This is a genomic window from Paenibacillus caseinilyticus (genome assembly GCF_027533645.1).
Classification (GTDB): domain Bacteria; phylum Bacillota; class Bacilli; order Paenibacillales; family NBRC-103111; genus Paenibacillus_G; species Paenibacillus_G caseinilyticus.
Genome location: NZ_JAQAGY010000015.1, coordinates 1 through 57,671, shown reverse-complemented (window position 1 = coordinate 57,671; position 57,671 = coordinate 1). Strand labels below are relative to the sequence as shown.

15 protein-coding genes (1 of these 15 running past the window's edge) are annotated in these 57,671 nt (G+C 61.7%); 14 read left to right on the top strand and 1 reads right to left on the bottom strand.

Annotated features, from left to right (window positions below):
* The 11 genes from O9H32_RS20745 to O9H32_RS20695 all read left to right on the top strand — a co-directional run.
* On the top strand, positions 1-353 hold the 3' portion of the coding sequence (locus O9H32_RS20745) for an S-layer homology domain-containing protein (RefSeq protein ID WP_269868040.1). 823 nt of this gene lie to the left of the window's left edge; only the last 353 of its 1,176 coding nucleotides appear in the window; its start codon lies beyond the left edge, outside the window; its stop codon occupies positions 351-353.
* 179 nt (positions 354-532) lie between these two features.
* Positions 533-700, top strand: a complete 168-nt coding sequence (locus O9H32_RS20740; RefSeq protein WP_269868039.1) for a hypothetical protein — start codon at positions 533-535, stop codon at positions 698-700.
* Positions 701-1,579: 879 nt separating this feature from the next.
* Positions 1,580-2,866 carry a diaminobutyrate--2-oxoglutarate transaminase gene (gene ectB / locus O9H32_RS20735; RefSeq protein WP_269868038.1) on the top strand — a complete coding sequence of 429 codons (1,287 nt, stop codon included), beginning with the start codon at positions 1,580-1,582 and terminating at the stop codon, positions 2,864-2,866.
* 136 nt (positions 2,867-3,002) lie between these two features.
* Positions 3,003-15,308, top strand: coding sequence for a non-ribosomal peptide synthetase (locus O9H32_RS20730; protein ID WP_269868037.1), 12,306 nt, complete (start codon positions 3,003-3,005; stop codon positions 15,306-15,308).
* Positions 15,309-15,492: 184 nt separating this feature from the next.
* On the top strand, positions 15,493-41,001 hold the full coding sequence (locus O9H32_RS20725) for a non-ribosomal peptide synthase/polyketide synthase (RefSeq protein WP_269868036.1): 25,509 nt from the start codon (positions 15,493-15,495) through the stop codon (positions 40,999-41,001).
* 112 nt (positions 41,002-41,113) lie between these two features.
* Complete coding sequence (locus O9H32_RS20720; protein WP_269868035.1) at positions 41,114-44,392, top strand: non-ribosomal peptide synthetase; 3,279 nt, start codon at positions 41,114-41,116, stop codon at positions 44,390-44,392.
* Between the two features lie 100 nt (positions 44,393-44,492).
* Positions 44,493-46,211, top strand: a complete 1,719-nt coding sequence (locus tag O9H32_RS20715; RefSeq protein WP_269868034.1) for an ABC transporter ATP-binding protein — start codon at positions 44,493-44,495, stop codon at positions 46,209-46,211.
* A complete protein-coding gene (locus tag O9H32_RS20710; RefSeq protein WP_269868033.1) occupies positions 46,208-48,004 on the top strand; it encodes an ABC transporter ATP-binding protein in 1,797 nt (598 codons plus the stop codon). The genes O9H32_RS20715 and O9H32_RS20710 overlap by 4 nt, the downstream gene beginning before the upstream one ends.
* Positions 48,005-48,172: 168 nt before the next feature.
* A complete protein-coding gene (locus O9H32_RS20705; protein ID WP_269868032.1) occupies positions 48,173-49,693 on the top strand; it encodes an alpha/beta hydrolase family protein in 1,521 nt (506 codons plus the stop codon).
* A 213-nt stretch (positions 49,694-49,906) separates the two neighbouring features.
* Positions 49,907-50,317 (top strand): BlaI/MecI/CopY family transcriptional regulator, encoded by a 411-nt coding sequence (locus O9H32_RS20700; protein ID WP_269868031.1) that lies wholly within the window; start codon positions 49,907-49,909, stop codon positions 50,315-50,317.
* A gap of 10 nt (positions 50,318-50,327) precedes the next feature.
* The gene (locus tag O9H32_RS20695) at positions 50,328-52,610 is read left to right on the top strand and encodes a M56 family metallopeptidase (RefSeq protein WP_269868030.1); all 2,283 of its coding nucleotides are present in this window, start codon (positions 50,328-50,330) and stop codon (positions 52,608-52,610) included.
* Positions 52,611-52,779: 169 nt separating this feature from the next.
* On the opposite strand, the gene O9H32_RS20690 is transcribed toward O9H32_RS20695, so the two are convergent.
* A complete protein-coding gene (locus O9H32_RS20690) occupies positions 52,780-53,091 on the bottom strand; it encodes a hypothetical protein (protein WP_269868029.1) in 312 nt (103 codons plus the stop codon).
* 171 nt (positions 53,092-53,262) lie between these two features.
* On the opposite strand from O9H32_RS20690, the gene O9H32_RS20685 reads away from it, so the two are divergent.
* The 3 genes from O9H32_RS20685 (at position 53,263) to O9H32_RS20675 (ending at position 57,429) form a co-directional block, all read left to right on the top strand.
* Positions 53,263-53,913, top strand: a complete 651-nt coding sequence (locus O9H32_RS20685; protein WP_269868152.1) for a DUF975 family protein — start codon at positions 53,263-53,265, stop codon at positions 53,911-53,913.
* A gap of 201 nt (positions 53,914-54,114) precedes the next feature.
* Positions 54,115-55,410: a WD40/YVTN/BNR-like repeat-containing protein gene (locus O9H32_RS20680; protein ID WP_269868028.1), complete on the top strand. Its 1,296-nt coding sequence runs from the start codon at positions 54,115-54,117 to the stop codon at positions 55,408-55,410.
* 483 nt (positions 55,411-55,893) lie between these two features.
* Complete coding sequence (locus tag O9H32_RS20675) at positions 55,894-57,429, top strand: FAD-dependent oxidoreductase (RefSeq protein WP_269868027.1); 1,536 nt, start codon at positions 55,894-55,896, stop codon at positions 57,427-57,429.
* The last annotated feature ends 242 nt before the right edge of the window (positions 57,430-57,671 follow it).

Sequence of the window (57,671 nt, the reverse complement as noted above, 5' to 3'; positions counted from 1 at the left end):
TGGCGAAGAAGGAAGTGGCGGACCGGTATGGTGCGCCCCTCTCTAAGGGGAGCGGAGAGGGGGATTACACGCTGGATTACCCGGGCATTCTACAAGGCCGGACCGTGACCCTGCATTTTTCATATGACTTCGACAGGGTGGAAGAGGAGGTCGTCGGCGCGTATTCGGTCGACCTTGGACTGTGCCGGGATGCGGTCCTCAGCCGGCTTGGCGGCCCGGCGGATGAGGGGACGGACGCAGCCGGCGGCGGGTATTTTCTCCATTATGCTTATGATGTATATGATGTGTTCTTCCGTTCCTCCGGGGCGGACGGCGCCGGTCCTTTCAGCATGAAGGTTACCGGCAAGGGGTGAGGGGACCCGGCCAGGTCTCAGCCGGAATCCGAAAGAGCATGAGGACGGTACCTGGGTATCGACGAGAATCGCGTGAACAATGTGCGAATTTCGCGAAAACGGCAGATCCATCACGAAACTAATTTCGTAATCGGCGTCGGCCCCTCCTAGTCGGATACCTTACGGAAGGGGAGTGCGGCATGGACAGGCGATGGTGTCCGGACGAAGCGGCCGCTAGGCCGATCGTGAAAAGCAGGAGGCCTTACGGCCGGGGAATGCCGGTTCGCAGCAGACCGATCGCGGCGGCGAGCAGCAGCCGGTACAGATCCATGTGCGCGGGGCTCTTCACGGTGTCATACAGCGAATAAGGGAATGAAACGCGGCGCTTCTCCGAAGGTGAAGCGCTTTTTGTATATCTCGCCAGAGCTCGATCCTGTCTTTTTGTATTTTTTATAAACGCGCATCGTTCTTAAAGGACGATGCGCGTTTATCTCGTTTCTGTGCGGGACTTTCGCCCTACTTTATGGATGGAGGGGGCGGGGGATTAGGGGAAGGATATCTTATATCCATGCATCGCAGCTCGCGTATCGGCCCCCGATTTTTGTAAAGGAATTGTAAAGAATTCTTTCCACCCCGGCTGTCATTTCCTTTAGTTAAGCTGGTAAATCAAATGGAAGCGTCTGTTCCCCCGGGTTTTTCTTTAAATAATATTTATGTTGGCATAATACAGCATTCACACTTCAACGGTATGATGGTAGAAGTGCAAAATACAATATCATACCTGTTATTACCGTCATTCAAGTGGTTTACATAGGGAGGGGAACATCAGCGAATTAGTGTTTTCGTAGCATGTTAATTTAGGAAGACTAATGTATATAATTAACAACTGAAGTCAGATTATACAATTTTCCCATCCTAGAGAGGGGAGCGTGAACTACTCCCATTACTGATATGGGCTTGTGAGAAGCCTTGTGTTCACCACTAAATTTTTCCTCCTTTCGTGATTATTCTGCTTTATCCACAGCCTCATTGTGACTCTCAACCCATGCTCTTTTCTTCTAAACCTTAGCCACTTTCAATTCCATCCAGCCCGTTAGGCTCCTTCCACATCTGGAGGCTGTCTTCATGCCGCTCTGTCCGGTTTCCTGTTATCCTGGAAAATTCACATCAGAAGGCGCGGGCTGCTTACCCGGCTCCTAGTTCAGGCCAAACCCCAGAGGGGGAACCCATCTTAAGGAGTGTTATTGATGACCCAAACATTCGAATTGCTGGAATCCAACGTGAGATCGTACTGCCGCTCGTTCCCCGATATGTTCGTCCGTGCCAAAGGATCGATTCTGCATGCAGAGAGCGGAAGAACGTATATTGACTTTTTTGCCGGCGCCGGCGCCTTGAACTATGGACATAACAATGACTACATCAAACGCGCGCTCATCGAGTACTTGGAATCCGACGGCGTCAGCCACGGCCTGGATCTGTATACCTCCGCGAAGGAAAAATTCCTGCAAACCTTCTCGGACAAAATCCTGAAACCCCGCAATCTGGAGTATAAAGTGCAATTCTGCGGTCCGACCGGTACGAATGCCGTAGAAGCGGCCTTCAAGCTGGCACGCAAGGCGAAAGGCCGTACCGGCATTTTCTCCTTCATGGGCGCCTTCCATGGCATGTCGCTCGGCAGCCTGGCGGCGACCAGCAGCTTGTACCACCGCGAAGCGGGCGGCGTACCGCTGCATGATATTACGTTCATGCCGTTCCCTGCGGGATTCATGGAAGGGTTCGATACGATCGGCTATATGGAACAGGTGCTCACCGACGACCATTCGGGTATCGCGAAGCCTGCCGCCATTATCCTCGAGACGATCCAGGCGGAAGGCGGACTGAATATCGCCCCGGTAGAGTGGCTGCACCAGCTTCGGGATCTGTGCGACCGCCACGATATTCTGCTTATCGCGGACGACATTCAGGTGGGCTGCGGCCGGACAGGCCCCTTCTTCTCCTTCGAGCGGGCCGGCATCGTTCCGGACCTCGTCGTGCTCTCGAAGTCGATCAGCGGGTACGGCCTGCCGATGTCTCTCGTGCTGATGAAGCCGGAGCTTGACGTATGGAAGCCGGCAGAGCACAACGGAACGTTCCGCGGGAACCAGCTGGCCTTCGTGGGCGCGACGGCGGCGATCGAGTTCCGCGAGCTGACCCGGATGGAAGAAGAAACGAAGCTCAAGGCGAAGTATGTCGAGGAGTTCCTCCGCAACGAGATTCTGCCACTGAGCAAGGATATCACCATTCGCGGGGAAGGCCTGCTGTGGGGAGTTGACGTATCGGCGAGCGCCGACGAGCAGCTCTCCCAGGCGATCGCCTCCCGCTGCTACGAACTCGGCTTGATTATCGAACGCGCCGGCCGTCGCAGTTCGGTCGTGAAGCTGCTGCCGGCCCTCACCATCACCATGGATGAGCTGGCTGCAGGCTGCGCGATTCTGAAGCAGGCCGTAGCCGAGTGCGTGGAGAAGACTGAGGCGCCACAGCCCGTGCTGGTATAAAGTCCCTATCGGTTCCGGTGACCCGTGCCGGACAACCGCCTTCCTGCGAAGCGCCTTCGGGCCGGCAGGAGGGCGGCTGCCTGGCATTATGCAAGCCATCCAAGCCACGAAACTCGAGATCAAGGGAGCGTCAATAATGAACGAGAGTACGAAGCAGCGGTATCCGTTGACACAAGCGCAGCAGCGCATCTGGTATATGGAAATGATGAATCCGGGCACGACCCTCACGATGATCGGCGGAACGCTGATGCTTCAAGGGAACATCAACGAGCCCGCTCTGGAGCGCGCGATCCGCCAAGTTTTATGGGAACATGACGCCTTCCGGATCCGGTTCGGAAGTGACGCGGAAGGACCCTGCCAGTGGTTCGAAGATAAAGCGGACTTCACTCCGGAGTTCGACACAGTGAAAGTACAAGGCCGCGCGGAAGCCGAAGCCTGGATGGAAGCGTTCAGTACGGTTCCCCTGCCTATGATGGGCAGCAAGCTGTATCACTTCGCCGTACTGCTTCTGGGCGATGGCGAATATTGGGTTACATTGAAGTTGAATCATCTCATCGCCGACGGGTTGTCTGCGAATCACCTTCTCCGGTTTGTGACGGAGAACTATATCGGTATCACTAGCTCTGACAATCAGGGAGATGGGGCAGGGGCCGAGCCGTCAAACGTGCCGCTCCTAAGTTCTTATCTCGATTATATACAGGCCGAGCAGGAGTACGAGGCTTCCGAGCGTTACGTGAAGGATAGAGCCTATTGGCTCGACAAATTCAGCTCGATGCCCGAAGTTACGGGACTGAAGCCGTATCCATCCTACAGCATCAGCTCGGAAGCCCGGCGTTCTACCTACACCGTGAAGGGAGAACGGTACGGACAGCTCAAGCGGTTCAGCGAGGAGCGCAATATCTCGATATTCAATCTGTTCCTCGGCGCCGTATACATACTGCTCTACAAGCTGACCGGCTATCACGATATTCCCGTCGGCACCATGTACGCCAACCGGACGAACAAGAAGGACAAAGAAGCGATAGGCATGTTCGCGAGCACGGTAGCTACGCGGGTTGCGCTGGACGGAGAACAGGAACTGTTCGCGGTGCTGCAGGAAGTATCCAAAGCGCAGAAGTCGGACCTCCGCCACCAGAAGTATCCCTATAACCGTCTCATTGAAGATTTGAGAAAAGAGCATGGTACGAGCGAGATTCAAGAACTGTTCCGGGTGTCGCTGGAATACCTGCCGCTCCGGTGGTCGCAGTACGAGAATCTCCGGGTGTTCCAGATGAGTACGTTCTTCGGCCACGAAGGGGATGACTTCCTTGTCCGTGTGGACGACATGTTCGACGAAGAGGAGATCTTCCTGCATATCACCTACCGGACACAACTCTTCAGCGAAGAAGAGATCGACAGGCTCCGGGAACAGCTTCTGACGATCGTGGACTGCGTGCTGGAGCATCCCAACATGAAAGTGCGGGAGCTGTCGGTTCTCGGAGACGACGAGCGGGAGCGGATTCAGCATGTCTTCAACCCGGCACCCGTGCCGCTGCCGGAGGGGCTGTCGGCGCTGCACCGCCGCTTCGAGGAATGGGCGGCCCAGTCGCCGGACCTGCCGGCTGTAGCCGACAAGGAGAACCGGTTAACGTACGGGGAGCTGAACGCCCGGGCGAACCGGCTCGCCCGCATGCTGGTGAGCAGCGGGGTCGGACGGGAGTCCCTGGTCGGGATCATGGCGGACCGCAGCGTGGACCTGCTCGTAGGCGTCCTGGCGGTATGGAAGGCGGGCGGCGCTTATGTGCCGATCGATCCGGATTATCCGGCGGACCGGATCCGCTACATGCTCGAAGACAGCAAGGCGGCGGTGCTGCTCACGCAGACTCCTGCCATGGAGCGGGTGGAGCAGTGGCGGCAGGAAGGACTCGCGCTGGAGCACGTCTTCTGCCTGGATGACGGGGCGCTGCGCAACGGGGCTTCGGAGAATCTGCCGCACCTGAGCGATGGATCGGATCTGGCTTACCTGATCTATACCTCCGGGACGACGGGACGCCCCAAAGGCGTTATGATCGAACACCGCAGCCTGCTGAACACGGCGGATGCGTACCGCCGGGAATACCGGCTGGGCGAATTCCCGGTACGGCTGCTGCAGCTGGCGAGCTTCTCCTTCGACGTATTCGTCGGCGATATCGCCCGGACGCTGTATAACGGCGGAATGATGGTCATTTGCCCCAAAGAAGACCGGATCGACCCGCAGCGCCTGTACGGCTGGATCCGCGACGAGGAGATCACTGTCTTCGAATCGACGCCGGCGCTGATCATTCCGTTCATGGACCACCTGGCGGCGGAGAACATCCAGCTGCCTTCGATGAAGCTGCTCATCACGAGCTCGGACAGCTGCAGCGTAGCGGATTACCGGGTGCTGCAGGAGCGCTTCGGCTCGCAATTCCGCATCATCAATGCTTATGGCGTGACCGAAGCGGCGATCGATTCGAGCTTCTACGATGAGCCTCTGTCCGCGCTGCCGGAGTCGGGCAACGTGCCGATCGGCCGGGCCTGGCTGAACGCAAGCTTCCAGATCGTCGACCCTTACCTGAATCCCGTTCCCGTCGGCGTGCTCGGCGAGCTGTGCATCGGCGGGTCCGGTGTAGCCAGAGGATATTGGGGGCAGCCGGAACTGACGTCGGAGAAGTTCGTCATGAGCCCGTTCGCCGCCGGCGAGCGGCTGTACCGTACCGGAGACCTGGCGCGCTGGACGGCGGACGGCCAGGTGGACTTCATCGGGCGGATCGACTACCAGGTGAAGATCCGGGGCTTCCGGATCGAGCTCGGAGAGATCGAAACGGCGCTGCTGCGCTTTGGCGGCGTCCGGCAGGCGGTAGTGGTCGACCTCGCGGATGACCGGGGCCAAAAATATCTTTGCGGCTACGTGGCGGCGGATGAATCGCTGGACCTGGCGGCGCTTCAGACGAGTCTGGAGCAGGAACTGCCGGTGCATATGGTCCCTGCGCGCATGATGCGTCTGGACCGGCTGCCCTTGACCCCGAACGGCAAGATCGACCGCAAGGCGCTGCCGGTGCCGCAGGAGCCGCTTCGTGCGGCCGGCACTTATGACGCTCCGCGGACGGAGATCGAGAAGGCCATCGCCGCAGCTTGGCAGGAGATCCTCGGCATTGAGCGCGTCGGCCGCAGGGATCACTTCTTCCAGCTCGGCGGCGATTCCATCAAGTCGATCCAGGTCTCATCCCGGCTGCACCGGGCGGGCTACAAGCTCGATGTGCGCGACTTGTTCAAATATCCGACGATCGCAGCCCTCGGCGCGCAAGTTCAGCCGCTGCTTCGGCTGGCGGACCAGGGAGAAGTCAAGGGAGAGGCGGAGCTCACGCCTGTCCAGTCCTGGTTCTTCCATCAAAGCTTCGCCGATCCGCACCATTATAACCAGTCGATGCTGCTCCGCCGCACGGACCGGTTCGACGAGCAAGCCCTGCGGCAGGTGCTGCAGAAGCTGACGGAACACCATGACGCCCTCCGGATGGTATTCTCCCGCCAGGCGGACGGACGCTTCCGGGCCTACAACCGGGGCATCGGAGAAGGCGAAGCCTTCACGCTGGAGACAGCGGACTTCCGGGGCGCGGGCGATCCGGCTGCCGAAGTCGGGGCCCATGCCGATGCGCTGGCACGGAGCCTGCGGCTCGAAGAAGGACCGTTGTTCAAGGCAGGGTTGTACCGCTGCGATGACGGGGACCATCTCTACCTCGCGATTCACCATCTTGTCATCGACGGGGTCTCCTGGCGCATTCTGCTCGAAGATCTCGCGCTCGGCTACGAGCAGGCATCGCGGGGCGAAGCGGTCCGCCTGCCGGCGAAGACCGACGCTTACCGCTCTTGGGGGGAGAAGCTCGCGCTCTATGCGCAGAGTCCGGCCCTTCAGGCTGAACGGGACTACTGGAGCCGGTTCGCAGCGCTCGATATTCCTCCGCTGCGCAAGGACTACGAGGCGGAGGCCCCTCTCCAGCAGAGCAGCGAATCGGTGACCGTCCGGTGGAACGAGGACGAGACCCGCCGGCTGCTCCAGGAAGTTCACCGCGCTTACCGCACGGAGATGAACGATATTCTTCTGACCGCCCTGGCGCTGGCTGTCAGCGAGTGGAGCGGAGAGAACCGTGTGCTCGTGAACCTGGAAGGACACGGTAGGGAAGAGATCGTGCCGGATACCGACATGACGCGCACCGTGGGCTGGTTCACCAGCGAATATCCGGTGCTGCTCGAGACGCTGGAAGAGCGGAACCTGTCCCGGCAGATCAAGAAGATCAAGGAAGATCTGCGGGGCATCCCGAACAAAGGGATCGGTTACGGCATCTGCCGGTACCTGCCTGGCGGAGCGGACTCCGCATCGGAACGGGCCGCATGGGGCGCGGAGCCTTCCGTCTCCTTCAACTATCTGGGGCAATTCGACCAGGATCTCGAGAAGGGCGGCGTGGAATTCTCGCCGTATCCGAAGGGCGCAGACGTGAGCGAAAACCAGGTACGCGGTTTTCTGCTCGACATCAACGGCATGGTCTCCGGAGGCTCCCTCGTGATGGACCTCAGCTACAGCAGCGGGGAATACCGGAGGGAGACGGTCGAAGAGCTGGCGGGCTGTCTGCACCGCAGTCTGCAGGAGATCATCGCGCACTGCACGGCGATCGGTGAGCCGGTCCTGACGCCGAGTGACGTCCAGGTGAAAGGCATGACCGTAGAGGAATTGGACGGGATCGTAGAAGCGGTGCGGGAGCTCGGCGAGCTCGAGAACATCTATCCGCTCACGCCGATGCAGAAGGGCATGTGGTTCCATCATACGCTCGACCGGGAGGCCACTGCCTACTTCGAAGTCACGCGATTCCGGCTCCGGGGGGAGCTCGATGTGGAGGCCTTCTCGCTCAGCTGGAACCGGCTGGCACAGCGTCATGAGGCGCTGCGGACGGGCTTCTACGGCGGATGGAGAGGGGAACCGCTGCAGCTTGTCTACCGCGAGAAGCCGGTCGGCTTCGCCTATGAGGATCTGCGCGGCTTGACGGCAGAGCAGCAGGAGCTTCGCCTTGCGGAGATCGAGGCGGCCGACAAGCTCCAGGGCTTCGATCTGGAGAAGGATGCGCTGATGCGCGTCACGGTGACCCGTACGGAGGAGCAGGGCTATCACGTCCTCTGGACCTCGCACCATATTATTATGGATGGCTGGTGCCTGCCTCTCATCGCTGGAGAGCTGCTCGAGACCTACCGTGCGCTCGTGGGCGGAGGGGCGCCGGAGCTGAGCGAAGCCCCGTCCTATGCCCGGTATATCGAGTGGCTGGAGCATCAGGACAGCGAAGCCGCAGGAAGCTACTGGCAAGGGCTGCTCTCCGGCTACGAAGGCCAGACGGTACTTCCTCATGCGAATACGCCGAAGCCAGGCGACGTCTATGAGCCGGTCCACACGGAATGCCGGCTGAACCCGGCGCTGAGCGGACGGCTGAGTGCGGTCGCCCGCGAATATCAGGTGACCCTGAATACGTTGATGCAGGCGGTGTGGGGCATCCTGCTCCAGAAGTACAACGGTACGGACGATGTCGTCTTCGGTGGCGTCGTCTCAGGCAGACCGGCGGATATCCAGGGCATCGAGGAGATGATCGGTCTCTTCATCAATACGATTCCGGTACGGGTCGCCTGCAGTCCGGAAGAGAGTGCGGCCGAAGTCATGAAGAAGCTTCAAGAGAGCGCCCTGGCCTCGGCCCGGTACGATACTTATCCGCTCTATGAAATTCAGGCGCGCACTGCACAGAAGCAGTCGCTGATCTCGCATGTCGTCGCGTTCGAGAACTATCCGATGGACGAGCAGCTGGTGCAGGCGGCCGGCGAAGAGAACGGAGAGCTCCGCATCACGGATGTGGAGGTTGCCGAACAGACGAACTATGATTTTACGCTGATGATTATCCCGGGAGATGAGATCCGGGTCCACGCGGACTATAACGGCAGCGTGTTCGAGCGCAGCGGCATTGAGCGGCTTATGGGCCATCTGGTTCATGTGCTCGGTCAGATTGCTTCCAATCCGCATATCCCGGTCGGGGAGCTGGAGCTGTCCACCGAACCGGAAGTCAGCGAAATTATGGAAATCTTCAACGATACCGATGCCGATTATCCGGGGGATGCCACGATTCACGGCTTGTTCGAACAGCAGGCGCAGCGGACGCCGGATGCGGTGGCCGTTATCTTCGAAGGAGAGTCGCTGACTTACCGGGAGCTGGACCGCAGAGCGAACCGGCTTGCCCATACGCTGCGGAGCCTAGGAGCCGGCCCGGACGGACTTGTCGGCCTAATGGCCCGCCGCTCCCTGGACATGATCGTCGGCATCATCGCCATCCTGAAGTCAGGCGGCGCCTACGTGCCGATCGATCCCGAATACCCGGAAGAGCGGATCGCCTATATGCTGCAGGATTCCGGGGCGAAGCTGCTGCTTGTGCAGCGGGAGCTTCAGGAACAGGCCGCCTTCGAAGGAACGGTCATCCTGCTGGATGACGAGCGTTCGTATGCCGGGCCTGAGGACAGTCCGCAGAGCGGGGCGGGGCCGGAGCATCTCGCGTACGTCATCTATACATCGGGGACGACGGGCAAGCCGAAGGGCACGCTGATCGAGCACCGGAACGTGGCAAGGCTGCTGTTCAACAACCGGAACCTGTTCGATTTTGGCACCGGAGATACTTGGACCTTCTTCCACTCATTCTGCTTCGACTTCTCGGTGTGGGAGATGTACGGCGCGCTGCTCTACGGCGGCAGGCTGGTGGTTGTCCCTGCACTTACAGCCAAGAATCCGGCCCAGTTCCTTCAGCTGCTGAAGGAGCAGCAGGTGACGATCCTGAACCAGACGCCGACCTACTTCTACCAGCTGCTCCGCGAAGCCTTGGCGGAGGAGGGGACTCCTCTGCAGCTTCGTCAGGTGATCTTCGGAGGCGAGGCGCTCAGCCCGCAGCTGCTGCGGGAATGGAGAAGCCGTTACCCGGCTGTACAGCTTATCAACATGTACGGCATTACCGAAACGACCGTGCACGTGACCTATAAAGAGATAACCGAGAGAGAAATGGAGCAGGGCAAAAGCAACATCGGCCGCCCGATCCCTACGCTCCAGGTGTACATTCTGGACGGCAACGGAAAGCATGCGCCTGCAGGCGTCGCCGGCGAGATGTATGTGGCGGGAGCAGGACTCGCCCGCGGGTACTTGAACCGGCCGGAGCTGACGGCGGAGAAATTCGTGCCGAATCCCTTCGTCCCCGGCGAGCGGATGTACAAGAGCGGCGACTTGGCCCGCTGGATGCCGGACGGCAGCATCGAGTACCTGGGCCGGATCGACCATCAGGTCAAAATCCGCGGCTATCGCATCGAGCTCGGCGAAGTCGAGTCCCGGCTGCTGGATCTCGGGCCGGTACAGGAAGCCATCGTTCTCGCCAGGCAGGATGCGGCGGGACAGCCGCACCTCTGCGCGTACTTCGTCGCGGACCGGACGATGACCGTCAGCGAGATCAAGGGCCTGCTCTCGGAGCAGATGCCGGCTTATATGCTGCCTACGTACTTCGTGCAGCTTGAACGTATGCCGCTCACCTCCAACGGGAAGACCGACCGCAAGGCGCTCCCGGCACCTGAGGAGAGCCTGAATACCGGCGGGGCGTTCCTCGCTCCCCGCACGCCGGCCGAAGCGCAGCTTCTGGCGATCTGGCAGGAGGTGCTGGGCGTCCGCCGGATCAGCGTCACGGACAGCTTCTTCGAACTCGGCGGGCATTCGCTCCGCGCGACGACGCTGGTCAGCCGCGTACGGCAGGAGATGGGAGCCGAACTGCCGCTGCGGGATGTGTTCCGTTATCCGACGATCGCCGAGATGGCCGAAGCGCTGGGGCAGACGGAAGAGAAGGCCTACGCGCCGATCCCCGCTGCCGCAGAGCGGACCTATTATCCGGTCTCCTCGGCGCAGAAGCGATTGTATATCCTTCATCAGTTGGAAGGCGCACAGCTCAGCTACAACATGCCGGGACTGATCGAGCTGCAGGGCACGCTGGACCGGAGCCGCTTCGAAGAAGCGTTCCGCTCGCTGATCGACCGGCACGAGACGCTGCGTACGGGCTTCTGGATGGAAGACGGCGAGCCGGTGCAGGCGGTCAGCGCGGCCGTGGACTTCGCCGTAGAAGAATGGCCTGCCCTAGAGGGCGCCAGTGACGATCTCCTGAACGGCTTCGTCCGCGCCTTCGACTTGGCCAAGCCGCCACTGCTGCGGATCGGGCTCGCGAAGCAGGCGGAAGACCGTTATCTCATGCTCTTCGATATGCACCATATCATCTCCGACGGGGTCTCCATCGATATTCTGGTCGAAGAATTCACGAAGCTGTATAACGGGCAGACGCTTAACGCCCTGCCGCTGCAATACAAAGACTATGCGGTATGGCAGCAGTCCGAGGAACAATCCGGGCGCAGGAAGCAGGAGGAAGCTTACTGGCTCCGCGCATTCGCCGGTGAACTTCCGGTCCTCGAGATGCCTGCGGATTATCCGCGTCCAGCCGTGCAGAGCTACGATGGGGAGACGCTGGACTTTACGGTGGATGCCGAAGTCAATGGCGCTTTGAACCGGCTAGCCGCCGAGAGCGGCACGACGCTGTACATGGTGCTGCTCGCCTCCTTTAAGGTGCTGCTTCATAAGTATACGGGCCAGGAGGATATCGTAGTCGGCACGCCGATCGCCGGGAGAACTCACGGAGATCTGCAGGGGCTGATCGGGATGTTCGTCAATACCTTGGCCGTACGCAGTTATCCGGGGGCCGGGAAGACGTTCTTGACGTACCTCGGAGAAATCAAGGAAACGCTGCTCGGCGCCTACGAATATCAGGATTATCCGTTCGAGGAACTCGTAGAGAGTCTGAGGCTGGCCCGGGATCTGAGCCGCAATCCGCTCTTCGATACGATGTTCACCCTGCAGAATACGGAGAACAAGGCGTTCGGCCTTGAAGGTCTGGAACTGACTCTTCGTCCAACGGGCGCAAGCGTATCGAAGTTCGATTTGTCCCTTGACGTGACCGAGAAGGACGGTGCGCTCGAATGCTCGCTGGAGTATGCGACAAGCTTGTTCAAGCGGGAGACGGCCGAGCGGCTGGCAGGCCACTTCCGGCAGCTGCTCCAGGCGGTAGCGGGGCAGCCGGAAGCGGAGATCCACCGGCTGGACATGCTCACCGGGAGCGAGAGGGCAGAACTGCTCCGCGCGTTCAACCCTCCGGCATCGGATGCGCTGGACGCACCGCTTCACCGCACGTTCTCGGAGCTGTTCGAGGAGCAGGCGGCCCGCACGCCGGACCGGCTTGCGGTCGTATACGAGAAGAGCGAGCTGACCTACGGGGAGCTGAACGGCAGGGCGAACCAGCTCGCGCGGACGCTCCGAGGCCGTGGCGTGGGGCCAGGCCGCCTCGTCGGCATCCTGGCGGACCGCTCCGTGGACTTGCTCGTCGCTGTCATGGCCGTATGGAAGGCCGGCGGAGCTTATGTGCCGGTCGACCCGGACTATCCGGCCGAGCGCATCCGCCTCATGCTCGAAGACAGCGAAGCTTCCGTGCTGCTGACGCAGACACACTTGAAGGAGCTCTCCGAGGAATGGCTGGCTGCGGGCGGGGCAGGCAAGACCGTGCTGTGCCTGGACAACGAACCGCTGTTCAGCGGGGACGCATCGAACTTGACCGCGCTTGCCGGCCCAAGCGATCTGGCCTACGTGATCTACACGTCGGGCACGACCGGACGGCCGAAGGGCGTCATGATCGAGCACCGCAGCCTCGTGAACACGGCAGACGGCTACCGCAGGGAGTACCGGCTGGACCGGTTCCCGGTACGGCTGCTGCAGCTGGCGAGCTTCTCCTTCGACGTATTCGTCGGGGACATCGCCCGGGCGCTCTACAACGGCGGCCTCATGGTCATCTGCCCGCAGGAAGACCGGATCGATCCGGCACGTCTGCATCACTGGATCGTGGAGCGGGAGATTACGGTATTCGAATCGACGCCGGCGCTCATCGTGCCGTTCATGGAATATGTACACGAGCAGGGGCTGGCGCTGGATTCCATGGAGCTGCTCATCACGAGCTCGGACAGCTGCAGTGTCTCCGACTACCGGACGCTCCAGGAGCGGTTCGGCTCGCAGATGCGGATCATCAACGCTTATGGCGTGACCGAAGCGGCGATCGACTCCAGCTTCTATGACGAGCCGCTGTCTGCTCTGCCGGCAGCCGGCAGCGTGCCGATCGGACGCGCTTGGCTGAATGCCGCGTTCTATATCGTAGATGCGTACCTGAACCCGGTGCCGGTCGGCGTGCTCGGCGAGCTGTGCATCGGCGGAGCCGGGGTGGCGCGGGGCTACTGGAACCGGGAGGACCTGACGGCGGAGAAATTCGTTGACAGCCCGTTCGCCCCGGGCGAGAAGCTGTACCGCACCGGCGACCTGGCGCGCTGGACGGCGGACGGCCAGGTGGACTTCATCGGCCGGATCGACCACCAGGCGAAGATCCGCGGCTACCGGATCGAGACCGGCGAGATCGAATCTCTCCTGCTGCAGACTGCCGGCGTGAGAGAAGCCGTAGTGGCCGTCGTAGAGGACGGCAGCGGAGGCAAGGCGCTGTGCGCTTACTATGCGGCAGACGAGAGCGGCAACCGTGAGGAGGCCGTGACGGCCGCCGGGCTGCGCGAGGGGTTGTCGCAGATCCTGCCGGGCTATATGATCCCGTCCTACTTCGTACAGCTGCCGAAGCTTCCACTGACGCCGAACGGGAAGATCGACCGCAAAGCGCTGCCGAAGCCGCAGGGCGGAGCAGACTCCGGTATGGCGTACGTCGCACCGCGGACCGGGCTCGAAGGGAAGCTGGCGCAGATCTGGGAGAAGGTGCTCGGCACGGAGCAGATCGGAGTCAAAGATAACTTCTTCGAGCGGGGCGGCCATTCGCTGCGGGCGACGACGCTAGTAGGCCGTATAGCCAAAGAGCTTGGGGCCGAGCTGCCGCTGCGCGAAGTGTTCCGCTGCCCGACCGTCGAGGCGATGGCCTTGGCAATCAGAAGCTTGGAGACGCAGGCGCGCGCCGGGATTCCCCGGGCGGAGGAGCAGCCTTATTATCCGGTCACCTCGGCCCAGAAGCGGCTGTTCATCCTGCAGCAGCTCGAAGGGGCGGAACTGAGCTACAACATGACGGGCTTCTATACGCTGGCAGGGAAGATCGACCGCGACCGGTTCGAAACCGCATTCCGCCAGTTGATCGGCAGGCATGAGATCCTGCGAACCGGCTTCCGCATGGCCGGCGGCGTTCCCGTGCAAGTGGTACAGCCGGCAGAAGACACCTCATTCCTCGTGGAGTACTTCAAGGCGGCGGGCGAGGAGGAGGCCAGAGGGATTGCCTCCCGATTCGTGAGAGCGTTCGAGCTGGAGCAGCCGCCTCTGCTGCGGGCCGGGCTCATCGAGCTGGAGGCGGAGCGCCATATTCTCTTGTTCGATATGCATCATCTCATCTCCGACGGCGTCTCGGTCGATATCCTGGTGGAAGAATTCAGCCGGTTGTACGGGGGAGAAGAACTCCCGCCGCTTCCGCTTCAATATAAAGATTACGCGGTATGGCAGAACTCGGCGGAGGGAGTGGAGCGGATTGCCGCCCAGGAAGCCTATTGGCTGAACATGTTCCACGGGGAGCTGCCGAAGCTCGAACTGCCGACCGACTATGCGAGACCCGCACGCCGGAGCTACGAAGGCGATGCGCTGCAGTTCGGCGTCCCGCTCGCGCTCGGCAGCAAGCTGGAAGGCTTGGCCGAAGCATCCGGCACGACCTTGTACATGGTGCTGCTGGCCGCCTACAGTGTTCTGCTCCACAAGTATTCGGGCCAGGAAGATATCGTCATCGGTACGCCGGTGGCGGGCAGAAGCCACGCGGACCTGGAGCCGCTCATCGGAATGTTCGTCAACACGTTGGCGCTCCGCACGGCTCCTGCACGGGAGAAGCGGTTCTTGGCTTATCTCGAGGAGATCCGCGAAGTGACCCTCGGCGCGTACGAACACGGGGAGTATCCATTCGAGGAACTGGTCGAGAAGCTTCAGGCGCCTTGGGATGCGAGTCGGAACAATCCGCTGTTCGATACGGTGTTTGCGCTGCAGAATACGGAAGACACGGAGCTGGCGTTAGGCGGTCTGACGGTGGAGCCTTATGACGACGGGGCTACGGCGGCGAAGTTCGACCTCGTGCTGGAGATGGGACAGCGGGACGGCGGTTTGTACGGCAGGTTCGAGTACAGCACGGCCCTGTTCTCCGGAGGCATGATCGGCAATCTGGCGGATGACCTGCTGGGCATCCTGGAACAGCTTGGAAGCCAGCCGGACATCACCATCGGGGAGATGGGGCTGAAGAGTCAGACAGGCATGGAAACAGCGGTGGAAGAAATCGATTTTGCATTCTAAGGCATAAGGCATCAGCCCGTCCGCCGGAAGAGCGCGTTCGTGAAACGCGTGGACGGCAAGGGGGGAGCGACGGGGTGACACCTGCGCTCCCGGTCCGGCCGGCCGGGACGGACGGGAATTACATACCGTAGATGTTATAGCGTGAATGACATAGCTTGCTTACATTAGAGGGGAGACAAGGATTGTGGCATTCGAGAAAGAAACCTTGTATTGGAACGAAGTATTCGAGGGTGACGAAGATACGCTGACAATGATCCCTTATACGGAAGCCCCGGCCCAAACCCAGAACAACCTGCGTTCCCTTCGAGGCGTACTGCCCGGGGAACAATCCCAGCGGATTATTCAGATGAGCAGAGGATCCCACCTTGCAGCCTATATGATATTGCTGTCGGGGGTCCACTGCCTTCTTTACCGATATACAGGCAGCCCATCCATCGTGACAGGCATGCCGATCGTCAAGCGTGCGGACGATGCGCGGCGATATCTCAACCATACGATACCGGTCTCAAGCGCGGTAAGCGCGGACACCACCTTCCGCGAGCTGCTGAATGCGGTCAAGACGTCCGTGACGGAAGGCGTGAAGCATCAAAATATCCCGTTCCGCCTGCTGACGGAACGCCTGCAGATGCTCCATACGGACAGCGGCGTACCGATCGTGCATACTCTTGTATCGCTCGAAGGCCTGCACGGCGACGATTCGCGCCAGAATGTAACGGCCGATGTGGAGTTCGGCTTCGAGATAGCGGATGAGCAGATCCGTTACGGGATTGCATATAACGAAAGTCTATATAGCGAAGCGTTCATGAAGGCGGCTGCGGGCCATCTGGAGACACTCTTCGCTTCGGTGCTGGCAGATCTGGACCTGCCGGTAGGCCGGGCGGAGCTTCTCGCCCCGGAAGAGAAGACATCGATACTCGAGACCTTCAACGATACGGCGGCGGACTTCCCGCGCGGACAGACGATTCACGGGCTGTTCGAGGAACAAGCGTCGCGCCGTCCTGAAGCGGTCGCCGTCGTCTGCGAAGGACGGCAGCTGACCTACGCGGAGCTCAACGGGCGGGCCAACCGCCTGGCGCGGACGCTCCGTGATCTCGGCGTACAGCCGGACTCCATCGTCGGCCTGATGACCGAGCGGTCGGTGGACATGGTCGTCGGCCTGCTGGCGGTCCTGAAGGCGGGCGGTGCCTATGTGCCGATCGATCCGGGGTACCCGGAAGACCGGATCCGTTACATGCTGGAGGACTCGGGTGCGAAAGTGCTGCTGACACAGCGCCATCTGGAAGACCGCGCCACGTTCGGCGGCGTACTTGCAGCCTTGGACGAGGAGCGCATCTACAGTGCGGACGACTCGAACCTGGAGCCGGCAGCAGGCCAAGACAATCTCGCCTACGTCATCTATACGTCCGGAACCACGGGCCAGCCGAAGGGCGTGATGGTCGAGCACCGCGGGCTCGTGTCTCTGAAGATCATGTTCCGCGATACGCTGGGAATTACCGAGCAGGATCGGATCGTGCAGTTCGCCAGCTTCTCTTTCGATGCCTCGTGCTGGGAAATCTACAAAGCGCTGTTCTTCGGAGCGGCCTTGTATATCCCTTCTTCCGAGACGATCCTCGATTACCGCAAATTCGAGAACTTCATGGCGGAGAACGGGATCACGGCAGCGATCCTGCCTCCAACCTATGCGGCATACCTCCATCCGGACAGCATGCCGGGCTTCCGTACGCTGGTGACGGGCGGCTCCGCCGCTTCGCCTGAATTCGTCCAGCAGTGGAAGGAACGCGTATCTTACTTTAACGCTTACGGACCGACGGAGGCGTCCATTGTCACGTCCGTATGGGCAGCGCCGTCCGTAGGCGCCGTGCCCAAGACGGTGCCGATCGGGCGTCCGATTGCCAACCACCGTCTGTATGTGCTCGATGGAAGCCTGAATGTGCTGCCTGTCGGCGTCCCCGGTGAGCTGTGCATCGGGGGCGTCGGGGTCGGCCGCGGGTATCTGAACCGGCCGGAGCTGACGAGCGAGAAGTTCGTGGAAGACCCGTACCTTGCAGGCGGGCGGATGTACCGCACCGGCGACTTGGTCCGCTGGCTGCCTGACGGAACGATCGAGTATATGGGCCGGATCGACCATCAGGTCAAAATCCGGGGCTACCGCATCGAGCTCGGTGAGGTGGAAGCGCAGCTGGCGAAGGCGGATGGCGTGCTGGAAGCGGCTGTGACGGCCATCGACGACGAAGCAGGCCAAAAGCAGCTCTGCGCCTACTTCACGGCGGAGCGCGAGCTGTCCGCAGCCGAGCTGCGCAGCGCCATGTCGGCGGAGCTGCCGGGGTATATGATCCCGTCGCACTTCGTTCAGCTCGAGCGGATGCCGCTGACGCCGAACGGCAAGATCAACCTGAAGGCACTGCCTGCTCCAACCGCCGGAACATCAAGCGGGACGCCTTACGTGGAACCCCGCACGCCGCTGGAAGCGCAGCTGGCCGCCATCTGGCAAGAAGTGCTCGGCGTGCCGAAGGTCGGCGTTCACGATAATTTCTTCGAGCTCGGCGGGCACTCGCTCCGCGCAGCCTCTCTGATCGGTAAGCTGTACGAAGAGATGAACGTGGAGCTGCCGTTCCGTGATGTCTTCAGCGCACCGACCGTTGAGGGCATGGCGGAAGCGGTCAGCCGGCTGGAGGCGCAGGCGTACCGTGCGATTCCGGCGGCTCCGCTCCTCGAAGCATACCCGCTTTCTTCTGCGCAGAAGCGTCTGTTCATTCTGCAGCAGCTCGAAGGGGCCGAGCAAACCTACAACATGCCGGAAGCGCTGCTTCTGGAAGGTCCGCTGGACCGGGATCGCTTGGAAGCAGCGTTCCGTACGCTGATCGCCCGTCATGAGTCGCTGCGCACCGGATTCGGGATGAAGGACGGAGAACCTGTGCAGCGGATCCATGCGGAGGTGAATTTTGAGCTGGAATACAACGAGGCGGACGAAGCCGGGGCCGAAGAGCTTGTCCGCAGCTTCGTACGCACCTTCGATCTCGCGAAGCCGCCGCTCCTGCGCGTAGGCTTGGTCAGGCTGGGGGCAGAGCGCCATATTCTGCTCATCGATCTGCATCACATCGTCTCCGACGGCGTCTCTGCCGACGTGCTCGTGGACGAGCTGGGCCGGCTCTATGCAGGCGAGGAACTGGCTCCGCTGCGCATACAATACAAGGACTATGCCGTATGGCAAGGAACCGATGCGGTCCAGGAGCAGCTCCGCCTTGAAGAGGCGTACTGGCTGGAGCGGTTCGGCGGCGAGCTTCCCGTTCTTGAACTGCCGGCCGACTATGCGCGTCCGGCTGTACAGAGCTATGAGGGAAGCGTGTTCGAAGGCATGCTCGATCCGGCAACCGGTGCCTCGCTGCGCCGCCTGGCCGCCGAATCCGGGACGACGCTGTATATGGTGCTGCTTGCGGCCTATAAGGTTCTGCTGCACAAATATACGGGGCAGGAAGATATCGTGGTCGGCACACCGGTGGCCGGACGGACGCACGGGGACCTGCAGGGGCTGATCGGGATGTTCGTCGGCACGCTGGCGGTGCGCAGCTATCCGGCTGCCGAGAAGACCTTCCTGTCTTACCTGGCAGAGATCAAGGAGGCGTCACTCGGCGCTTACGAACACCAGAACTACCCATTCGAGGACCTGGTGGACCGGTTGAACCTGCCGAGGGATCTCAGCCGCAACCCGCTGTTCGATACAATGTTCTCGCTGCATACGCCGGAGAACAAGGAACTGCGTCTGGGGAGCTTGACGCTCTCCCCTTATCCGAGCGGACAGAATATCGCCAAATTCGACCTCAGCTTGGACATCGTGGAGGAAGGCGAAGGATTCGCTTATACGCTGGAGTATGCGACGGCTCTCTTCAAGCCGGAGACGATGCAGCGGTTCGCCGGGCACTTCGCCGAGCTGCTCCGCTCGATCGGGGAAGCGCCGGAGTCGAAGATCGCCTTGCTTCCTATCGTTTCTTCCAGTGAACTGGAAGAAATTCTGCATGGATTCAACCCGCCGGCAGCGAATAGCCTGACAGCGCCGCTGCACCGTCCGTTCCACGAGCTGTTCGAGGAGCAGGCGGCGCGCACGCCGGAAGCGGCGGCCGTCGCCTACCCGGGCAGCGAGCTGTCGTATCGCGAGCTGAACGAGCGCGCGAACGTGCTGGCGCGCAGGCTGCGCAGTGCAGGCGTAGCGCCGGACCGTCTCGTCGGCATCCTGGCCGACCGGTCCGTGGATCTGGTCGTCGCCGCGCTGGCCGTATGGAAGGCCGGCGGTGCCTACGTGCCGATCGACCCGGACTATCCGGCGGAGCGCATCCGCCTCATGCTGGAGGACAGCGAAGCTTCCGTGCTCCTGACGCAGTCGCACCTGCTGGAGCTGGCGCAGCAGCCGGATTCGGCGGCGCAAGGCGAAGCGGGCGGCACGCTGCGCACGGTGCTGTGCCTGGATGACGCCTCCCTGTACGAAGGGGACGCGTCCAACCTGACGCCGCTGGCCGCAGCAAGCGATCTGGCCTACGTGATCTACACGTCGGGCACGACCGGACGGCCGAAGGGCGTCATGATCGAGCACCGCAGCCTCGTGAACACCGCGGACGGCTACCGCAGGGAGTACCGGCTGGACCGGTTCCCGGTACGGCTGCTGCAGCTGGCGAGCTTTTCCTTCGACGTATTCGTCGGGGACATCGCCCGGACGCTGTACAACGGCGGACTCATGTTCATCTGCCCCAAAGACGACCGGATCGACCCGGCGCGTCTGCATCACTGGATCGCGGAGCGGGAGATTACGGTATTCGAATCGACGCCGGCGCTCATCGTGCCGTTCATGGAGTATGTGCATGAAGAGGGGCTGACGCTCCATTCGATGGAGCTGCTCATCACGAGCTCGGACAGCTGCAGCGTCTCCGACTACCGGACGCTCCAGGAGCGGTTCGGCTCGCAGATGCGGATCATCAACGCCTATGGCGTGACCGAAGCGGCGATCGACTCGAGCTTCTACGACGAGCCGCTGGCTGTCCTGCCGGCTTCGGGCAATGTGCCGATCGGCCGGGCGTACCTCAATGCCGCCTTCTATATCGTGGATGCGTACCTGAACCCGGTGCCGGTCGGCGTGCTCGGCGAGCTGTGCATCGGCGGAGCCGGGGTGGCGCGGGGCTACTGGAACCGGGAGGACCTGACGGCGGAGAAATTCGTCGACAGCCCGTTCGCCCCGGGCGAGAAGCTGTACCGCACCGGTGACCTGGCGCGCTGGACGGCAGACGGCCAGGTGGACTTCATCGGCCGGATCGACCACCAGGCGAAGATCCGCGGCTACCGGATCGAGACCGGCGAGATCGAATCGCTGCTCCTGCAGGCGGGAGGCGTGAAGGAGACGGTCGTGGCCGTCATCGACGACGGCAGCGGGAACAAAGCGCTGTGCGCGTACTATGTGCCGGAAGCCGGCACGGCCGGCGGCGAAGGGGTGAGCGCGGCGGAGCTGCGCGACAAGCTGTCGCAGACGCTGCCGGGCTATATGATCCCGTCGTACTTCGTGGAGCTGGCGAAGCTGCCGCTGACGCCGAACGGGAAGATCGACCGCAAGGCGCTGCCGGCGCCGCAGGGAGCGGCCGCAGCGGGCGCCGAGTATGTGGCGCCGCGTACGGAGCTCGAAGCGAAGCTGGCGCGGGTGTGGGAAGAAGTGCTGGGCACGGAGCGCATCGGCGTCAAGGACAACTTCTTCGAGCGCGGCGGACACTCGCTGCGGGCGACGACGCTCGCTAGCCGGGTGTACAAGGAGCTCGGAGCCGAGCTGCCGCTGCGCGAGGTGTTCCGCTGCTCGACGGTGGAAGCGATGGCGCGCCTGATCGAAGGCATGGAGAAGCGTGAATTCGTGGACATTCCGAAGGCAGCGGCCAGCGATTATTATCCGCTGTCCTCCGCACAGAAGCGTCTGTTCATTCTGCAGCAGCTCGAAGGAGCGGAGCAGAACTACAACATGCCGGGCACGATGGTCATCCGGGGCCGTCTGGATTACACCCGGTTCGAGGAAGCATTCCGCGGCGTGATCGCGCGGCACGAGACGCTGCGCACGGGCTTCGAGCTCGTGAACGGCGAGCCGGTGCAGCGTATTCACCCGCAGGTGGACTTCCAAGTGGAGTATCTGGAGGCTGCCGGCCAGGAAGGGGAACCCGAAGTCGAAGCGGCCGTGGAAGCGTTCGTGCGCACCTTTGACTTGACCCAGCCGCCGCTGCTGCGCGTCGGTCTCCTGCGGATCGCGGAGGATCACCATATTCTCCTCTTCGACATGCATCACATCATCTCGGACGGCGTATCGACGGATCTTCTCGTGGACGAATTCACCGCGCTATACAGCGGAGAAGGACTGCCCGAGCTGCGCTTGCAATACAAAGATTACGCGGTATGGCAGCAGTCCGCCGCCGAACAGGAGCGCATCCGGGCGCAGGAAGCCTACTGGCTCGAGATGTACCGCGGCGAGCTGCCGGTGCTGGAGATGCCGCTGGACTATGCAAGGCCTGCCGTACAGAATTTCGACGGCGGCGTAGTCACTTTCGCTATCGCGCCGGACGTTGTGCAGAGACTGAAGACGATCGCAGCGGACCGCGGGGCGACGCTCTTCATGGCGCTGTTCGCGGCCTACAATACCCTTCTCCACAAATATACGGGGCAGGAGGATCTCGCCGTCGGCACGCCGATCGCCGGAAGAACCCGCGAGGATCTGCAGGGGCTCATCGGGATGTTCGTCGGCACGCTGGCGGTCCGCTCCTTCCCGGCCGGAACCAAACCGTTCACCGCCTATTTGGATGAAATCAAAGAGACGATGCTCGGCGCGTACCAGAACCAGGAGTATCCGTTCGAGTCGCTCGTCGAAAAGCTGCAGGTCGCCCGCGACCTCAGCCGTAATCCGGTGTTCGATACGATGTTTGTCCTGCAGAACACGGAGAACAAGGAAGCGGACCTGCGCGGACTGGAGCTTGCCGCTTATCCGAAGGAGTACAATGCGGCGAGATTCGATCTTACGCTGGATATGACCGAGCAAGGAGGCGGGCTGGAGTGCCGTCTCGAGTACGCTTCGGCGCTGTACAAGCCGGAGACGATGGAACGGTTCGCGAAGCACTTCGGGCAGCTGCTCGAATCGATCGGGGAAGCGCCGTCGAAGCCGCTCGCTCTGCTGGGGATGCTGACGGAGAGTGAGCTTGCACTGCTGCAGGGAGGATTCAACGGGACCGATGCCCACTACCCGCAGGAGCAGACGATCCACGGTCTCTTCGAAGAGCAGGCAGAGCGGACGCCGGATGCCCTCGCGGTCGTATACGAGGGGCAGAGGCTGACCTACCGCGAGCTGAACGAACGGGCGAACCGGCTGGCGCGGACGCTGCGCGGCGAAGGCGTGGCGAAGGACTCGCTGGTAGGGCTGATGGTCCGCCGTTCGGCGGATATGGTCGCTGCGGTGCTCGCTGTACTGAAGGCTGGCGGCGCTTATGTGCCGATCGATCCCGAGTATCCCGAAGACCGGATCCGCTACATGCTGGACAATTCGGGTGCCGGGGTGCTGCTCACCGAGACGGAACTGCGGGGACAGGTGTCTTTCGGCGGCCGGGTGCTGGCGGTGGACGACGAGTCGGTATATGCTGCGGACGGTACCAATCCGCAGTACGGCGGCACGCCTGACGATCTCGCTTATGTTATCTATACATCGGGGACGACGGGCAAGCCAAAAGGGGTTATGCTCGAGCACCGCGGACTGGTCAGCCTGAAAGTCATGCTGGAGCAGACGCTGCGTATGAGCGCGGAGGACCGGGTGATCCAGTTCGCCTCCCTCTCCTTCGACGCGTCGGTGTGGGAGATGCTCGGCGCCCTCTACTTCGGGGCATCGCTGCATATTCCTTCGTCCGATACGATTCTGGATTATGCCGCCTTCGAGCGCTTCATGAACGAGCAGGAGATCACGACGGCCACGCTGCCGCCGAGCTATGCGGCCTATCTGCAGCCGGAGCGTCTGCCGGCGCTGAAGAAGCTGATTACCGCCGGATCCGCGGTATCGGTGGAGCTCGTGCAGCAGTGGAAGGACAGCGTGGCGTATTTCAACGCGTACGGTCCGACCGAGGATTCCATCTGCTCGACGATCTGGCAGGCGGATGACTCGCAGCTCGGCAAGTCCGTCCCGATCGGGGGACCGCTGCCGAATCACCGTCTCTATATGGTCGACAGCTACGGGCAGCTCCTGCCGGTAGGTGCGGCGGGAGAGCTGTGCGTGGCGGGCGCGGGTCTGGCCCGGGGCTATCTGAACCGCCCCGACCTGACGGCGGAGAAGTTCGTCGACAATCCGTTCGAGTCGGGCGGGCGCATGTACCGCACGGGCGATCTGGCCCGCTGGCTGCCGGACGGCACGGTCGAGTATCTCGGCCGGATCGACCATCAGGTGAAGATCCGCGGCTACCGCATCGAGCTCGGCGAAATCGAGGAGCAGCTGCTGAAGACGGAATCCGTGCAGGAAGCGATCGTGATCGCCCATGAAGACGCGGCGGGACAAAAGCAGCTCTGCGCTTATTTCACGGCGGAGCAGGCGTTGACGGCAGGAGGGCTGAGAGCGGCCCTGGCTGCGCAGCTGCCGGGCTATATGGTACCGTCCTTCTTCGTTCAGCTGGAGCGCATGCCGCTGACGCCGAACGGCAAGATTGACCGGAAGGCGCTGCCGGCTCCGGAGGAGAGCATGCTGAGGGACGGCGAATATGTCGCTCCGCGCACGCCTGAAGAGAAGGCGCTCGCAGATGTGTGGCAGGCAGTGCTGGGTACCTCCCGCGTCGGCGTTACCGATCATTTCTTCGAGCTCGGCGGGGACTCCATCAAGTCCATCCAAGTGTCGTCGAGGCTGCATGGGGCAGGCTATAGGTTGGAGATCCGGGATCTGTTCAAATACCCGACGATCGCCCAGCTCGGCGCTCATCTGAAGCCTCTCACGCGGATCGCCGATCAGGGCGAAGTGACGGGTGACGTGACCCTGCCTCCGATTCAGCGGTGGTTCTTCGGGCAGCAGCCTCCGCAGCCGCAGCATTTTAACCAGGCTGTGATGCTGCTTCGCAAGGAGCGGTTCGACGAAGAGGCGCTGAGACTGGTGCTCGGCAAGCTGGCGGAGCATCACGATGCGCTGCGGATCGTATACAAGCAGACGGAGCAAGGAGTGGAAGCCCGCAACCGCGGAATCCGCGAAGGAGAGCTGGTTCATCTGGAAGTCGCCGACTTCCGGAGCCTGGACGACTGCACGGAAGCGGTCGAGGCGCGGGCGAACGCCATCCATCGCAGCATCGACCTCGAAGCGGGGCCGCTGCTGAAGGCAGGCTTGTTCCGCTGCCCGGACGGCGACCACCTGCTGCTCGTCATCCATCATGGTGCGGTGGACGGCGTGTCATGGCGCATTCTCCTCGAGGATCTCTCGACAGGTTACGAGCAGGCGGTGCGCGGCGAAGAGCTGCGATTCCCGGCGAAGACCGATGCCTACCGCCTCTGGTCGGCGGCACTTGCCGAGTACGCCCAGTCCCCGGCGATGGAGGAGGAGCTGGCCTATTGGCTCGAAGCGGATCAAGCGGCCGTGCCGCCGCTGCCGAGAGACCGGTTCGCTGACACGCCGCTGCAGGCGGACAGCGAGTCGGTGGTCGTGCAGCTCAGCAGTCATGAGACCCGGCAGTTGCTGCAGCAGGCGAATCAGGCTTACCGCACCGAGGTGAACGACATCCTGCTGACGGCGCTCGGTACGGCTGTAGCGCAGTGGGGCGGGATGGAGCGGATGCGGATCAATCTTGAAGGGCACGGGCGCGAGTCGATCCTGACGGATGTGGATGTATCCCGTACGGTAGGGTGGTTCACCAGCAAGTACCCGCTGCTTCTGGAAGTGCCGCATGGCGAGGAGCTCGGGCGGAGAATCAAGCGGGTGAAGGAAAGCCTGCGCCGCATTCCGAACAAAGGCATCGGTTATGGCATGTGCCGGTATCTGCGTCCGGGGGCGGAGGAGTTCCCATGGGGCTCCGAACCCGAGATTGGCTTCAACTATCTCGGCCAGTTCGATGCGCAGGACGACAGCGGGGCGATTGGAATGTCGCCTTACGGCAGCGGAGAGGCGGCAAGCGGACGCCAGCCGCGCAGCTTCGTGCTCGATATCACGGGGATGGTCGCCGAAGGCTCGTTGAGTCTTGATATCAGCTACAGTCCTGCGGAGTACGACAAGAGCACGATCGAATCGCTGGCGGCTCTGCTGCAGGAGAGCCTCTCTACTGTCATCGCCCACTGCGCGGCAAAAGAACGTCCGGAACTCACACCGAGCGATGTGCAGTACGCCGGGTTGACGGCCGAGGAACTCGAGCATCTCGAATCCCGTACGCGGGAGATCGGGGAGATTGAGAACATCTACTCGCTGACGCCGATGCAGCAGGGCATGTGGTTCCACAGTGCTTTGGACCGCGAGGCGGGCGCGTATTACGAACAGACCCGGCTGACCCTTGCAGGACAGCTCGATCCGGTTCTGTTCGAGAAGAGCTGGAACACGCTGGCCGCGCGCCATGCGGTACTGCGTACCGGGTTCCACACCAGCTTCGGGGGCGAACCGCTGCAGGTGGTGTTCCGTCAACGGCCGGTGGAGTACGGCTGCACGGATGTAAGCGGCTTGTCGCCAGTCGAATATGCCGCCTATCTGTCGGAGCTGGAGGAGCAGAGCCGCACCCGCGGCTTCCGTCTCGACCAGGATGCGCTGATGCGCGTCCAAGTGCTGCGGACGGCGGAAGACCGCCACGAGGTGTTGTGGAGCTTCCACCACATCCTCATGGACGGATGGTGCCTTCCGCAGCTGACGCAGGAGCTTCTTGAAGCTTATGAAGCGTATGCCGGCGGAGGCTCGGCGCTTAAGGAAACATCGGCTGCGTACGGCGATTATATCGGATGGCTGGAGCGGCAGGACCGGGAAGCGGCCGGCGCCTATTGGAAGGGCTACATGGCCGGCTATGACAACCAGACCCTGCTCCCGCTGAAGGGAACCGCGAAGCCGGGTGCCGCATACGAGGCGGAGCATCTGCTCGTTACGCTGGACCGGGGGCTCAGCGATCTCATGCAGCGTACCGCCAAGCGGTGCCAGGTGACGGTGAACACGCTCGTACAGGCTGCCTGGGGCGTGCTTCTCCAGAAGTACAACGGCACGGAAGACGTCGTGTTCGGCAGCGTCGTCTCGGGCCGTCCGGCGGAGATCGAAGGCATCGAGGCGATGATCGGTCTGTTCATCAATACGATTCCAGTCCGCGTGGCCTGCGCTGGGGAAGAGTCGTTCGCGGAGCTGCTCGGCAGGCTGCAGGAAGCAGCGCTCGAATCCGCACGGTTCGACTATTACCCGCTCTACGAGATTCAGGCGGCAACTGCGCAGAAGCAGGAACTGATCCAGCATGTGCTGGCCTTCGAGAACTTCCCGGTGGACGAGGAGATGGAGCGGTCCGGCGATGCGGCCGGCAGCCTCCGAATCGCGGACGTCGAGATTCAGGAGCACACGAACTACGACTTCACGCTGACGGTCATGCCGGGCGAGGAGCTGGCGGTCCGCTTCGATTACAACGCGGCGGTATTCGGCCGCGAGGGCATGAAGCGGATGCTCGGACATCTGCGCCAAGTGCTGGAACAGGCGGCTGCGAAGCCAGAGACGCCGATTGGCGCATTGGAGCTGGCTACGGCGGAAGAGAGAGCCGAGATTCTCGGCGTCTTCAACGACACGGCTGCGGAGTACCCGACCGAGCAGACGATTCATGGCCTGTTCGAAGAGCAGGCGGCCCGCCGTCCGGAAGCGGTGGCGGTCGTGTTCGAAGGGCAGACGCTGACCTACGGCGAGCTCAACGAGCGGGCGAACCGGCTGGCGCGCACCCTGCGCGGGCAGGGCGTGCAGCCGGACGCCATCGTCGGTCTCATGACGGAGCGGTCCGCCGAGATGATCGTCGGTCTGCTCGGCATCCTGAAGGCCGGCGGCGCTTATGTGCCGATCGATCCGCAGTATCCGCAAGAGCGCGTACGGTATATGCTCGAGGATTCGGGTGCTTCCGTCCTTCTGTCGCAGCGCCGTCTGCAGGAGCGCGTGCCATTCGGCGGCGCCTTCATCGCGCTGGACGAAGAGGAGGCCTACCACGCCGACGGCTCGAGCCTGGAGCCTGCGGCCGGACCGGATCACCTGGCCTACGTGATCTACACGTCAGGCACGACCGGCAAGCCGAAAGGCGTCATGGTCGAGCATCACGGTCTGGTCTCGCTGAAGCTGATGTTCCGCGACACGCTCGGCATCACGGAGAACGACCGGATCGTACAGTTCGCGAGCTTCTCGTTCGACGCGTCGTGCTGGGAGATCTACAAGGCGTTGTTCTTCGGGGCTGCGCTCTACATCCCGACGGCTGACACGATTCTGGATTACCGCCTGTTCGAGCGCTTCATGGCCGAGCACGGCATCACGGCGGCGATTCTGCCGCCGACGTACGCGGCCTACCTGAATCCGGAGAACATGCCGGGCTTCCGCACCCTGATTACGGGCGGATCGGCGGCTTCCCTGGATACCGTCGAGCAGTGGAAGAAGCATGTGGCGTATTTCAACGCGTACGGACCGACGGAGGCTTCTATCGTCACTTCGGTCTGGAAGGCGCCGGAGGATCTCTCCGGGCTGAAGACCGTTCCGATCGGCCGGCCGCTGGCCAACCACCGGATCTATGTGATGGACGCAGGCCTGAAGCTGCAGCCCGTCGGCGTGGCCGGGGAACTGTGCATCGCCGGCGTAGGCCTGGCGAGAGGCTACCTCAACCGGCCGGAGCTCACGGACGAGAAGTTCGTGGCGGATCCGCTCTATCCGGGCGAGCGCATGTACCGCACCGGTGACCTCGTCCGCTGGATGCCGGACGGCACGATCGAATACCTGGGCCGGATCGACGACCAGGTGAAGATCCGCGGCTACCGCATTGAGCTTGGCGAAGTCGAGACGCAGCTCGGCAAGGTGGAAGGCGTGCTGGAAGCGGCCGTCACCGCCCGGGACGACGAGGCGGGGCAGAAGCAGCTCTGCGCTTACTACACCGCCGTCCGCGAGCTGACAATTCTGGAGCTGCGCACCGCTCTGGCCTCCGAGCTGCCGGGCTATATGATCCCGTCGCACTTCGTGCAGCTGGAGCAGATGCCGCTGACGCCGAACGGCAAGATCGACCGCAAAGCGCTGCCGGCGCCGCAGGGCGGCATGCTGACAGGGGCGAGCTACGTGGAACCCCGTACGCCGCTGGAGGCGAAGCTGGCCGAGATCTGGCAGGATGTGCTCGGGACCGGGAAGGTCGGCGCAACCGACCATTTCTTCGAACTCGGCGGGCATTCCCTTCGGGTCACGGCTCTGGCGAGCCGGGTCGGACGGGAGCTGAATGTGACGCTGCCGCTCAAGGACGTCTTCGCGTATCCGACGCTGGCGGAGCTGGCCCAGCGGATCGGACAGTTGGAGGAGGAGGCCTACAGCGCCATTCCTGCAGCTCCGCAGCTGGATGTCTATCCGGTATCCTCGGCGCAGAAGCGGCTCTATATCCTGCACCAGCTGGAAGGCGCGGAGCTCAGCTACAATATGCCGGGCGCCCTGCTGGTCGAAGGCCGCCTCGACAAGGAGCGCTTCGAAGGCGCGATGCGTGCGCTTATCGCAAGACACGACTCCCTGCGGACCGGCTTCGAGATGGCTGCCGGCGAGCCGGTGCAGCGCGTACACGCCGAAGTGGACTTTGCGGTGGAGTACGGCAGGGCGGACGAGAGCGAAGCGGCTTCCGTGCTCGAGAGATTCGTACGCACCTTCGAGCTCGAACAGCCTCCGCTGCTCCGCGTCGGCTTAGTGGAACTCGGCGATGACCGCCATATCCTGCTCTTTGACATGCACCATATCATCTCCGACGGGGTATCCATGGATATCTTCGTCGAAGAATTCGTGAGTCTCTATGCGGGCGAATCGCTTCCTCCGCTGCGTATCCAATACAAGGATTATGCCGTATGGCAGGGATCCGCTGCGCAGCGAGAGCGTCTCGCGGGCGATGCGGCTTATTGGCTGGACCAATTCCGCGGCGAACTGCCCGTGCTCGAGCTGCCGGCGGACTATCCGCGTCCGGCGGTCCAGAGCTATGAGGGGCAGACGCTCGAGTTCTCGGTTTCCCGCCAAGAGACCGAGCTGCTGAACCGTATTGCGGCGGAGAACGGCGCAACCCTTTACATGGTACTGCTTGCCGCCTACAAAGTGCTTCTCCACAAATACACCGGCCAGGAAGACCTCGTGGTCGGCACGCCGATCGCAGGACGCACCCATGCGGACCTGCAGGGGGTTATCGGCATGTTCGTCAATACGCTGGCGGTCCGCAGTTATCCGCTGGCGGAGAAGACGTTCCTGTCCTACCTCGAGGAGATCAAGGCAACGCTGCTGGGCGCTTACGAACACCAGAATTATCCGTTCGAAGAGCTTGTTGACTCCCTGAATGTAGCCAGAGATCTCAGCCGCAATCCGCTGTTCGATACGATGTTCACCCTGCACAACACGGAGAACAAGGAGTTCGAACTGGCCGGTCTCGCTTTGACTTCCTATGAGGGCGAGCAAAAGGCGGCCAAATTCGACGTCAGCATTGACATCTCGGAGGGTGCCGAAGGCCTGGAATACAGCGTCGAATATGCGACGGCCCTCTTCAAGCGGGAGACGATGCAGCGGTTCGCCGGCCATTATGCCGAGCTGCTTCGCTCGATCGCACACCAGCCGGACGCGAAGATCGCCTCGCTCGGCATGCTGACAGCAGGCGAGAAGGAAGAGATTCTGCATGGATTCAACCCGCCGGCAGCGAATAGCCTGACAGCGCCTCTGCACCGTCCGTTCCACGAGCTGTTCGAGGAGCAGGCGGCGCGCACGCCGGAAGCGGCGGCCGTCGCCTACCCGGGCAGCGAGCTGTCGTATCGCGAGCTGAACGAGCGCGCGAACGTGCTGGCGCGCAGGCTGCGCAGTGCAGGCGTAGCGCCGGACCGTCTCGTCGGCATCCTGGCCGACCGGTCCGTGGATCTGGTCGTCGCCGCGCTGGCCGTATGGAAGGCCGGCGGTGCCTACGTGCCGATCGACCCGGACTATCCGGCGGAGCGCATCCGCCTCATGCTGGAGGACAGCGAAGCTTCCGTGCTCCTGACGCAGTCGCACCTGCTGGAGCTGGCGCAGCAGCCGGATTCGGCGGCGCAAGGCGAAGCGGGCGGCACGCTGCGCACGGTGCTGTGCCTGGATGACGCCTCCCTGTACGAAGGGGACGCGTCCAACCTGACGCCGCTGGCCGCAGCAAGCGATCTGGCCTACGTGATCTACACGTCGGGCACGACCGGACGGCCGAAGGGCGTCATGATCGAGCACCGCAGCCTCGTGAACACGGCGGACGGCTACCGCAGGGAGTACCGGCTGGACCGGTTCCCGGTACGGCTGCTGCAGCTGGCAAGCTTTTCCTTCGACGTATTCGTCGGGGACATCGCCCGGACGCTGTACAACGGCGGACTCATGTTCATCTGCCCCAAAGACGACCGGATCGACCCGGCGCGTCTGCATCACTGGATCACGGAGCGGGAGATTACGGTATTCGAATCGACGCCGGCGCTCATCGTGCCGTTCATGGAATATGTGCATGAAGAGGGGCTGACGCTCCACTCGATGGAGCTGCTCATCACGAGCTCGGACAGCTGCAGCGTCTCCGACTACCGGACGCTCCAGGAGCGGTTCGGCTCGCAGATGCGGATCATCAACGCCTATGGCGTGACGGAAGCGGCGATCGACTCGAGCTTCTACGACGAGCCGCTGGCTGTCCTGCCGGCTTCGGGCAATGTGCCGATCGGCCGGGCGTACCTCAATGCCGCCTTCTATATCGTGGATGCGTACCTGAACCCGGTGCCGGTCGGCGTGCTCGGCGAGCTGTGCATCGGCGGAGCCGGGGTGGCGCGGGGCTACTGGAACCGGGAGGACCTGACGGCGGAGAAATTCGTCGACAGCCCGTTCGCCCCGGGCGAGAAGCTGTACCGCACCGGCGACCTGGCGCGCTGGACGGCAGACGGCCAGGTGGACTTCATCGGCCGGATCGACCACCAGGCGAAGATCCGCGGCTACCGGATCGAGACCGGCGAGATCGAATCGCTGCTCCTGCAGGCGGGAGGCGTGAAGGAGACGGTCGTGGCCGTCATCGACGACGGCAGCGGGAACAAAGCGCTGTGCGCGTACTATGTGCCGGAAGCCGGCACGGCCGGCGGCGAAGGGGTGAGCGCGGCGGAGCTGCGCGACAAGCTGTCGCAGACGCTGCCGGGCTATATGATCCCGTCATACTTCGTGGAGCTGGCGAAGCTGCCGCTGACGCCGAACGGGAAGATCGACCGCAAGGCGCTGCCGGCGCCGCAGGGAGCGGCCGCAGCGGGCGCCGAGTATGTGGCGCCGCGTACGGAGCTCGAAGCGAAGCTGGTGCGGGTGTGGGAAGAAGTGCTGGGCGCGGAGCGCATCGGCGTCAAGGACAACTTCTTCGAGCGCGGCGGACACTCGCTGCGGGCGACGACGCTGGCCAGCCGGGTGTACAAGGAGCTCGGAGCCGAGCTGCCGCTGCGCGAGGTGTTCCGCTGCTCGACGGTGGAAGCGATGGCGCGCCTGATCGAAGGCATGGAGAAGCGTGAATTCGTGGACATTCCGAAGGCAGCGGCCAGCGAGTATTATCCGCTGTCCTCCGCACAGAAGCGTCTGTACATTCTGCAGCAGCTCGAAGGAGCGGAGCAGAACTACAACATGCCGGGCACGATGGTCGTGCACGGAACCTTGGACCGCGCCCGGTTCGAGGAAGCATTCCGCGGCGTGATCGCAAGACATGAGACGCTGCGCACAAGCTTCATGCTGGTGGACGGCGAGCCGGTGCAGCAGATTCTGCCTCAGGTGGAATTTGCGGTGGAGTATCTGGAGTGCGGCGAAGAGGAAGCGGCTGCCGCCGTGGAGGCGTTCGTGCGCACATTCGATCTGGCGAAGCCGCCGCTGCTGAGGGTCGGACTGATCCGCCTTGCGGAGGAACGCCACATCCTGATGTTCGACATGCACCATATCGTCTCCGACGGGGTGTCGACCGAGCTGCTCTTGGAAGAGTTCGTCGCCCTGTACAGCGGCGAAGAGCTGCCTGCGCTGCGCATCCAGTACAAGGATTATGCCGTATGGCAGCAGTCCGGCACCCAGCTGGAAGCACGCCGCAGCCAGGAAGCCTTCTGGCTCGACATGTTCCACGGCGAACTGCCGGTGCTGGAGATGCCGCTGGATTACCCGCGGCCGCCTCAGCAGAAGTTCGGCGGCGCACGCCATCCGTTCCGCATTCCTGCGGAAACGGCGGCGAAGCTGCAGCGCTTGGCGGCCGAGCAGGGCGCAACCTTGTACATGGTGCTGCTCGCGGCCTACAAGACGATGCTCCAGAAGTACACCGGCCAGGAAGACCTGGTGGTCGGTACGCCGAGCGCAGGCCGGACGCACGAAGACCTGCAGGGACTCATCGGCATGTTCGTGAATACGCTGGCGATCCGCAGCTATCCGGCGGCCGGCAAGACGTTCCGCGCATTCCTGGACGAAATCCGCGAAACGATGCTCGGAGCTTACGAGCATCAAGCGTACCCGTTCGAGGAGCTGACGGAGAAGCTGCACGCAGGCCGTGATCTCAGCCGTCATCCGCTCTTCGATACGATGTTCGTGCTTCAGAATACGGAGAGCAGGGAGCTCGAACTCGGCGAGGTGACGATGGCTCCTTATCCGAGCGAGAGTGCGGTTGCGAGGTTCGACCTGGTGCTGGATGTGACGGAGACGGAGGAAGGGCTGGAGTGCTATCTGGAATATGCGACGTCCTTGTATAAAGAGGACACCGTGAACCGGATGGCCGGGCATTACAGCCAGCTTCTTGCCGCCGCCGCTAAGGCGCCGGATCAGCCGCTGGCTGCGCTCGATATGCTGTCAGCGGAGGAGGAAGAGCGCATCCGCTTCGCCTTCAACGCTACGGAGGCCGATTTCGAGCAGAACCAGACGATTCACGGCTTGTTCGAAGATCAGGCCGCACGGACACCGGATCATACGGCAGTCGTGTATGAGGGCGCGTCTCTGACGTACCGCGAGCTGAACGAGAGGGCGAACCGGCTGGCGCACACGCTGCGAAGCCAAGGGGTGCGCACCGATGAGCCGGTGGGCCTCATGGTCGGCCGCTCGCTGGAGATGATCGTCGGCATCTTCGCCATTATGAAGGCCGGCGGCGCTTATGTGCCGATCGACCCGGCGTACCCGCAGGAGAGGATCGCCTATATGCTCGAAGACTCCGGCGCCCGCCTGCTGCTCGTACAGTCCCATTTGGCCGGAGGGGTCACGTTCGGCGGCACGCTTCTGGCGATCGACAACGAAGAGGCTTATGCCGAGGCGGTCTCGAATCCGGAGACGGTCAGCGGTCCGAACGATCTGGCTTACATCATCTACACATCGGGGACGACGGGCAAGCCTAAGGGCGTCATGGTGGAACACCGCGGGCTGTTAAGCTTCAAGGTGATGGTCGAGGAGACGATGCAGCTCGGCAGCGAAGACCGGATGCTGCAGTTCGCCAGCTTCTCGTTCGATGCTTCGAGCTCGGAGATCTTCCATGCGCTGTTCGTCGGCGCCGCCTTGTACATTCCGAATGCGGATACGGTCCTCGATTACGTGCTCTTTGAAAAGTTCATGAACGACAACCGCATCACCGCGGCGATCCTGCCGCCGAACTATGCGGCTTACCTGCAGCCGTCCCGGATGACGAGCCTGAAGAAGCTCGTGACGGCGGGCTCCGCCGCATCTGTCGAGCTCGTCCACCAGTGGAAAGACAGCGTGATGTACTACAACGCCTACGGCCCGACGGAGGATTCAATCTGCACGACGATCTGGAGCGCCGCCACGGACGGATTCGGCGGGAAGTCGGTGCCGATCGGCCGTCCGATCCAGAATCACCGGATCTACATCGTGGATGCGAATCTGAATCTGCTGCCGGTCGGTGTAGCGGGCGAGCTGTGCGCCGCAGGGGTGGGTCTCGCACGGGGGTATCTCAACCGGCCGGACCTCACTGCCGAGAAGTTCGTGGACAATCCGTTCGAGCCAGGCAGCCGCATGTACCGTACGGGCGATCTGGCCCGCTGGCTGCCGGACGGCAGCATCGAGTATCTCGGACGGATCGACCACCAGGTCAAAATCCGCGGCTACCGGATCGAGCTAGGCGAGGTGGAAGAGCAGCTGCTGCGCATCCCGGCCGTTCAGGAGGCGATTGTCATCGCCCGCGAGGACGCAGGGGGCCAGAAGCAGCTTGCCGCGTATTTCGTGGCCGAAGGGGAGCTGTCGGCCGGCGAGCTGAGAAGCACGCTGTCGGGGCAGCTGCCGGGCTACATGATCCCTGCCTACTTCGTCCGGCTGGAGAGCATGCCGCTGACGCCGAACGGCAAGATCGATCGCAAGGCGCTGCCGGCTCCGGAAGGCCACATGCTGACGGACGGGGAGTATGCCGCACCGCGCACCGAAGCGGAGAAGGCGCTCGCCGCCGTCTGGCAGTCGGTGCTGGGCATTGCACGGATCGGGCTCCACGATCACTTCTTCAATCTGGGCGGCGACTCGATCAAGTCGATTCAAGTGTCGTCGAGGCTGCATGCGGCCGGTTACCGGCTTGAGATCAAGGATCTCTTCAAATATCCGACGCTCGGCGCCCTCGCGCCGCACCTGCAGTCCGCCTCGCGGATTGCCGATCAGAGGGCGGTAGAGGGAGACACGCTGCTGGCTCCGATCCAGGCCTGGTTCTTCGGCCAAGAGTGGGAAGAGCTGCATCACTTCAACCAGTCCGTCATGCTTCACCGGCCGGACGGGTTCGATGAGGCGGCTGTCCGCAGCGTGCTCGGCAGGCTGGCCGAGCACCATGACGCGCTGCGGATGGTCTTCCGCCGCAGCGGCACAGGGTATACAGCATGGAACCGCGCCATCGGCGAGGGTCCGCTGTACAGCCTGGAGATCGCGGATTACCGCGGCCAAGCGGAGTACGCCATGGCCCTCGAAGCCAGAGCGGACGAAATCCAGCGGAGCATGGACCTCGAAGAGGGGCCGCTCCTCAGAGCGGGATTGTTCCGCTGCGACGACGGGGACCATCTGCTGCTGGCCGTCCATCACGGCGTAGTAGACGGCGTATCGTGGCGCATTCTCCTGGAGGATGTCGCCTCGGGCTATGGGCAGGCGGTGAGCGGGCAAGAGATCTCCTTCCCGCTCAAGACCGACGCCTACCGGAGCTGGACCGAAGCGCTGGCTGCCTATGCGCAGAGCGGCGTGCTGGACAGCGAAGCGGCGTACTGGCAGGCAGTAGAGCAGACGGCAGTGGCTAAGCTGCCGCGGGATGTGGAAGCGCAGCGCTCGATGGGCACCGACAGCCGGTCCGTCCAGCTCACCTTGAGCGAAGTGGAGACCGAACAGCTCCTGAAGGGCGTGCACCGGGCCTACAACACCGAGGTGAACGATATTCTGCTGACGGCGCTGGCGGAAGCCATCGGGAAGTGGAGCGGACAGCCGCGCATCCTGGTGAATCTCGAAGGACACGGGCGCGAAGACATCCTGGAGGATATCGATATCACGCGTACGGTCGGCTGGTTCACGAGCAAGTATCCGGTTCTGCTCGATCCCGGAGCGGAAGGCAGCCTGGGCGCCCGGATCAAGAAGGTGAAGGAGGACCTGCGCGCCATTCCGAACAAAGGCATCGGGTACGGACTGCTCCGCTATTTGTCGAAGAACGATGCGTTTGCGCTCCACGGGGCGGAACCCGAAATCTCCTTCAACTATCTCGGCCAGTTCGATGCGGAGCTGGACGGGGGAGAGATCGGCATCTCGCCGTATGCGGCCGGGGCGGAGGCAAGCCCGCTGCATGAACGCAGCCATGCGCTGGATATCACCGGCATGGTGGCGGAAGGCCGCCTCTCCCTCGACATCAGCTACAGCGGCAAGGAGTACCGTGCAGAGACCATCGAACATGTGGCCTCCCTGCTGAAGGAAAGCCTGCAGGAGCTCATCGCCCACTGCGCAGCGCAAGAACGGTCGGAGCTGACGCCAAGCGATATCCAGTTCCGGGGTCTTCGCAGCAGCGAACTCGACCGCATTACGGAGTCGACCCGGGGGATCGGGGACATCGAGAATATCTACATGCTGACTCCGATGCAAAAAGGCATGTGGTTCCACAATACGCTGGACCGCCATGCAGGGGCGTATATCGAGCAAACCCGGTTTAACGTCAACGGGATGCTGGATCCGGTCATTTTCGCACAAAGCTGGAACGAACTCGCCGCGCGCCATGCGATTCTGCGCACGAACTTCTACAGCGGCGGGGAAGGCGAACCGCTGCAGATCGTCTACCGCAGCCGGCCGATCGGCTTCGCGAGCGAAGATATCCGCCACCTCGGAAGCGAGGCACAGGAGGAATACATCCGCTCGCTCGTACAGGAGGACAAGCGCCTCGGCTTCGATCTCGAGCGGGATGCGCTGATGCGGGTGACGGTGCTGCGTCTGGCGGACGAGCGGAGCCACGTGCTCTGGAGCTTCCATCACATCCTGATGGACGGCTGGTGCCTCCCGCAGCTGACGCAGGAGCTGTTCGAAGCCTATGACGCGTATGCGTCAGGCAGCCAGCCGGAGCGTACCACCGTTCCTTCTTACAGCCGGTATATCGAATGGCTGGAGAAGCAGGATGCGGAAGCGGCGGAGGCCTACTGGTCCCGGTACCTCGAGGGGTACGAAGAGCAGACGGCGCTTCCGCAGGCGAAGCCTGCAGGGCCCGAAGAGGCGGCCTGGCCTCCGGCGCATGTATTCTGCGAGCTGGACCGCGGCCTGACCGCGGCCATGAACCGCACGGCCAAGGGGCATCAGGCGACGCTGAATACCTTGCTGCAGGCGGTGTGGGGTATTCTTCTCCAGAAATACAACGGAACCGGCGACGTCGTCTTCGGCAGTGTCGTGTCCGGAAGACCCGCGGATATTCCGGGGATCGAGGAGATGATCGGACTGTTCATCAACACGATTCCGGTGCGGGTGGCCTGCGGGGAGGACACGACGTTCTCCGCGCTCCTGGAAGATCTCCAGGCGAAGGCGCTCGAGTCGGCGAGGTACGATTATTACCCGCTCTACGAAATTCAGGCGCGGAGCTCCCAGAAGCAGGAGCTGATCAACCACCTCATCGCCTTCGAGAACTTCCCGGTCGACGCGAAGATGGAGCAGGCCGGCGGCGACGAGGAAGGCGGGCTCGATATCGCGGACGTCGATATCGCCGAGCAGACGAACTACGATCTGACTCTGACAGTGGTGCCGGGCGAAGAGCTTATGGTGCGCTTCGACTATAACCCTCGGGTGTTCGACGAGTCCGGCATGCAGCGCCTAATGGGTCATCTGAAGCATGTGCTCGCCCAAATTACGGGCCGGCCGCAGATCACCGTCGGCGAGATTGCCCTCGCGACACCGGAAGAAGAGGCGGAGATTATCGAAGCCTTCAACGCCACGGCAGCGGAGTATGCGCGGGGCCGGACGATCCACTCCTTGTTCGAAGATCAGGCGGCTCGCAGGCCGGATGCGGCGGCTGCCGTGTACGGCGATGTGCTCCTGACGTACGGGGAGCTCAATATCAAAGCGAACCGGCTTGCCCGTACCCTGCGGGAAGCGGGTGTCGGAGCGGACACGCTCGTCGGTCTGATGACCGAGCGCTCGATCGGGATGGTCGTCAGTATGCTCGCGATCCTCAAAGCGGGCGGGGCCTATGTGCCGATCGATCCGGAATATCCGGAAGACCGCATCCGGTACATGCTGGAGGATTCGGGAGCGCAGCTGCTCCTTGTGCCAAGCGCTATGCAAGAGCTTGCCGGATACGGCTGCCGCTTGATTGCCCTGGATGAGGAAGCGGTGTACCACGGCGACGGATCGAATCTCGAAGAGATCTCCGGCGCGGACCATTTGGCTTATGTCATCTATACATCGGGTACGACAGGCAAGCCGAAGGGCGTAATGGTCGGGCACGAGAATGTGGTTCGTCTCGTCGACAACACCAATTATGCCGAGCTTGGGGAACACACGCGCATCCTGCAGACCGGTGCTGTGGTCTTCGACGCTTCCACCTTCGAAGTATGGGGGGCCCTCCTGAACGGAGGACAGCTGTATCTCATACCGGGAGACGACATTCTGGATGCGAAGAAGCTGAAAGAAGCGATCCGCGGCTACGGCATCAATACGATGTGGCTCACCGCGCCGCTGTTCAACCAGCTGTCCCAGCAGGAGAGAGGGCTGTTCGATGGCCTCGGCACGCTGATCGTCGGCGGGGACGTACTCTCCATACCGCATATCAACCGTGCGCTGAGGGAGTATCCGCACCTGCGCATCGTGAACGGCTACGGGCCGACGGAGAACACGACGTTCTCTACTACCCACCCTATCGAAGGGGAGCAGATCACGGCAGTGCCGATCGGCGCGCCGATCAGCAACTCGACGGCTTACGTTGTCGACAAGAAAATGAGACTGCAGCCGGTAGGCGTCTGGGGCGAGCTCATCGTCGGCGGGGACGGCGTAGCCCGGGGCTACTTGAACCGGCCGGATCTTACGGCCGAGAAGTTCCTCGCGAGTCCGTTCCGCGAGGGCGAACGCTGCTACCGGTCGGGCGACCTGGTACGCTGGCTGCCGGACGGCACGCTGGAGTACAAGGGACGCATCGACGAGCAGGTGAAGATCCGCGGTTACCGGATCGAGCTCTCCGAGGTCGAAGGAGCGATTACAAGGCTCGTAGAAGTGAAGGAAGCCGCCGTGATCGCAAGGAGCGACGACTCGGGGCAGAAGCTGCTCTGCGCTTACTATGTGGCGGAGCACGAGCTCAGCGTAACGGAAATCAGAGGCCTTCTGTCCCATGCTCTGCCTGGATACATGATGCCGTCTTACTTTGTACAGCTGGATAAACTGCCGCTGACGCCGAACGGCAAAGTGGACCGCCGGAGCCTGCCGGAGCCGGAAGGCTCGATGGGGGCGGGATCGGCTTACGAAGCGCCGCGCACGCCGGTGGAAGCGAAGCTGGCGGAGATCTGGCAGGAGGTGCTGGGCCTGGCCAAGGTCGGCATCCGCGACCATTTCTTCGAGATCGGCGGCCACTCGCTGCGGGCCACAGTGCTCGTCAGCCGGGTGCACAAGGAACTGCATGTGCAGCTGCCGCTGCGCGACGTGTTCCGGTACCCGACGGTTGCGGAGCTCGCCGAGGCCATCGAGGCTATGGACGAGAAGCGGCTCAGCCTGATTCCGCAGGCGGAGCAGAGAGAGGTGTACCCGGTTTCTTCGGCACAGCGGCGCATGTATTTGGCCCACCAGCTCGAAGGGGCGGAGATCAGTTATAACGTGCCGGGCGTGCTCCTGCTCGAAGGACCGCTTGATATCGAGCGCGTCCGGGAAGCCTTCCGCCGCTTGATCGATCGGCACGAGACGCTCCGTACCGGCTTCCATATGGTGAACGGGGAGCCTGTGCAGCGGATCTTGCCGTCGGTGGACTTCGAAGTCAGCCTTGTCGAGGCAGCCGAGTCAGAAGCCGACGAGATCGTCCGTGGCTTCATCCGCCGATTCGAGCTGGAGAAACCGCCGCTCTTCCGGGCCGGAGTCATCCGCACCGGACCGCAGCGCCATATCCTGATGCTCGATATGCATCACATTATCTCGGACGGCACGTCCGCAGGGCTGCTGCAGGAGGAATTCGCCCGGTTCTATGCCGGCGAGGATCTGCCTCCGCTGCGGATTCAGTATAAGGACTTCGCCGTGTGGCAGCACTCCGCGGAATTCAAGGAACGTCTGCAGGCACAGGAATCTTACTGGCTGAATGCCTTCCGGGGCAGCCTGCCGGTGCTCGACCTTCCGACTGATTACGAGCGGCCTGCCGTGCGCAGTTTTGAAGGGGACTATCACGCGTTCGAGATCGAGTCTGCTCTTGCCCAGCGGATCGGGGAGCTTGCCGCCAAGCACGGAAGCACGCTGTTCATGGTGCTGTCTGCCGCTTACTCGGTATTGTTGTCTAAATATAGCGGCCAGGATGATCTCATCCTCGGTACGCCGGTTGCCGGGCGGACCCATACGGATGTCGAGGGCTTGATCGGGATGTTCGTCAATACCTTGGCGCTGCGGTATGCTCCGCAAGCCGACAAGTCCTTCCTAGCCTATCTGGAAGAAATCAAGGGGAGCACGCTGGAGAGCTTCCAGAACCAAGATTACCCGCTTGAGGAATTGATCGAGCGGCTTCCTATAGCACGGGACAGCTCCCGCAGTCCATTGTTCGATGCCATGTTTGTACTCCAGAATACGGAGACGGGCGCAACGGAACCGGGAGAGCTGCAGGTAGCCCCGTACGAGACGGAAGGACAGCCGCATGACGCCAAGGTGGATCTGACGCTGTTCATGACTGAGGAGGCCGGCGGGCTTCAGGGAGGCTTCCGCTATGCGGTCCGTCTCTTCAAGAAAAGCACCATACGCCGGATGGCCGAGGACTACACGCATCTGCTAGGCCAGATCGCCGATCACCCGGAGACCGAGCTCCGTCGTCTTTCACTTCCAGACACGGGCGGGGACGGTACGGATCTTATGGGCAATATCGAATTCGCATTCTGACGGAAGAAGGCCTGCCGCACGAATGCATCAGACCTGACACGGAGAAGTGCGTGGCTGCTCGGGCCGCGCACTCCGGGTTATTGGGAGTTACCACAATCGGGGAGGCTTACGAATGAAGTCCGTATTCGAAAAAGATGAGGGATACTGGAATGAAAAGCTGGACCCGGATGACAGCATGAGCGCGCTTCCCCGAATCGGGGCGGCAAAGGATAGGCTTGACGGCGATTCGAACGGTTACAGCACCCTCCGCTCTGCGCTGCCCGCAGCCATCTCGGACCGGATCCGGGCGATGTCGGGGGGCTCGGATATGGCCGCCTATCTGATCTTGCTTGCAGGAGTAAACGTGCTGCTCCAGGGGTATACACGGCAGAGCCGGGTACTGGTCGGCATGCCTGCTCTAACAGAGGAAGCGCCGCAGGAATTCCTGGTCGTGAAGGCGGAGATACGAAAGTCCGATACCTTCCGGTCCCTGCTGGGTGACCTCAAAAAATCGGTCACAGAGGCGCTTGGCCATCAGCAGCTTCCATTCCGCAAGATGGTGCAAGCCATGAACTTTGAGTATACGGAGGACGGAAGGCCAAACGCGCAAACCGTCGTTTCTTACTCGCCCTTGCATACGGAAGAGAGGGTCCAGCGGATTCTTGCCCATACGTATTTTGATTTTATACAGAGCGGCGCCGTCCTGGAGCTGCGCGTAAGGTTTGATCCGGATCGCTACGGTTCAGAACCCATAGCGCGGATGATCGGACATCTCGTACAGCAGCTCACCATTGTGCTGTTCCAGCCCGACTTGGAGCTCTCCCGGGCCGATATGCTGCCGGAGTCCGAGAAAGCGGAACTTCTGGCATACAACGACACGGCGGGGGAATATCCGCTTCATCTTACGCTCTCGGAGCTCTTCGAGCTGCAGGCGTTACGCACTCCAGACCATGTCGCAGTTGTCTATGGAAGCGACAGCCTCACGTACCGCGAACTGAATGAGCGCACAGACCGCTTGGCCTGCCTGTTGCAATCGAAGGGGGTTCAGGCAGATGACCGGGTGGCGCTGCTCTTCGAACGGTCGGTTGACATGATCGTAGCCATGCTGGGCGTGTTAAAAGCCGGGGGCGCCTACGTGCCGATCGATCCCCATCATCCAGATGACCGGATCGCCTATGTGCTGGAGGACTGCGGGGCCACCGTTCTGCTCACACAAACCCGCTGGCGCGAGAGGACGCCGTTCAGCGGAGAACTCCACTGTATCGATGAGCCGGAAGGGACGGTTGTCTCCGGCGGTTCGCCAGACAAGCCGCAAAAAGTTGCGGGGCCGGGGAACCTGGCTTATCTCATCTATACGTCCGGCACGACAGGCCAGCCGAAAGGCGTTATGATCGAACACCGCAGCGTAGTGAATTTTACATTGAGCCTGTACGCGGATCTCTACGAAGCTCATCCCGAGTATCGGCATATGGCCCAATTGGCTCCCTATGTTTTCGATATGTCCGTAAAGCCGATTTATGGCGCGCTTCTTTTTGGGCGCACGCTGGTGATTGTACCCGAAGCGCTTCGTGCCGACGGGGCAGGGCTCTTGTCCTTTTTCCGCGAGCATGAGGTGGACATCACTGACGGGACGCCGACCTATCTCTCGCTTCTTGTGCAGGCGGGACAGGGGGGAGGCGGAGAACTGGCTGTCAAGCATTTCGTACTCGGCGGAGAGCCGTTATCGGCCAAACTCGTCCGTTCCGTGTGGTCCGTTTTTGGGGAGCATGTGAGGGTTACCAACGTCTACGGTCCTACCGAATGCACCGTCGATTCGACAATCTATGATGTGGAAACGAGCGGGCTGCCTGAAGACCTCGAGACCGTACCGATCGGCCGGCCCCTGCCTAACCAGCAGATCTGGATTCTCGACGATTACCGTCGTCTGCTGCCTGTCGGCGTGGCGGGTGAGATCCACATCGGCGGGCATGGCGTGGCGCGCGGCTACAACCGCCGGCCCGAGCTTACCGCCGAGAAATTCATCGATAATCCGTATCGCCCGGGCACGTCGATGTACCGGACAGGGGATCTCGGTCGCTGGCTGCCGGGCGGGATGGTCGAGTATATGGGGCGCGCAGATCATCAGGTCAAAATCCGCGGCTACCGCATCGAGCTGGGTGACGTGGAAGCGCAGCTGTTGAAGCTGGAGGCCGTGCAGGAAGCTATCGTTTTGGCACGCGATACGGGGAACGGGGATCAGCGGCTCTACGCTTACGTTGCCGCCGTAGAGCCGTTGACCATCGGCGGGCTCCGGCGGGCGCTGTCGCGCGAGCTGCCGCCTTATATGATCCCTTCCAGCTTCGTGCAGGTGGAGCGGATGCCGCTGACGCCGAACGGCAAAGTGGACCGCCGGGCTCTGGCTTCGCTTGAGGCGAACGTAGGCACCGGCACAGCGTTTATGGCGCCGCGCAACGCACGCGAAGCGGAGCTGGCCCGGATCTGGCAGGAAGTGCTCGGCGTGCCGCAGGTTGGGGTGCACGACAATTTCTTCGAGCTCGGCGGCCACTCGCTTAGCCTGATGGGAATGGTACAGAAGGCCTCTCAGGCCGCGGGTGCCGAAGTTTCCCTGCAGGAGGTATTCCGCAATCCGACGATCGAAGGACTCGCCTACGCCTTATGGGAAGGGAAGAGTGCGCAGGAAGGCACGCCTTTCGTTCCGCTGAACGGTTCAGGACCGCTGAATGTCCTGTGCTTCCCGCCGGTGAGCGGCTTCGGGATCGGCTATCTGGAGCTGGCCCGTCAGCTGGAGGGCGTATGCCGTCTGTACGCGGTCGACTTCATCGACGATGCGCAGAGCGATGAGGAGCGGTTGGAGCGCTATGTGGAGGAGGCCCTCCGCGTCCAGGCCGAAGGCCCTCTAGTGCTCCTCGGGTATTCCATCGGGGGCAATCTGATGTTCGAAGTCGCGAAGGCGCTCGAGCTTCGCGGCTGCGAGGTATCGGATCTGATCATGCTGGACTCCATCCCGAGATGGCAGGCGTCCGGCAGCGAGGATATCGAACGCGAAGCGGAAGAGATGCTCGCATCGGGCGAGGGACCGGAGAAGGACATGCTGGAGAACCCGCTCATCCGCGAGCGGGCCTCCCGCAAGGTGCGTGCTTACCTCGCTTACGGGGCGGAGCTCGTTAACCGGGGAACGGTTGGCGGACACATTCATGCGCTGATCGCGGAGGACACTGCCGCCATCGGACAGGCGCATGAGCTGCCGACATGGCGGGAATCCGCAGGCCGAGGGTACTTCGAGTACACGCTCTCCGGTGAGCACGAAGAGGTGCTGCAATCCCCTCACGTGGAAGCCAATGCAGCGAAGCTGAAGGAGATCATGGAAGGCATCGCAGGACGTACGCATGACCCCCGAAAGGTGTTACACTAATAAGGAAGCTGCTTCGAAGACCTGAAAGGGGAAGATTTTCGTGTCACAAGAACGAAGCGCGTTTAGCTTATGGAAGTCCTTCCTTTGGATCGGTTCATACATGAAGAAGCATACCGGCTGGCTGGCTGCGGGCATCGCAGCCGCCGTCGCTGCCGCGCTGATGGAAATCTGGATCGGGAATCTGATCCAGGGTCTGACCGCTAGCGTGGAGAGCGGGGCCGGAGCATCGGCGAAGGGGGCCGTCTATACGGTCTTCCTGATCCTGGCCATCGGCGTGCCGGCCAAATATGTGATGGTGTTCGGCGTGGAGCGGGGCAGCGCGCTGGCGGTAAGAGATATGCGCAATCATCTCGTCGATCATGTCGCCAGGCTCCCCGTGCATGCGATGGAGAAAAAGCATTCGGGCGATACGCTCTCCCGCATCAGCGGCGATCTTCAATTCATCCAGCAGTTCCTCACCCGGGATTTGGCCCAGTGGTTCTATCAGCCGCTGCTGGTGATCGGCTGCCTCGTAGGCCTGCTGTGGATTCATTGGCAGCTCGTACTGTACTCCCTGCTCCTCGTGCCCGCTTCCCTGCTGGCCTCCCATCTGGTGGGCAAGCAGCTGCAGAAGCTGACCGAAGAGGCGCAGGAGAATCTGGGCAGGATGAGCGCGAACGTGCAGGATACGCTGGGCGGGATGGCCATTGTGAAGAGCTACCTGCTCTCCGGCATGCTGTTCCAATCGTACCGGTCGTTCCTGCAGATTACGCTGCGCAAGAAGCTCGCCGTCAAAAAGCGGGAGGCTTGGGTGACGCCCTTGCTCTTCACCTTGATGATCTCGCCGATTCTCTTCGCGGTCATCTACGGCAGTTATCTCATCACGAAAGGGCAGTTCAGCACCGGGGAGCTGGTGGCCTTCCTGTATCTGCTGAACTTGTGTCTGGAGCCGCTGGAGCATATTCCTCAGCTCGTGACGAACACGTTCCAGATGACAGGCGCCCTGCAGCGGGTCGCCGAGCTCTCCGCCGAGCCTGCGGAGCAGCGGCACGGCCCTGCCATCCTGCCCAATGACTCGCCGCCCGTGGTCTTCGATAACGTCCATTTCGGCTATGGACCGGACGCCCCGATTCTGAAGGGGCTGAGCTTCACCGTAGAGCCGGGCCGGACAGTGGCGCTCGTCGGTGCGAGCGGCGGCGGCAAGAGCACCGTCTTCAAGCTCCTGTGCGGATTTCACCCGCTCGAGGAAGGCCGGGGGGACATCCGGGTGTTCGGACAGAGCATCCGGGGCTGTGATCCGGTATCGCTGCGGACGCAGATCTCGGCGGTGACGCAGGATGCGTACCTGTTCGGCGGTACGGTCGCCGAGAATATCGGCTACGGCAAGCCCGGCGCTTCGATGGATGACATCGTGGCCGCGGCCAAGGCCGCGTACGCGCATGACTTCATCATGGGGCTGCCCGAAGGTTACGGCACGGAAGTGGGCGAGCGGGGCGGCATGCTCTCGGGCGGACAGCGGCAGCGTATCACGATTGCCCGGGCGCTGCTCAAGGATGCCCCGATCCTGCTGCTCGACGAGCCGACTTCGGCGCTCGACAGCGCCTCGGAAGCGCTCGTGCAGCAGGCGCTCGGCGTACTGATGCGGGGCCGGACGACGATGGTGGTCGCCCACCGGCTGACGACGGTAGAGAACGCGGATGAAATCTGGGTGATGGACGAGGGACGGATTGCCGAGCGGGGGACGCACAGTGAGCTCCTGCGGAGGCAGGGGCTGTATGCCCAGTCCTATCTCCAGTCGTTCGAGCGGCCCGTCCCAGGCAAAGAGGTGGCTTACACATGAGAGAGACGCTGCTGGGCTATATCCAAGAAATCCGCTATATGATGAGCTTCATGGACGGCAAGAACCGCAGGACCTACCTGTGGGGCATGACGGTCAGCGCCTTGGCGCACTCGCTGTTCTTCGTTTCCTTCGCGCTGGTGATTCAGGGGCTGGTGAACTTCGCCCAGACCCTGGACTACGCGCATATGTACCAAGCGCTCTATATTCTCGGCGGATCGCTCCTTATTATCAATGTGGCGGTCCCCGGCTTCACCTATCTGTTCCTGCGCAGCGTGGAGCTGACGATGGCGGAGATCCGGGAGAAGCTCTACCGCAAGATTTGCCGCCTCCGGACGGACTATCTGGAGCGTACCCATAACGGGGACCTGGCCTCGCGGATGAACAATGACGTGGGTACGCTGGAAGAGACGTATACGACGCTGTTCTTCTCCATGCTGCTGCAGCTCCTGTTCGCAGTAGGAGCGATCGTAACGATGTTCGTGATGCACTGGCAGCTCGCGCTGGCTTCCGTGGCCGTTCTGCTCGTCTCCCTGGCGATCTCTACGCGGTTCGCCCGTCAGATCCGGGAGCTCTACGACCGCTATCTGGGCGTCCTCGGCCAGATGACCGAGAAATTCTCGGATCTGCTCGGAGGCTTCCAGCTCGTGAAGCTGTTCAGCGTCGGTCCGGTCTTGTCGCAGTACAGGCAGCTCAACGACGAACTGACCAAGCTTGCGACGCGGACTGCGCACAAGAACGGCATGCTGGCTGCAGTGAACCATTTGGTAAGCTATGTCACGTTCTGCGGGATGGTGGGCTTCGGCGCTCTGCTCCATATGAACGGTCTTATCGCGATGGGTACGGTCGTGGCGATGGCGGTGCTGCAGATCTCGCTCACCCATACGATCCTCGGCTTCGGCACGACGCTCTCGCTGACGCAGAACTCGCTGGCAGGGATGCAGCGGATCAAGGAAGTGCTCGATGCGCCGGAAGAGCCCGAGCGTCTCGGCGCATACGTCAGCGGCGAGCCTTCCCTGGCGATGGTGGAATTCCGGAACGTGGGGTTCGCCTATCAAGAGGAGAAGCCGGTGCTGAAGGGCCTCTCTCTGAAAATCTACCCGGGCGAGGCGGCCGCGATTGTCGGTACCAGCGGCAGCGGCAAGAGCACGGTGATCAAATGCCTGCTCGGCTTCTATCCGGTCTCTGCGGGAGAAATTCTCGTGGAAGGCCTCGGGATCGGCGAGCGGACGCTTGCGGAGCTGCGCGGCCAGATGGCTTACGTGCCGCAAGAAGCGTTCCTCTTCAGCGGGACGGTCGAGGAGAACATCCGGTACGGCAATCCGCAGGCGACGAAGGAGCAGGTGTACGAGGCGGCCCGTGCGGCTTATGCCCACGATTTCATCCAAGAGCTGCCGGACGGTTATGCGACGGATGTGGGCGAGCGGGGCTCGGCGCTCTCGGGCGGCCAGCGCCAGCGGATTGCCATCGCCCGCGCACTGCTGAAGGATGCGCCGATCCTGCTGCTCGACGAAGCGACTTCGGCGCTGGACGGCGAATCCCAATATTGGGTGCAGCAGGCTCTTCAGGAGCTGATGAAGGGCCGGACGACGATCATGATCGCCCACCGGCTCAGTACGATCGAGGGAGCCGACCGCATCTTCGTCATGCAGGAAGGCTGCGTTGCCGAAGAGGGCACCCACCGGGAGCTGCTGGCCCGGGGAGGCCGCTATGCCGAGATGTTCGCCCATGGCTCCGAGCAGGCCCCGCAGGAGCTTCCCGCTGCGGGCTTGGCGGCGGCTGCCGCGCAATCGTAGGCTGGCATGGCAGACAAGGAAGGGTCCGCTTCGGCGGGCCCTTTTTGCGTTATCGTTTGAAGCGTATCGATGTTGTAAGGAAAAAATTAACAATGGGTTCCGTTTGCGGAAGCTAAAATTGGGCTAAAAGAGATAGAGTACCGGCGCAGCCGGATTGGAGGAGATAGAATGCGGAGTTTGGAATGGCTGCTCCTCGCGTGCGGCTTTGCTTCACTGTATTTGGCCGTAGCCGGCCCGGCCGCCAAGAGTCCGTCCAAGAACAGCCTGGCCGCACTGGCAGCTGGTTCAATCGGGATCGCCGTGCTGATCCTTCACCTGGCGGTGGAAGGCTGGCGATGGCAGCTGCTGCTCTTGTACGGCCTTACGCTGATGATGGCGGCAAGGTCGCTTCGCAGGCGGCTCCAGGTCCGGGCGGGGGAGAGCCTGCCCCCGCCAAAGCGTGTCCTGTGGATCGTCCCCGGGGTGCTGCTGCTCTTATCCGGTACGCTGGCGCTTCTGATGCCCGTGTTTCGGCTCCCGGAGCCGACAGGGCCCTACAAGGTGGGCACCCGGCTGCTGCACTTCGTGGATGAGAACCGGCAGGAGACGTTCGGCGAAGGCAAGGGAGGCAAGCGGGAGCTTCTCGTACAAGTCTGGTACCCGGCTGAGGGAACGGAGGACCGGCAGGTAGAGCCGTTCGTTCCCGAAGGGCACATCATGCTGGACGCCATGGCAGCGAATTTCAAGCTTCCCGAATTTTTGCTGGATTACCTGCGCTACATTCCAAGCCACTCCTATGCACAGTCCGCCTTAGCTTCCTCCGAGCCTTCCTACCCGCTGCTGCTGCTCAACCACGGCTTCGGGACCTCGCGGATTTATCATACGTCGCAGGCGGAGGAGCTGGCCAGCCACGGCTATATTGTGGCGGGGATCGATCATACGTACAACACGGCCGCTACGGTCTTCCCCGACGGGCGGGTCGCCAGGAGCAATAAGCTAGTCCAGGTCAATTCGCCGGAGAGCCGCGACAAGGTGGGCCGCGTATGGACGCAGGATGTGACCTTCACGCTGGATCAATTCGAGAAATTGAACAAGGGTCAGATCGAACAAGGGTTCCAGGGCAAGATCGACCTCAGCCGGATCGGCGTATTCGGGCATTCGTTCGGCGGGGCCGCTTCTTACGATGCCGCCTACGATCCGAGAGTGAAGGCCGGAGTGGATCTGGACGGTACGCTCTACGGATTCCGGGCCAAGCCGGGGGTGGCCAAGCCGTTCCTGCTGATGTACTCCGCTTCGTCCTTCGATGCGTATAACAAAACCCGCGTGCATTACAAGTATACCGAGGAGGAGCTGAGGGCCGTTGGTTCTACGAAGCAGGAGTGGAAGGAGCAGATGCCGCAGGCGGAGCGGGAAATGGACCAGATCCAGCGGATCGTGCGGAACGGTACGGCACAGGTGTTATACATCGAAGGAACGCAGCATTACAATTTTACCGATGCCCAGCTAATCTCGCCCCTGCTGCGTTGGGTTAAGCTGACGGGGGAGATCGGGGGACAACGGTCGGGTGAGATCGTAAGACGGAATCTACTGGAGTTTTTTGATAAGCAGCTGAAGCAAGCGGGCGCAGACCAGACCCAGAGGGAGAAGGAGAATGCCGAATATCCCGAGGTCAAGGACGGCACTTCGATATTTGCGCAGGAAGTCAAGTGAGGTCAGGTCAAGTAAGGTAAGGTCAAGTAAGGTAAGCTCAAGTGAGATGAAGTTAATCACGGCGTAAGCCCTGCATTCCGGGGGTTGGGAATCTGGATGCGACCGGTCGCTTATCCTCTGGAAACCGTTGACAATTATAAAATACAAGTGTAATATTTAGCTGCAGTTATCTATTACACTTGTAAATACAAAACGGCGAAAGACGGTGAACGTATGCAGCAGCCCAATCTCCCCAAAATATCGGAATCCGAATGGGCGGTGATGAAAGTGATCTGGGGCAGCGCGCCCATCACGGCGGAAGAAATCAAGCTCCGCCTCCCGGAGGACAACGAATGGAGCGAGGGAACGGTCCGTACCTTCGTGAACCGCCTCTTGAAGAAGGGGGCGATCGGATTCGAGAAGTCCGGCAGAACCTACTTGTACTATCCGCTGGTCTCGGAGCAGGAGTGCGTGAGGTCGGAGAGCCGTTCCTTCTTGAAGCGGGTGTTCGGCGGGGCGGCGGATCTAATGATGACGAACTTCCTGGAAGAAGTGCAGCTGTCAGACCAGGAGATCGAACGGCTGCAGCGCATGCTGGCGGACAAACAACAAAGAAAGAACGGTCCGCAGGGACCGGAGTCCTGAGGTGTATGCGATGACCTTCCTCAGTACCTTATTCTTATGGTTCCTGCAATCGACGATCTCGGCCTCCCTCGTCATCCTGCTCGTTCTGCTGCTGCGGCGCGTGCTGCAGCGCTGGTTGCGCCCCCGCTTGCTGCACTTGCTGTGGATGATCGTGATGTTGCGTCTGCTGCTGCCTGTTCTACCGGGGAGCCCGGCCAGTATGTTCAACGTGACCGGAGTCCTGATAGAACGGACAGCCGAGGTGGCGGCGGGCTTACTGACAGCACGAGTCCCCTGGGGAACGGGGGCCGTCTCCACTCTCTCTGCGGCGGTACACGGGGAGCTGCAGGAGCAGGGGGCGATGTCTCCGGGCTCCGGCTTGCAGCATCCGGCGTCCGGGGACAGGCTTGGTGAGCGCCCGGCAGAAGATCCGGGTAGCGTGCAGTCGGCACAACGCACAGGGGAACGTCAATCCCAGGCTTCAGGCACGCCGCCCCTGTACGTACAGCTTGCGTCGCTTGTCTGGTTCGCGGGTGCGTGCATCCTGCTAACCGTCCTGTTGGTGCAGGGACGACGTATCAACCGCGCCCGGCACGCCCTGCGTCTTGCGACGGATGCGAGGGTTCTCCAGGTTATGGAAACCGCTGCGGCCGGCTTTGGCATAAGCCGTGCCGTTGCGGTCTACACCGGCCCGGGGCCGGGCAGTCCCTATATCGCGGGCTTGTTCCGGCCGTGGATCTATGTGCCGGAGAGGGTTCTGAACGAAGCAGCTGTCCCTCAGCTTCTGCATATAATCGCCCACGAACTCGCTCATCTGCGCCGGAGGGACATGCTCTGGAACTGGGCCGGCAGTCTGATACTGGCTGTGCACTGGATGAATCCGCTGGTATGGGCATGCATCCGCCGGATGAAAGCGGACCGCGAGCTCGCCTGCGATGCCTATGTTCTCGAAATTCTGGGAGAAGACGAAGCGGGGCCTTACGGCATGACGATGATCGAGCACTTGAAACGCTATGCTGCCCCGCGCAACCGGCAGGATCTGCTGTATTTTGGCGGCTCCCGGAAGCGGCGTGAGGTGGAGAGAAGGATCAGGATGATCGCAGGGTACCGCAAGGGATCGTACAAGCTGTCCGTGGCGGGTGCCGCCGGTGTCCTGCTGCTGGGCAGCGTGACGCTCACTAGTGCCGTGAGCCCGGCACCGGTCACCGTGGCGCAGGAGCGCCTTTATTACGAAGGGAAGCCCGACGGGTTCAACTCCCTGAAGCGGGCAGTGGACTATGCCCCGTTCCGGTACAAGGTTCCCGCCTATATTCCGGGGGAATACGGAATCGAACACATCATCTACAGCTCCACGGGAGACGGTCATCCGGAGTCGATGGAGGCGGAGATTCAATACAGCAGATATGTGGGGTCAAGAACGGTGGAGCAAGGCTTCTCGCTGAGAGCGTCCTCCGGAAGCGGCGAATTGGAAGCGGCCTTCGAGCGATTGGCAGAGGCGGAGATCAACACAGGGGAGTCTTTCAGCCGAAAGGTTGAAGTGCGGAGGGAGCCGCTTCAGCTCGGCGATCAACCGGGGTATAAGGTGATTGTGGATCAAGGCAAGTGGGAATCCGTGTCTTACTTGTGGCTGGACGGCGAGGTGGTCTACACACTGGAGGGACTCGGGGGTTTCTCTGCCGAAGATCGGATCGCGATAGCTTCCTCGATGAGATACCCCGACGCGGAGCTGATGAGGAGCCCAAGATACATCAACCCGAATGATTTCATCGAGGACATCTATGCGGAGGAAGACCTGCGTCAGGTACCCGCATCGGTCGGTTTTATTCCGAAGTTCCCGATGGAAGTGCCGGGCCTGCTGCAGTCCTCCCGGGCGTTCGAGTCGCAGAAGGTGAACTTCGGGCATCCAAGAGACGGGGACGACTGGAAGACGAGGACGTTCCTCATCGATTATACCGTGAGCGCACCGGAGGATGACCGGAAGGGGGGGATTAAGTTCGTCCAGATCAAGGACGACGGCATCTATGAAGGAATCCGGAAGAGCGGCAGCTTCGTCTTCAGTCGCATCGACGGGGAGGCGAACGTAGTGGAAGCCGCCGCCCTGACGATAGGGGGGCAAGAAGTATACCGGACCGTCCCTTATAAGACAGATGGACCGCTCTTCCCATCGGATGCGGACCACATCAGTTACTTCTGGGAGGACCGGGGCATCTGCTTCCAGGTGACGATGGCGGCACGCATCGCCCGGCAGGAGGAGATGGTCGCCGCATTAATGAAGGCTCCTTACCTGGAGCTGCCGGAGCATGCGGACCGATAGCGGAGGAAGACTTGCAGCCGAGAGCGGCCGCGGGAAGGTTGCTCTGACGGTGGTTCTGGACGGTGGTCACGGGTATCCTGCCCCCGTGCGCCTGTGACCGTCGGCGGGCGGTCCGGCAGCACACGCCGGGAATCCCCGGCAACTACGTTGTTCCAAGCCTGCCTGCAGCTCAATCGTATTTGTCCTCCTCGATCCGGCTGACGTGATCTATGATCAACTCGGCTTCCGTCTCGAAGTTGAGATGAAGCGGACCCGGGAGCCGGTCGACGAGATGCTGTACCTCCGGCCTGTCCATGAAGGCCTCCAAGGTCCGCGGGGGCTGCTCCAACCCTTGGTACCACTTGCGGACGGCATCGATCAGGCGGTAGAAGGACGATTCGAACTCGTTGGCTTCGGCCTCCTCTCCGCCGCCTCCGGCTCCGGCCATGGCGCTCCAGTGCTCCAATGCGGTACGAAGCGCTTGTTCAACCTGGTCATTCATATCCACAGCTCCTTCTATGTTTGCTCCTAATTATACCAAGATGGCGGTAGAAGGGAAGACTGCCGGGGAATGGAATAAACTAGAAAAAGAGTGACAAAAATTCGTATGTAGCTTACAATGTATGTCGAATAGACTATATTTACCATGCTAAGGAGCGAAGTGAATTTGATTATGACGAACAGCGATATTCGCAAAAGTGCAAGAGAGGCGCTGCGGGGGAACTGGGGGAACGCGGTCTTATTTGTTATCATCACTACATTGATTAACGGAGTCTTCTCTTATTTGGTGGACGACGAGCGGAACTTCGACTGGCCTATATACATTACATTGTCCCTGCTCAGTGTGGTGGTTTCCGTCTGGATCTCAACCGCGTCTGAAGCATACTATCTGTCCATTTCCCGCGGGCAGCGGCTCGGGATCGGGCAAGTATTCGGCTACGCATTCCGTAATTTGTGGCCGTTTATCAAACTCTCCTTGCTTGTAGGCCTTAAAGTGCTGGCGTGGACTTTGCTTCTTATCATTCCGGGGATCATCGCGGGGATCCGTTATTCACAGGCGGTCTTCATCAAGATCGATAACCCAGGGGTAAGCTCCCTCGAAGCCATCCGGATGAGCAGCAATCTCATGAATGGCCACAAGTGGCGGTACTTCTGCCTGATGCTGAGCTTTATCGGCTGGGCGATTCTATCGCTATTGACGCTCTTCCTCGGATTCTTGTGGCTGGAGCCATACTTCATGACTTCCCTGGCGGAGTTCTATAACCTCTTGATCGCAAAGCCGGCGGACGACTCTTCTCTCCAAGTGCATGAAGATTTGGAATGATCGCGCAGCGTATCTTGTTAACAGCTTTTGCCTTCGGGCAGAGGCTGTTTTTCTTTTGTGCGGCTGGCGATACAACTTTTTGAGGGTTACCTTCGTCTGTAAGAGATGGAAGGCTCGCCTTCAAATTGGGGTTAATGATATGTGTAGAGACGCCGTCCGAAGCAGCATGACATTCTAACGAGGAAAGGGGCTATCGCACCCGTGAAAATCTATAACTGTTTCAACCGAAAAAAGACTTTATTGTTGACGCTGCCTATCGTCTTGACGCTTGGAGGCTGCGGGCAGACACCCGGCCCGCAGCCGGCCGGGGCAGCGGGAGCCAACCCGGCCAAGACAGAGACGGCCCCGGCCGTCTCCACAGACGCCAAGTCTCCGGCAGCACCGGCTGACTCCGGGGAGAGCAAGACCATTCAAGCCCGGCTGACCGGCTTCCATGCCGTGGACGAACGGACCGCCTACGCGTGGGGCTTATCGGCCGGAGGCCAATTCAGGCTGTACCGGACGGCGGACGGCGGGGGGACCTGGCACGAATCCGCCTCCCCAACCTCGGCGCAGCAGAAGGGAGATCCGGGCCCGGAAGCCATCCAAGCGGCGGACTCCACTCATCTGGTGTATGTGCCAGCGGGTCACACGCTGCCCGCTTCGGTCTCCGTTAGTGCAGACGGCGGGGCGACCTGGAAGGAGGGCATGCTGCCGGAAGGCGTGGCCGGCGGGGAGGCTGTCTTCACGGACAAGGCCCACGGCTATCTCATGAACCAGCCGGATGCCGCAATGGGCAGCTCCCGGAAAGTGATCTGCGAGACAACCGACGGAGGAGTCACTTGGTCCGTGGTCATGGACAACCAGGCGATGGAACAGAAACCCGATCAGGCCCAAGGACTGCTGCCGCTCCAGGGATTCGCGAACCGGGGGATGGCATTCCGCGATACGGACAACGGGTGGGTCCCGCTGGAGTCACGCACCCCGGGGAAGGTGACGCTTTACCGGACGAAGGACAAGGCCCGGACGTGGCAGGAGCTGTCGCTGGACGTTTCGTCACGGGACGATCAAGGACAGCCGCAGATTACCGGTGCGCCCGAATTCTTCGGAGGGGAAGCACAGAGCGGCTGGATGCCGTATGAATACCGGCACGGGGATGTGGTCAGCTTGGGCGCCTATTTCACGGAAGACGGGGGCGAGACCTGGAAGCTGACTTCCTTCGGCAAAGAAGCGGATGTGATGGCGAAGCTGAGCAGCACGGGGCTGACGTTCTTATCGGGCCGGGAAGGGTGGATGTGGAACGGAGCTCATCTGCTTCATACGGCCGACGGCGGGAAGGCCTGGACGCCGCTGGCCGGCAATACGGTCTTCCAGGATACCTTGAAGAGCTATCCGTATCTGATCTCTCTGGAGTTCGTTACGCCGAAGACAGGCTGGGCGCTGGTGCGCAGCGAGAAGGGGGATGCCTCGCGTCTGCTGCGGACAGAAGACGGCGGCGCCACCTGGAAGGTGATGTAGCGCGGGTTTGGGTCTTTCGCTGCCGCGTATCGACTGTAGGTATGACACGAATAGGGCGGGGAGAAAATATAGATGCGGGCACAGCCAACGGTGCCGGGCCGTGCGGCAGATCAAGAGCAGCGAATTCGTTCGCTGCTCTCTTTTCGTTATGTCGTGCCGAGACAGACAGCGTTATTGTCACCACTTCCAAAAAATCAGCTTCGGGAGGGTGATGGCAAGCCAGACGCCTCGCAACAAGGGTAGTCCATTGGAGCCCTGTCATATACCATAACTTACCATACGACCGGATCACACGGAGCCACCGGCGTAATCATTAAGCCGGTTGATCCAGGGAGAAGAAGCAAAACGCGGTGTCTGCCTGGTTCCTGGTTACTTTCCGGCAGAGGCGTTTATATAAATAGGATAGCTCATCCTTCCAAAAATCGGATAAATCTCGAAACGGAAGGTGAAACTAACCAAAACGTGAAAAAGGAGTCCGTATACATGACAGCGAACGGAAAAAGCACCGAGCTTCCCCAATACCCCGAATCATATTGGCTCGACAGCGCCGACGTGCCGAACTATCCGAAGCTCGCCGAAGATCTGAATGTGGATGTGGCCATCGTCGGCGCGGGGATCACCGGCATCCTGACCGCTTACCTGCTGACGAAGCAAGGAGTGAAGGCAGCCGTCTTGGAAGCGGGGCAGGTGCTCTCCGGCACAACAAAGCATACGACGGCCAAAATCACGGCCCAGCACGATCTGATCTACAGCGAGCTCATCTCCCATTTCGGAGAGGAGAAGGCCCGGCAGTACTACGAAGCGAACCGCGAAGGGCTCGAATTCATCGTCAAGACGGCCGAGGAGCTCGGCATCGACTGCGGCTTGACGCGGGAAGATGCTTACATCTATACCGCTTCGGAGGATTACCTCGGCAAGCTCGAAGCGGAAGCCAAGGCGTACGCCCAGCTGGGGATCGAAGGCGGATGGGTCGAAGGGCTGAAGCTTCCTTACGAGACGAAGGGCGCAGTGGTCATGCGGAATCAGGCGCAGTTCCATCCGGGCCGGTTTGTCGCCCGTCTCGCGAAGGAAGTTACGGCAGCAGGAGGCCGCATCTTCGGGGAGACGACCGCAGTTAAGGTTACGCCAGGGCATCCCGTCACGTTCACCACGGATACGGGCCACCAGGTGACCTGCAGCAAGCTCATATCCTGCTCGCACTTCCCGGTGTATGACGGCGGACAATTCTTCTTCGCCCGGCTGCACGCCGACCGGTCCTATGCCCTCCTGGCCAAGACGAAGACCCCGTATCCCGGCGGTATGTACCTCAGTGCGGAAGAGCCCAAGCGCTCCCTCCGCAGCGTAATGGTGGACGGACAGCCGATGGTTCTCTTCGGGGGCGAGAGCCACAAGACGGGGCAAGGGCTCTGTACGTTCGGGTATTACGAAGCGCTGCAGCAGTTCGGCGAGGCGTCCTTCGGGCTCGAGGAGATTGCTTACCGCTGGTCGGCCCAGGATCTGATCACGCTGGATAAGGTCCCGTACATCGGCAGGTACGGGGAGGACAAGCCGAACATCCTGGTGGCTACCGGGTACAGGAAGTGGGGCATGTCTTCCTCCGCGGCGGCCGCCCTGCTCAACAGCAAGCTGATCCTCGGAGAGGCATCCCCGTATGAGGAGCTCTTCCAGCCTTCGCGGTTCCATGCGGATCCGGACATCAAGACGTTCGTCACCCAGAATGCGAATGTGGCCAAGGAGCTCATCTCCGGCAAGCTCGAATTCGCCCGCACCACCTTGGACGAACTGGAGAAAGACGAAGGCGGCGTGGTACGGATCCGCGGCAAGCGTGCCGGCGCGTACCGTGATCCCCAAGGGGAGCTGCATGTGGTCGATACGACATGCACGCACATGGGCTGCGAGGTGGACTGGAACGAGGCGGAGCGGACGTGGGATTGTCCTTGCCACGGCTCGCGCTTCTCGTATCAGGGCGATGTGATCGAAGGGCCGGCGAAGCGCAGTCTCGGCAAGGTGGAGGTGTAGCGGCACGGCGGAGTCCCGCTTAAGGATCGCAGACATGGAACGCAGGGGAATGGCCCGCCTCCTTCCCACTCCTGCTGAGTCAGACCAAAGAACCTCCGCCCATTACGGGCGGAGGTTCTTTGTGGTACGCCCAGCATGGGCGTCATCTCTAGGGTGAAAGTCCCGAACGGGGGCTGGCGAACGCCTACCGTTAGCCAAGAGCAAGGGTGTCCACCGTGAGGTGGAATCTGAAGGAAGCTGGA

What these genes read in the sequence shown, in the direction of transcription:
- O9H32_RS20740 (WP_269868039.1), top strand. Translation starts at nt 533, where the DNA reads ATGGACAGGCGATGGTGTCCGGACGAAGCGGCCGCTAGGCCGATCGTG.
- ectB (WP_269868038.1), top strand. Translation starts at nt 1,580, where the DNA reads ATGACCCAAACATTCGAATTGCTGGAATCCAACGTGAGATCGTACTGC.
- O9H32_RS20730 (WP_269868037.1), top strand. Translation starts at nt 3,003, where the DNA reads ATGAACGAGAGTACGAAGCAGCGGTATCCGTTGACACAAGCGCAGCAG.
- O9H32_RS20720 (WP_269868035.1), top strand. Translation starts at nt 41,114, where the DNA reads ATGAAGTCCGTATTCGAAAAAGATGAGGGATACTGGAATGAAAAGCTG.
- O9H32_RS20715 (WP_269868034.1), top strand. Translation starts at nt 44,493, where the DNA reads ATGAAGAAGCATACCGGCTGGCTGGCTGCGGGCATCGCAGCCGCCGTC.
- O9H32_RS20710 (WP_269868033.1), top strand. Translation starts at nt 46,208, where the DNA reads ATGAGAGAGACGCTGCTGGGCTATATCCAAGAAATCCGCTATATGATG.
- O9H32_RS20705 (WP_269868032.1), top strand. Translation starts at nt 48,173, where the DNA reads ATGCGGAGTTTGGAATGGCTGCTCCTCGCGTGCGGCTTTGCTTCACTG.
- O9H32_RS20700 (WP_269868031.1), top strand. Translation starts at nt 49,907, where the DNA reads ATGCAGCAGCCCAATCTCCCCAAAATATCGGAATCCGAATGGGCGGTG.
- O9H32_RS20695 (WP_269868030.1), top strand. Translation starts at nt 50,328, where the DNA reads ATGACCTTCCTCAGTACCTTATTCTTATGGTTCCTGCAATCGACGATC.
- O9H32_RS20690 (WP_269868029.1), bottom strand. Translation starts at nt 53,091, where the DNA reads ATGAATGACCAGGTTGAACAAGCGCTTCGTACCGCATTGGAGCACTGG.
- O9H32_RS20685 (WP_269868152.1), top strand. Translation starts at nt 53,263, where the DNA reads ATGACGAACAGCGATATTCGCAAAAGTGCAAGAGAGGCGCTGCGGGGG.
- O9H32_RS20675 (WP_269868027.1), top strand. Translation starts at nt 55,894, where the DNA reads ATGACAGCGAACGGAAAAAGCACCGAGCTTCCCCAATACCCCGAATCA.